Consider the following 57,671-nt stretch of genomic DNA (forward strand, 5'->3'; position numbering starts at 1 on the left):
AGAAAATCATCCACGGCATAATTACCGCACCAACATTTGCTGCAACCAGATATAAATATGAAGAGTTTTTCCAGGGAACCGTGGTCAAACCTTGTAAAAAATCACTAGGTTGAGGTTTTGCCATGAACATAGCTACCAAAAAAGCCAGTTCAGCGAGACCAATCAACACACCAATTTTTTCAATGCGGTGATAACTACCGCAAAAAGCAATCCCAATTAATAAAATAGTGGCAGTAGGAATGGTTAACCACTTTGAAACACCAAATAGTTCACCAACCCCAGCGACACCAATAAATTCTGTTAATAAAGCACCGATGGCTGATATACCTAAAGTCCCCGCAGATAACCAAGCCCATCCTTTACCAAAATGCTGTCGAATCAATTCACCATGGCCTTGTCGCGTCACAATGCCTAAGCGAACCGTCATTTCCTGCGCTGCATATAGAATTGGAATAAGCAATAATTGTGGCAAAACCATCGCATATCCCCATTGAGCACCAGACTGCGCTGCTGTAATTAAACAACCAGCATCAGTATCCGCCAACATCACAATCAAACCAGGACCATACACTTTCAAAAAACGTCCCATCTTTAACTTAGCGTTTTGCTGATGTGCTACTTTTACATCACTGATGACTCCTGTCGTATCTTCTGCCATACATCATTCTCCCCCAACTAATCTGTTAGGTTATAAGTCTAATTTCATAAAAAGAATATATCGCAACGGTATTTTTTGTTTTTTGTGAATTTTTTGAAAATAAAAAATAATCGCTTTTATACCAACGTTTACAGCGCCCTTTAATTAGAAATAAAAAATAACATAGCGTTACCTATTAACATAATGATAGTGAACAAAAAAGGCCAACAAACCATGTTTACCATAGCTTGTTGACCTTTTTTCATTTTTAAATATTCTATTTAGGCTGTTCTGCGAAATACTGCGTCATACAGAATTTGAAATTATCCAGCAAAAAGCGATTAGCGTCCTGCGCAATCTCAGCACTTCCAATCAAATTAAACGCATGATAGGCTCCTGAATATGTTTTAAAGTAAGTTGGCACGCCACTGGCTGCTAATCGGTCAATAAACGTGACCGTCTCACTATAAAATGGATCTAAATCACCAACAAAGGAAATCATTGGTGGTAACCCCGTCAAGTCTTCAGCTCGAGCAGGTGCAGCATATGCTGGTATTGCATGGGTACCATACAAATCACCCAAATATAACTGCCAAGATATCTCATTAGATTTTGTATTCCAAATCGGTGCATCATTGTTTAACGAGGTCGCTGTTGGCCGATCATCTAACATTGGGTAAAATGCAATTTGAAAAGCAATCGCAATTTCACCCTTATCACGAGCATATAAATTTAACGCTGTGGTCAAGCCACCACCAGCACTACCACCTGCTACGACTAGTTGATCACTACGAATACCATAATCATCTGTATGATTACGCAACCACTTTAACGCTGCATAGCAATCCTCTAAAGCAGCTGGATATGGGCTATCTATTGAGCGACAGTAATCTGGTGAGACGATTACCGCACCAGTTTCATTTGCTAATTGTGCAAAGGCATTCGCCTCTAGCTCTGGCAATTCTAGTGCATAACCACCACCATGAATCCACAAAATACCAGGTACATTTTCCTGCGGTACTTGGGGCGAGTAGACACAAATTCGTAATTTTGTACCATCAGGACGAGTAATATAATGTTGCTCATAATTTAAGTTAGTTCGATTAACACCACGCAAAACATCTGTTGCTTTGTTGATTAACCTAATTTTGTTCGGTGTCAAAGACGACGTAACTTTTCGAATCACTTTGCCAGCTTGGCGTAATTCTGGATCTATCATTTCATTAGTAATGTGCATCATTAACCCTCCTGATTATTTTTCATTGCCTCATCCTTTGCATCAGCGGCAATAATCTGACGTTCAAAAGCATCATTACGATTTTTCGCAACCTTCAAAGTGATAAATAATAACAAATTACCAATTAAACTTAACAACAAAACACCTTTTTTCATATTTACCCCCTAAGTATGGCGACTTTCGACAAATAAACGAATTTATTAATGACGCTTACCAATTTTAGACGTTACCCCTTCGGCTACCATTAAATCCTCAATACGATCAACCATTGCTAAGACTTCATCATCCCCTATGCGCTGACGGGCACGGCTTAGCGTTGACGAACTAAATGGTCGTTGATAAGCATACCCTGACTGGCCAACGAAATATTGCAAATAAGGGTTCTCTTTGATTTGTTCCAAAGTTTCTTCATCGGTTAATTCAAGTAATTGTTGAATCATTAGAGCACCGAACACTAATCGGAACGGCAACGGTTTGGGACCACGATTACTTGTAAAAACTAATGCATATTGTTTTTCTAAATCATGCCATGGAATTTTATCTGCGCGCACAACCCAACGATTGTCACGATCGATCGGTAAACCTGATGGCTGATTAAAATCATCAAACGACATCTGTTCATAATTCGTCACATGATACTTTCCCATACTGACATACTCCCTTACTAATAAATACTTTTATACCTATTATCGCATATTTTCTTAGTAAGCAACCACTTTCTGATTGAATGACGGTTTAATTGCTATGAAATACTATTAGCTATTCATTCTTACGTTTGTAGTAATAATAAACAGGAACACCGATACCTACAAAGAAAAATGAAATCAGTACCATTGAGAAACTAGCAATTAAGGTGTTGATCAAAACAAACAAGGCGCCACCAATGGCAATGATGGGAATAATTGGATACAAAGGTACCTGGAATAATAACTCGTTGGGCTTCACACCGGCTTTTTTATCTCGTAAACGTAAGATAAAGACACCGAAAAATGTTGCTGCATAGAACAACCAAATAACAAAGACGGCCATATCTGACAACCAATCAGCTCCTGAGATTGCAATCAAAATAGCTGCTAAGCCGGCCGTTGTCCATAATGCTGTTACTGGCGCTTGCGCACGGTTGACCTTTTTTAGATAACGTGGGAGAACCCCTTCGTCTGCCATCGCATAAACCATACGGGGAAAGGCAAGCATCTTACCATTAAGCGTTCCGGCCATAGAAACCAGAATACCAAGTGCCAGAAGTTTACCACCCAAATCACCAAACGCTTGACGGGCTACTGTATAAGGCACCTCACTACCAAGAGAAACAATTTGATTGGCTGGCACAGCTTGATAGATACCATAAGTCACCCCAACATAAACCAAAATAACAACTAACAGACCACCAATAATTGCTCGAGGCAAGTTACGACGGGGATTCTTTATTTCACCACCTAAGTTAGCTAATGTTGCCCAACCATCATAAGCAAATAATGTCGCTAAAATTGCTAGCCCAAAATTACCAGATGTTGTTGATGTCATATGATGAACGGTTTGACCTAAAGCATCGGCTTTCCCAAAGAAAATACCAAAGGTAACCAAGGCGAAAATGGGAATTAATTTAATCGTTGTCGTCGTTACTTGGAAAGCACTTGCAATACGATTATCCAATGAATTCATGGCTGTAATCAGTAATAAAGTCACAATACCAATTGTTGGTGCCCACTGTGTTGGTATGTTAAAAAAATCTGCAAATAATTCCGCAAAATAAGCAGCAACCGATGCAATAATCGCAGGTGCATAAATGGCAACTTGCGTCCAACCGGTTAGAAAGCCCACGAACTTGCCATAAAGCTTTTCCATATAAATATACATACCACCAGTTTCCGGTATTCTTGATCCAATCTCTGATAGGGTCAACCCACCAGCCAAGGTGATCAAACCACCCACGATCCAGGCTGCTAATCCTGCTGTCGTACCACCAGCCGTTTCTAATACTTGTCCTTGCTTAAAGAAAATTCCCGAACCTACAACCGTACCAATAACTACTGAAATACCTGTCATCACGCCCATCGAGCGCTTTAAGCCACTTTTTTCTAACTCCATCTCTCTGCTCCTTAAGCCAAAATAAAAAAGCCGTCCAACCCAGGTAATACACAACACAATGCATTACCTAGGTTGAACGGTTTTCGTTAGCGACAAATTATTTAATCACTTCAAAACACTCAACTGCTTGGTAATACAGTTGAGTCAGAGGACGTAGAATTATTAATTTGCATGTTTTTTAAATTAGTCATTATCGACGCCCTCCTTTGATACGATTTAATATATATTAAACTACCACAGCAATTATAGCTTTGCAACTGTTTTTTAATTATATTTTCATTATCACTAATGAAATCATCTATTAAAATGATAAATCATTTTTCATAAACCGAAGCATTAGGATGGTCATTCTGGTACCATTCTTCAGCTTTTTTAGTAGCAATTGCAATAATACGTTGTTCATTATAGTTTTCTTCTCTTTGGAGCGCATTCATGATTTCAATGGCTTTGTTGCGCACAGTTGGCTTAAGGTTCTTTAATGAGTCCGGGTAATCTTCTTTTGTCCATGGCATGTTAAACATCTCCTTTGGCATAATTACTGGATTGTAAAAAATAATCAGACTGAAATCGCCTAACTATTTATAGCTATATTCTAACGTACAACCATGTTTGGGTGAATTAATTTGGACTTTTGTCTCACTTGCTAAACTAAGTTAGACTATACTTATGATAAAAGAACAAGGGGGAAATATTATGAAAGCTATTCAATTAGATAATTATGGTCCAGTTACTGGTTTAAACGAAATTGATACTGAGACACCAGCTTTATTAAAAAAGCAGGTGTTAGTTAAAAATCATGCCGTTACTATTGATCCTTATGATGTGAAATTTATTGCCGGAAAGATGGGTACTTCAGAAGAATTACCATTAATTCCCGGTTCAAGTGTTGTGGGTGAAGTTGTTGCTATCGGTTCAGACGTCACCGACTTTAAAGTTGGTGATCGTATCGCTGCCACTCGTCACCAAAAAACCTATGCTGAATTAGTACCAGTTGGCCAATCTGCCGCAACAAAAGTGCCCGATAACATCGATGATGTTCATGCCGTGGCAGCTGTTATCGGTGCAGCAACTGGTTATCAAATGATTCATCGTGATTTAAACGTCCAACCTGGACAAAAAGTTCTTGTTCAAGGTGGTGCCGGTGCTGTTGGTTCAGTTGCTGTGCAAGCCGCATTGAATATCGGTGCGCAAGTATACACAACCGCTAAACCAGCTGACTTTGACTATCTAAAATCATTTGGAGATGTCACACCGGTCGACTATCATACCGCCTATGAAAATGAATTATCTGATTTCGATGCCGTCTTAGATACCATTGGTGGCTCAGTTTCGGTCCAATCTGCAAAAATTCTAAAAACTGGTGGTATCCTACGCGGCATTGCTGGCCTTGATGAAAAAGCTCTGTCAGCATTTGATATTGATGCTGCTAACGCATTTCAGGATGGAAAACGTCCTAATCTTGAAGCATTATTTGCCGATATGGCAGCTGGTAAAATCACGTTCCGGATTGGTCAAGTGCTCCCATTTACATTAGCTAATCTGCGTGATATTCATGAACAAGCTCGTCAGCATTCCTTACAAGGGAAAGCTGTTTTAACATTCGATACGTTTTAAAAGGACCCGCTTTCTGATACAATAATGCCATTAAACGAGGGAGCGTAATGGGAAATGTTATTTACTGAGCGTGATTATTATGAAGATGTTATTAAAATGTTGCAGGACCGTGGTGTCCAATTACCTGAAATTGCTGAATTAGTCGTCAGTGGTCAAAAAGACCGTATTCCGGATTTGTCATTGGCAACAGCCGTTGATTCTGTGCAACACGTGTTACACAAAACTGAAGTACAAGATGCCGTAATGACTGGCTTAGCCCTAGATGAAGTAGCAGAGGCTAAACAACTACCAGAACCATTACAAGAACGTATTGGTGGCGACCATGCAACTTATGGTATCGATGAACAACTAGTCATGTCTATCTTGGGCGTCTACGGCACGATCTCATGGACCAATTTCGGTTACCTAGACCGCGTCAAGCCTGGTATCGTTGGTAAATTAAACGACGAACAACATAACGGCGGTCGCGTAAATACCTTCATCGATGATATCGTCGCAGCAATCGCAGCAGCAGCCGAAGCTAGAATCGCACATGATTAAAAAGAGCTGATAAGTTGCCGCTTTGGAGTCCAAAATAAGTGATAAATTTGGCACGCTGCCGTAGCGACTGCGTAGGCGTGTGACATATTTATTGCTTATTTTTGACGGACTGGCAGCTTATCGCGTTTAAAAAGAGCGTGAATCCAAGCGCTTAGCATTCCGGTATAAGGCCTGTTTTGCGCCCCGGCGCTGCAAGCGGCTGGGTCAAAATTGGACTTATATAAGGAATGCTGCTTGGTTGAACGCGTTTATGTGAGAGCTGATTAATTTTCGTTTTGAAGGTCAATATAACGTTAACAGTAGCTGCTTCGCCGTAGCGACTGCGTAGGCGTGTGACATATTTATTACTTATTTTTGACGGACTGGCAGCTTATCGTGTTTAAAGAGAGCGTGAATCCAAGCGCCTAGCATCCCGGTATAAGGCCTATTTTGTGCCCTGGCGCTGCAAGCGGCTGGGTCAAAACTAAATAAACCAAATAAAAAAGCCACTTGCTATCGCAAAACTTTGCGTAACAAGTGGTTTTTTAGTGTTATTTATTAAAAATTATTCTTCTGAACCAAGACCGTACTTAGCAACCAATGCTGCCAAAGCACCACCAACTAAAGGTCCGATGAAGTAAGCAGCAACGTGCGTCAATGAAGTTGCTGAACCAAACATTGCAAAGAACACAGCAGGTCCAAGTGAACGTGCAGGGTTCAATGAAGCTCCGGTTACTGAAATACCAACAATAATCAATACTGCCAATGTCAAACCAATGATCATTGGTGCAGCAACTGAAGAACCTTCAGCCTTCTTTGAAGTAACCATCAAAATAACTAGTACAAAGAAGAATGTCAAAATCAACTCGATAACAGTTGCACCGAAGAATGAAACTGGTGTTGTGTAATCAGTTTGACCAAAACCAACTTGCTTAATCATTGTCGCACTGGCACCAACACCCTTCATGATTGCCCAAACAACGGCTGAACCAGCTAGTCCACCAATCAATTGTGCAATAACATAACCAATAAAGTCTTTCCATGAGATACGACCATTCATGGCTGCTCCCAATGAAACGGCTGGGTTAAAGTGACCACCTGAGATTGGGCCAAAAGCGTAAGCACCAGCAGCCAAGGCAATACCAAAGGCCAAGGCAACAGGAAGTGGGCCAGTTTGTACACCAACCAAAACAACTGCACCAGTACCAACGGCAACTAATAGCATCGTTCCAAAGAACTCTGCTAAGTATTTACGTGTATTACTTTCCATAAACAATAATTGCTCCTTAAATAAATTTGACTTGTTTTCTATAACAAAAATAAATAACTAACTCTAACTATATAACACTATTGTACTTAAATTCAGCTTTATTAATAAATTTTTAACTTTAACGACCAATAATAGCCAATGCGTCTTTGTCTAAAACAAACCATGTATTCGTTGCATTAGTTTTAAATTGCTTGATAAAATCAGGACCATCCGCTTTTGGTTTTGCTGAACCAACCAACTCATTATCAATCCCAAGGACTTGCAAGTCATGAAAGGCTTCATCCCAACGGACGGTATAATAATTACCATCCATTTTCTCATCCACAATTGATTGAAAGCCTTTTTTCAATGCTTCTTTAATAACATCTTCTTCCGATACTGTGAAACCACGTCCTGCCATCAGGTCAACACGATCACGCACATCTTGCATATCTTCCGGAATCTTTTGCGTGTTCATTTTTATCCTCCTTACTAAATTCGTCTACTTAATGTAAAAAAACATTGTACTAGAAACATTTTAACAGTCAGTTGCGATATAATAAACACTGAACGTCATAATTGATTATTAAGATAGAAAAAGATTGAAGGAGGTTGCTTTTCATGATTGAATCAGTAACTGCACAAGAAATGCAACGGTTTAGTCACTACACCACTGATGAAATTGGTGTCCATCCCCTAGTTTTAATGGAACGAGCAGCCATCTCCGTGATGGAAGTACTTGGTGCAGGTACTTTTGACTTATCCAATGTTCTCGTTATTGCTGGCTTAGGTAACAATGGTGGTGATGGTATTGCCATTACTCGCATGTTAGCACAAAAAGGTGTTAATGTTGACTTATTGCTATTAGGTGATGCCCATCGCGCCACTCCTAATACAGCAAAACAACTAGACATCGCCCGCAAGTACGGTGTTACCCCACATAATCGTGTACGCGACTTCCGCCATTACACAGTTATTGTGGATGCCCTTTTTGGCGCCGGACTATCAAAACCAGTCCCTGTTAAACTAGGTGAAATCATTAAACGCGTTAATGCTGCTAATATTCCGGTTGTGTCAGTTGACATTCCATCCGGTCTAAATGCAACAACCGGTACTATTTTAGGCTCTGCCATCCGCGCATCTGCTACGGTTACTTTTGCATATCCTAAACAGGGATTACTACAAAATGAAGGTCTAAAACGTGCTGGTAATATCTACGTTAAAGATATTGGCGTTTATTCCCCAGAAGAACTATCAAATTTTAAGAAAGAGAGCAGCAACCAATGAAGATTGTATTAGTTGGTGCCGGACCACGCAACTTAACCCTATTAGAACGTCTGATGGCTTATGCCAAGGAAACAACAAAGCCTGTCGATATTACTTTGTACGACAGTTTCCCAATCGGTGGCCGTGTTTGGAATCCGGATCAAAGTCCACTTTTCCTAATGAACACAGTTACTCGTCAATTAACCTTATTCCCCGATCCTTCCATACCGAACCATGCAGCAACTGCTACCTATGGACCTAACTTTTATGAATGGGCAATTACATATGGTAAAGAGTATGTACAACGTCGCCATTTTGTTAACGGTGAACACTTTCTTGATGAAATTGCACGGATTAACCCTAATCGCTTTACTTCTCGTGCCCTATTTGGTGTTTATAGTCAATGGTTTTACGAACGTCTAGGTACTCAAATTCCTGGTAATGTCATGCTGTCTTATGAACGTAAACAAGTCTTAGATGTTACCCCTCAAGACGATCAATATGAAATCGTCTTAGATGATGGGACCAACTTCATGGCTGATAAAGTGGTCATGTCAACGGGGATGGTCGATAACCAGTTATCAGAAGAGCAACAAGCATTTACTGATGCTGCTAATGCCCATGAAAACATGCTATATATTGGACCAACTCATCCCGCAGAAGCTAATTTAGATGATATTCCAGCCCGTCAAAAGGTTGTCCTTCGTGGTCTAGGCCTAAGTTTTTTTGATTACCTAGCCAAATTGACAATTGGCCGTGGTGGTCGTTTTGCCCGTGATAACAATGGTGTGCTTTATTATCTACCATCAGGTAAAGAACCTCATATCATTGCTGGTTCTCGTCGCGGTTTGCCCTTGCATGCGCGTGGTATTAACCAAAAGACAACAGAAAGTTACCAACCATTGTTCTTTACAAACAAGAACCTTGATAAACTAGCTACCGAAAACGATGGTCAATTATCATATGCTGACTTTTTCAAATTATTGAAAAAGGAATTAGAATACAAGCATTATCGTAATACAATCAATGACTTTGGGATTACTTGGCCATTCAATGCCGATCACTTTATGACTGCACTTGCTGAAAGTGACGATTTGAATAAGACCGCCCGTCAATATGGTGTCGCCGAAGAATATATCATGGACTGGCAACGTATCTTAAACCCTGTCGCTGATGTTCCTGAGGAAGTCGAATATAGTGACTTCATGATGAACTACTTAACTTGGGATATTAGCGATGCATACAAAGGAAATAACGATGCGCCTTATGCTGGTGCTTTTGATATGTTACGTGATATTCGCTCAGTCATTCGCCACTACTTGGATGCTGGCTATCTAAATGCTGATGAATATGAAAAGTTTTTGCGCCACTTTAACCCACTGAACACTTTGATTTCTGTTGGTCCACCTATTTTACGTATTGAGCAGATGCGTGCCCTGATTGAAACCGGCTTGTTAACAATTGCCAGCCCCGGTCTCAGCGCAACCATCCAAGATAATCACTTTGTGGCTCGCGATAACCGTAACAACGAATGGACTGTTGATAATCTGGTTGAAGCACACCTATCAGCACCTTCGTTGTCACATACCATCAATCCATTGATGAGTAATTTACGTGAAAAAGGGATTCTAAGCGAAGCAACTTACACGAAATCTGATGGCACCACTTACTCTGCTGGTGGTACACGCATGAATAAACAGACGATGACGGCAATTGACCAACAAGATCAAGAAGTCCCTGGCTTATTCATTTGGGGTGTCCCAACAGAAGGCTGGTCATGGTTTACAACGTTCTCACCACGTCCAGGAATTACTGATAAAAACCTGAGCGATGCTGAAAATATTGCCCAAACAATTTTTGAATAAAGCAAAAAAATAGGTTGAGACATATTTTATGTCTCAACCTATTTTTACTTAGAATTTATTGTACAACACCTTGATCTTGGTGCTTTAAATTATATACAAATGCCAAAATCATGCAAATAACCGCAACAATAAAAATATTACGTAATCCAGTGTGATAAATATTATGCATCACTGGCACAATTTTATTTGGTAATTCATCAACCGTATGTGGATTGATCATTTTATTAAACATCCCCACTGTTAAGTTTTTATCTGGATGTTGCGCAATACCGTTTTGCAAGGACTGATTCATAACAATTCCAAAAATTGAAATGGAAATACTTTGTGCCAAACTACGAATCAATGTATTAAACGAAGTGGCCATCCCAATGTGTTCAAGTGATACCACACTTTGTGAAATAATCGTTGAGCCAGTCACAGTGATTCCAAAACCAGTTCCCAAAAATACACCGATAAGTAAGAATATAACAAATGGTGTATTGGTTGGTAAGAACGCTAGGACCGTTCCGCTAACCACCAAAAGTCCCATACTGATCATCAAAATCTTTTGTGGTCTTAATCGTGATAACATCTTACCCGCAATAAATGAACCAACAATCCAAAAAATAGAACTAGGCGTTGTTGCGAAGCCAGCAAAAGTTGCTGGTAATCCTAAAATTCCTTGCGTCCATGATGGCACGTATACTTCATAAGCAATTAAGAAGATTGCCATCATTCCTACTGCAAAATTCTGAATAACAAACGTCTTATTTTTAAATAAATCCAACAAAATAATCGGATCTGCTGCACGTTTTTCTCGTTTAATAAACAACAACAAACCAACAACTGCAACGATTGCAACAACTACAATCATCAGCCAGTTAATGTGTGCCTTATTAAGTAATTCAACGCCATACAAGATTCCAGAAATCGTCATTGATAGCCAAACGATACCCCAAATGTCCAAATGACCTTCAGTAGCACGTTTATCTTCCTTCAAAAACATTAAAGTCAAAATCATTGATAATAAGCCAAACGGCAAATTAATAAAAAATACCCAACGCCAAGTAAAATTATCAACAATCAAGCCACCCAGTAGTGGGGCAACCACAGAAGCAATTCCCCACGCTGAATTATTGATACCCATAATCTGCGCACGTTTTTCAGGTGGATAAATATCAGCAATAATTGTATTAGAAATTGGCAAAATCGCTCCTGCACCAATTCCTTGAATGGCACGCCAAATAATTAATTGTGGCATACTAGCCGAAAATCCACTTAATACCGATCCTGTTAAAAATATAATTAACCCAGCAATAAATACTGGCTTACGACCAATATTATCAGCTAATTTCCCATAGATTGGTGTAGTCAACGTACTCGTCAATAAGAAAATTGAGAATACCCAATTCATTATTGAAATACCCTCTAGGTCACCGACAATGGTAGGCATTGCTGTTGACACAATTGTCCCTTCGACCGCACTTAAAAAAGTCGCGATGAATAAGGCCAATGTCACCATACCTTTATTCGTTTTTTCCTTTTCCAAAACTACTACTCCTATTTCCTATAAATTCCGTGAACAATCAATCATAGCACATGCTAGACAATAACTACAAGCAACATCCAATTAACTTAAAGCTTGCAGAATGTTAAAATTAGGCTTATCCTAACGTTAAGTTAAAGTTAACCAGGAGGATATCTTATGCTTGATGTTTACAAAGACGAACCCAGACGAGCTATTTTTGTGATTGATTCCAAAAGTTTCTATGCCAGTGTCGAATGCGTTGACCGCGGTAAAAATCCATTACAGACAATGCTCATCGTGATGAGTCAGCAAGAAAATACAAATGGCGGTCTGGTGCTTGCTGCCTCACCAATGGCTAAAAAAAAACTGGGTATCAGTAACGTTATGCGGCAACGAGATGTGCCCTATCATCCTGATTTATTAATTGCTGAACCCCGAATGAATTATTATATCGAAAAAAATCAACAAATTAATGATATCTATCGTGAATTTGTGGCTGATGAAGATTTGCACATTTACTCAATTGACGAATCTATTCTGGATATTACCGATAGTTATCAATATATAATTTCAAAATTTGGTGATGGTCATGATTTAACACGCCAGCAAATCGCCCGTATCATTCAAAAAGAAATCAAGAAAAGAACTGGTATTTATACCTCAGTTGGTATTGGTGATAATCCAGCAATGGCTAAAATGGCGCTTGATCTAACTGCTAAACACGCTCCTAGTCTAATTGGTGAATGGCATTATGAAACAATCCAAAAATTTCTATGGCCAATTGAAACACTATCTGATGTTTGGCACATTGGCACACGTACAGCTAAGAAACTCAATCGTTTGGGCATCTTTTCAATGAAAGACTTAGCTTTGCATAATCCATACCACTTGATTGAAAAGTTTGGGGTTATTGGTGGTGAACTTTATGCACTCGCTTGGGGGATTGATCGCAGCATCGTTAGACAAAAGTATCATGCAAAAAGTCGTGCACTAAGCAACAGCCAAGTCCTACCACGAGATTATGATAATCCCACTGAAATTGCCGTAATCATTAGGGAAATTGGCGAACAAATTGCCAGTCGACTACGGGCCAAACATTTAGTTACCAATCAAGTCTCGCTTGGCTTAGGAGTAGGCTATCATAACCCGACTGATAGCCAAGGCTTTCATGCGCAAATGACGCTTCCCTCAACAAACTCAAATGCCCAAATTACACAAGCGCTTCAACAACTATTTACTACTCATTATCACGGTGAAGTCATTCGACATATCGCCGTTAGTGCTGGTAATTTAGAGGCTGCGGGTGAAGAACAACTGGACCTTTTTATACCACCAGCTACTATGCAACAAAATCATCAGTTAGATGAAACAATCGATATGATCCGCCAAAAATTTGGTATTGATGCCATTTTTAAAAGTTCTAGTTTGGCTGGAGGTACAATGCTTGATCGCGTTGGCCTGGTCGGCGGACACAATGGCGGTAATGCTTATGGATATAAATAACGAAGAAATCGATAACATCACCCTCAAACAAGCCAGTCAATTTTTTAAGTATGACTATCATGATCGCGGGATGATTAAGTGGCAAGGTTACTATTTATCTGACCATACTGAGCACGTGAATAAAATTGCCCATGAAGTGAAACATGCCAATCAACGCGTCCGCAAACCCGAAATGGCTCCCGAATTAATTGCCAAAATTTTATTTGAAGCATATGCCCAACAAGACACGGTAACCATTCAATTAAGCACGCAGTCAGAACAAGGTATTATTCCCCCTATGATAACTGGCGTAGTCAAAGGCTATACTGATAAAGCCATCGTTATCGGTACACAATTTATTCCGCAGACTAATTTATGGTGGGTCAGTAAAACGCCACCCACCACTCCGTAATTTTTGAGCAAAAAGAGGTTGAGACAGAAACATGTCTCAACCCCTTTTTACTTAAAATTATTTAATTATGATTCAGAAAATTTAACGCCATTACTGATTCATTCTTGAGTGACGTACACCATACGTTAAGTACAAAATAAGACCAAGAACAAACCAAACACCTGCGGCAATCAATGTTTCAGCATGTAATTGTGTAATCAAGAATCCTGTCAACAGTGCTGAAATAATTGGCATCACTGGATAACCTGGCATTTTGTAACCATCATGGTTAACGTCTTGACGACGACGTAATGGCAAGATACCTAATGACACAACCACGAACGCCAACAAAGTACCGACATTAACCAAATCAACTAAGGCGTCCAATGGTACTAACCCACTAAATAGGGCAATAACAACTGTTGCAACAGTTAACGCACGATTAGGATTTCCTTGTTTATTTAACTTACCAACACCACCTGGCAACAGGCCATCTCGACCAACAGCATAAATTAACCGTGATGCCGCATACGTCATTGTATACATCATCGTTGCCATTCCAATCAACGCTCCAATTGTAATAATCAATGATGCCCAATTTTGACCAACTTGTTGCAAGGCAAAAGCGGCTGGATCCGCAACATTCAACTTAGAATAATGTACCATACCAGTTAGCACAAATCCCATTAAGCCATACAAGATAGCCGCAATAATTAGCGTACCGATAATTCCAATTGGCATATTACGCTTGGGATTTTTTACTTCGGCTGCTGATGATGACAAGGCATCGAAACCAAGAAAGGCGAAGAAGACCATTGATGTTCCAGTAATGACTCCTCGCCATCCAAATGCACCATTAACACGTTCAGGAATCAGAGGACTGTAGTTACTGCTCTTAATAAAGAAGAAGCCAATCACAATGAAAGCCAAAATAATAATTATTTTGAACAAGACCATCGCATTTTCAACACGTTTTGACTGACGTAAGCCACCGCGTAATAGCAGACCAATTAATAGAACAATGACAACGGCCACAATATCAATATACGTCCCATTTGCTGGGTTATAAGCCCCTGATAAGGCCGTTGGGATTTTGACCAAAGGAGATATCAGATTGGCAAAGTAAGCTGACCATCCCGTCGAAACGGCTGAAACACTTAACATGTATTCCAAAATTAGCGCCCAACCTAATACCCAACCGATCACTTCACCAAAAATAACATTTCCATATGAATAAGCAGATCCAGCCACCGGCATAGCAGTTGACATTTCAGAATAAGCCATCGCTACTAAACTCGATACTAAGGCCGCCAAAATAAAACTAAAAATAATCGCTGGCCCGGTTGTCGTTGCTGCCACAGTTCCAGGTAAAACGAAAATTCCTGAACCAATCACCGCACCAATTCCTAAAGCAACTAAATCTTTTGCATTTAGTGACTTTTCAAAATGGCCATCACTACTCATATAGGTGTCTAATGACTCCTTTTTAAATATTCTCTGCCACATTCCCATATATATAACTTCCTTTCACGGAACATCATGCTACAACCCATTTGTCATTTGAAAAATACCAAGACAATAAAAAACACGTATTGGATAACATCATTGTATCCAATACGTGTATGCAGATAATGCATTACAAGTTGCTCACTTGCTTTCACACATTTGGATACTTTACCGTCATCCAAATGTTCAGCGCAAACAACCTTACGCAGAATTCGGATGACTACCCGAAATACGTAAAGTAACTAAACGCTGATGTTACTGACAAATAAGTTTGCATATCTACATTTCCTTTTCTTTTAGCTTACCTGTAGATATTAAGCCCATTTACGTACAAAGTCAATTGTTTTATGAAAAAAATCTCATAAATGTATTAATCTACTAATAATTGGTAACCTAGTCGATCACCAAATTCAAATGGGACCATGCCTCTATATGTAAAATCAGTTTTCGTAATAACATTCTGCATAATGATATTTTCTGGGAATGTATCAATGCGAATATCACGATAACCACGCGCGCGGGCTAAATTAACCAAATCGCGTGTTAATGTCTTACCAACACCCTTACCACGAATGTGTGAATTAATCGTCACTCGGTGAATGGCAACGTATTCTGGCTCTTCACCAACCCATTCGCCTTGTAAAATTTCATATTCTTCTTCTGGTCCTGGCACTAATGAGCCATAACCGGCTACTTGACCATCGTAGATCAGAACGATTCCCCAGCCATTAGCAATATCCTTTTCAAATAAAGCCCTGTCTGGTGCACCTTCGCCCTGCCATTGCGATGCGCCCTGCTCACCCAAGTATGCAACGCCATCTTGAAACGCAGCCCAAATTGCTGGAAAGTCTTCTGGCTGGGCTGGTCTTGTGTACATCAACATAATCGTATCCTCCGCGTCTACATTATTAAATTGTCTAATCGTAGAACGTTTCTTATTTAATATCTACTAATTATTAAATAGCAGAACATTATATTAACAAATTAAAAACAAAAACCCAACCTTTTTTATTAAAATAATTGATTTATTTTTTGGGCTATTCAGCACTACCTTGGAACCCTCGTTGCATTCATCAAACCAACCAAGAATCTTAGATATTGGCTAAATACGTAGATAATCATCAGTGTTGCTGCAAACCATTCAACTTTTGCTACAACCATCACCCCACTAGCTAGATTTAAACGATTTGATAAGACCGTTATTGCTGTGGATGCAATGACCAACGGGAAAGTAAAGGCTGCAAAGCTTGGATAAAATCGTAACAATGAATGTTTAGCAGAAACATAAATTTTTATCATTAAAAATAACGTAGCAAAATAAAGCCCTTGCGCAAAAATAGCCATGCCAATAGCAAAGGCATGATTAAATTGGCCAAAGATATTTAAATAACCAGTTAAACACAGTGACGCCGGCGCCGCCATAATCGTCAACAACGGCAACGCTCCTTCACCCATTGCTCGTAGACGTATCAATCGGAAAATAACAATTGGAAAAACAATGACGTACAACACCATTGCTAACCAAAAAAAGAGTTGACCAATAGTTGTACTAAACATGGGTGCACTCACTGGAATAACACCAATACCAACAAACATGACAAACCAACTTGGATAAACTGCTTGTAATCGTGGCTTGGTCTGAATTAAGTTAAACCAACAAAAGGCTACCATGATACCAAGATGAACAATAATTGCAGCCAGCCACAAAAAATTGGCAAAACGCGTCATCCCCCATCGATACCAATACATGGCCATCAGCATCAACGCCATTGTAAACGTTGGTAGCGTCCCCGCAGTTACAGGGTTCAGCATTTCACTGTGGACACTACCATATGCAAACAACAATTTTGCAAATACAAACAACATTAAGATCATTCCCACTATGCCAATTATATTGCCCGTCATGAAAAAGCCATTCATAATAAATAAATTTCCTAATGATTCGATACCTAAAATCAAACCACATAACGCCATGGGAATTTTTTTCAACACTTGTGCCACGAAATACTCCTTCAACTCATTTCACTTGTCTGGTAATTTCAATGAAACTAACGCCATGCCTTTTTCATGGCTACAAAAATAGCCAGCGTCTCTTTTGCATCAGGTAATGCCCGATGCTTTTGTTTTCCCAAATCAATCCCATACATTTCTGCTAAATCCATTAATGAAATATCTTGCGGATTGCCGGCAATAGCACCATGAATTTGCTGCGTATCATATAATTTACCGCGAGTGTCCCATTTACCAAGATTATGATGTTGCAATCCTTCTTTAATTAGCTGGACATCACCATCAATAATAGCATGACCAACAATTGCGTAATCACCAACAAACTGCATAAAACGGCTCAGTGCACGCTCTTCAGAAATACCATGACTAATCATCTCCAACGTAATCCAGCCATCTTTGCCACCCATTGATTTAGTAATATATTTAAATGATTTCATAGCGCTACCAACGGGCGGATTATTAACAATAACTGAAAATTTCTCAATATTTTGGGTACCTGTTACTTTAATTGCACCAATCTCAATAATTTGATTACTACCATTCATCTCCAAATCAAATACCACATAATTATTTAAATTCGTAAATAGCATTTATTAACTCTCACCTCCCCCAAAATATGTATTCATCAAGTATTTTAATTTTAACAATAATTATAGATAAAGGCCTGAAATTTTCTCATCAACTGACAAAATTCCAGACCTTATTCTTTAGATTTCGTTTAATTAAGCACCCATCAACATATAAATCAGTGCTAGGGCAATAACTACTTGGAAAATAATCGTGACAAGTCCATATCCTAGGAACTTAGCTCCTGATGACTTGATTGTTGTCCACTTCAAATTCAATCCAATACCCGCTAAGTTAACAACACCAAAAAAACTAGTAATATTTTGTGCTGTATGAGTCACAAGATGCGGTAGTGAGATAAATGAATTGATCAACATAAGAATAATAAATGTTGTGACAAACCAAGGAATACCCATTTTTGATTTAACAGCCGTACCTGTATCGGTTGATATTTTTGCAGCATGACGTGCCATAAAAATAACAACTACTGATAGCATAATGACACGTAGCATTTTGAAAATTGGTGCATAAGTAACCACACTGCCACCAACAAGTGATGCAGTTCCAGATACTTGACCAACTGACTGCACAGTTCCACCAATCAAGGCACTAACAATCATATTATCCGGTAACACAGCTGGGCCTAAAATCGGTAAAACAAATAGTAACACCACCCCAGCCAGCGAGACTGTTGCAACGGATGTTCGTCGCTGATCATCGGTTGCGTCAACAACTGGTGCCACTGATGCAATCGCACTCGAACCACAGACAGCATTACCTGCTCCCATCATCATCGCTGATGCTGGTGAAACCTTAAAAATACGCCCACCAAGCCACATCACAAAGAAAATGGTCAATGACATTTGTATCAAAATAAACAACACACCTTGCCATCCAAGTGAAGCCATGTTTGTTAAAGTAACATTCAAACCTAGGCAGGCAATCCCAATCTCAATCGGGTATTTTTCAGCCCATTTAACACCTGCTGCCCAACGTTGGTTGATAAAAATTGTATTTCCTAAAACAATTCCCGCCAACATAGCCAATGCTTCGGCACCTAATGTTGGTAAGAAAGGTGATAGTAATTTTGCAACGAAAGCTAGCAAAAACGTTAAGATAATGCCCGCTACCATATTCTTTCTAATTACCATGTGAACTCCTAAAAATTTTATAGCAAATCGGCATTATTATACACCTTATTGTCCATCAGACTGTCAAAAACCTCATAATTTGCCCTAAACATGACTATTATTTACTTTTAAGAAGTTAATATCTTGAAAATTTTACAAAATATCGCTAATATGAATAGGGTTTTAAAAATTTTCGTATCAAAAATACATATTTCTTTGAGAAAGGAACTTTAAATGGTCCAAGTAAAATCGCCTTATTGGCAAAAAGTTGTGGACGATGCTCAAAAACATCCTGCCGTTCCAGGATTAGAAACAATCCCCTTCTTCACCATGGCTCCTATGGAAGCCGTAACAGATTCTGTTTTCCGTCGTGTCGTTGCCAAAGCTGGTGGCCCCGACGTTTACTTTACAGAATTCACAAATGCTCGTAGCATTACCCATCCAAAAGCAAAGTTTACCGTACAAGGTCGTTTGCACGTTGAAGAATCAGAACAAATGCCTGTCGCTCAATTATGGGGTGATCGTGGTATTGATTTTGAGACTGCTTGTTTTGACTTAAAAGAACGTGGCTATGAAGCCGTCGATATTAACATGGGATGCCCAGCCGCTACTGTCGTTAAAAACAATAGTGGTTCTGATTTGATTCGCCATTTTGATAAGGCTGAAGAAATTATTGCTAGCGCTAAAAAGGCCAGCTTAGCTGTTTCTGTTAAAACTCGCCTTGGTTTCAATCAAATCGACACTTTTGAAGAGTGGATTCCATTTCTTCTAAAGCAAGATATCCCACTACTTACAGTTCATATGCGTACACGTAAGGAAATGTCAAAAGTGCCCGCCCACTTTGAGTACATTGACCGTTTAGTACAATTACGTGATGAAATCGCCCCAAACACCTTGCTTCAAATCAATGGTGATATTAAGGATCGTGCTGACGGTCTCGAATTAGTTCGTCAACATCCTGGTGTTAATGGTATTATGATTGGCCGCGGGATTTTTGAAAATCCTTTTGCTTTTGAAATCACACCACGAGAGCATACTCTAGATGAGACCCTTACTCTACTGCGTATGCAATTAGACTTATACGACCAATTCACTGCTGAATTTGGTCCCATGCATTTCCAAAAGTTAAAGCGTTTCTTTAAAATCTACGTTCGCCATTTTTCATATGCATCTGACTTACGTGTTGCCTTAATGGATACAAACAACACAACACAAGTCCGCGAATTGCTTGATCAATTCGATGAACAATGGGCCGCTCAAAAAGCAGCTGATACCATTGCGATTACAACAAAATAATAATAAAAAAGGAGCATGTTCATCTGAACATGCTCCTTTATTGTAATCAGTTTAATTTACTTAGTTGGTTCAAAAATCAAATGCTCGTTAACGAATGCATTCAATCCTAATTCACTTAGCTCACGACCGTATCCCGAGTTCTTAACACCACCAAATGGTAATTCAGGTAATGATGTCCATCCTGAGTTAATGAATGACATACCTGTTTCAATTTGTTCGGCGACACGTTGTGCATGGTCAATATCACTTGAGAATACAGTGTTACCAAGACCATAACTTGAATCATTAGCCAATGCAATGGCCTCTTCTTCTGAATTAACCTTGTAAACTTCAGCAACCGGACCAAACAATTCTTGATTGTAGATTGGATTGTCCTTAGTAATATCTGTCAAAATAGTTGGTTGGAAGAAGAATCCATCCCCTTCAACCGGCTCTTGACTATAAACTAACGTCGCTCCACCAGCAACAGCACTATCAACTTGCTTCTGTAATTTCTCTTGCGCACTCTTAGATGATAATGGCGCCACATCAGTTTCAGGATCCATTGGATCTCCTACCTTAGCCTTTGAGAAACCATCTTTTAGAATATCGATAAACTCATCAAACTTATCAGCCAAAACAATGAACCGCTTTGATGACGTGCAAACTTGTCCTACATTGTACAAACGTGCACCTGGCGCAACCGCCCTAACTTCATCCCAATCCGCATCATCTAAAATAATGAATGCATCATTACCACCAAGTTCAAGAGTTGACTTCTTTAGTGCCTCACCAGCTTCTTTGGCAACGGCTGCACCACCACGTTCAGAACCCGTCAAGCAAACACCAGCGACACGTGGATCATGAATAGCCTTAGATACTAAGTCATAATCGATAAACAAATTAGTCAAAGCACCCTCTGGTGCACCTGCTTCAATGACTAAGTCAGCAAATAATTGGGCTGACTTGGCACAAATTGACGCATGCTTCAAAATCATTGGATTACCAACAATAAAGTTTGGCGCAAAGACACGCACAACTTGATATAATGGGAAATTCCATGGTTCAACTGCCACAATGACACCAGTTGATTGCTTAACATAGTGAGCATTTCCTGCTGGTGACTCTATTGGTGTGTCGGCCATGAATTCCTCACCCTTTTGGGCATAATAAGAAACAATACTTGCACACAAGTCGACTTCGCCTTCAGCTTCAGTTAATAACTTCCCCATGTCATAAGTCATTGCCTTAGCTAGTTCTTCTTTATGTGCCACGATTGCCTCAGCAATCTTTTGTAATGTTGCCGCACGATCACTAACAGATGTGCCACGCCATGTTTTATATAAAGCGTGACCAGTTGCCAGTGCTTTCTCTAAATCTGCTTCGGTTGCATTATCATATTCCTGTAAGACTTCCCCAGTATATGGATAGGTTGTTTTATATGCCATAATATCCCCCTTTGTATAAACGACAATCAGTAGCAATCTATGCTACGCCATCATTATAACGCTAATTACCCAAAAAAGCGCTTAAAAAAATTTCACAAAGAAACTGTTTTTATGTTTAAAAAATCACAACCAAGCCTTTAACGGCGCTTTTTTCGACGACGCTTGCCGCTTGTGATTTTTCGCAAATTCCCATCTGGGCGCCGCTGGGCTGCAGGACGTTTAGCAGCCGTTGGCACAGGGTCTTCTGGATTCAAACTGGTAGCAAAAAGACCTTCTAACCAGGCAATTAAAATCTGTCCAATCACCATAATTGTTCCAATTAAATTCAAATAGACAATTAGCACAAGCAATGATCCTAATGATTGATAAAAACCAACATTTTTTACAGTAAATTGCGCATACCACCCAAATGAATAGTTCAAAATGATCATCAGAACAACTTCAATACCCGATCCTATGATCAGCGGCTTCAATGCAATTCTTTTAGCTGGTAACGCAGCATTGAATACACACATCATCACCCAAAGACCCGCTAGAGTAATCAGCCAACGTTGTTTCGTTATAAATTCTAGCCATCCGATTCCTGGAATAGCGGCAATAATCGCTGGCAAGAATGCACTAACAACGATTACGACAACCGCTGACACCAAAATAACCAACAACCATAAGAAACTAAACACACGCGTCAGTAAACCATTGACCCGTTCTGGTACATCATACACAGCATTAAATGATTTACGAATAATTGCTAGTACTGAACTTGCTGCCCAAATCGTTGTTACAATTGAGAATGACAAAATTCCAACGCCACCTTTTAGGACCGATTTAATAATCGGCTCTAAAATCGACATAATATTACTTGGCAGTTGTTCCGAAAGTAGTGTTATTAAATCGTTCGCACTCAGCCCCGCTAAACTGGCAACCGCACCAACACTCATCAAAATAGGAACCATCGACAATAAGGCATAATATGTAATAGTTGGCCCCACCATTTTGAGATTTCCGCGTTTTAAAAACGTTTGGAATTGTTCAATCTGAAATTTCTTTGTTAGGCGGTGAACATCAACAAGAATTTGTCGCATGCTTACTCCCTCCTTCGCTAAATATACACCCAGTATCTCAATGTTTGATGTAGATAGCAAATACTAAGTTATGATATTTACATACCATTTCTAATAAAATAAAAACTGACGACAAATCTATATAACGATTTATCATCAGTTTAAAATTTAAATTAATTATCCATTAATGGAATTGCATACCACCATCAACTTCAATAGTTTGTCCAGTAATGTAGTTTGAGTCTGGTCCAGCCAAGAAGGCTACTGCAGCAGCAACATCTTCTGGTTCTGATAAGCGCTTTAGAGCAATGTCCTTCGCGAAGGTTTGCATACCCCATTCGTCATCCTTACCTGCATTCTTACCAACTTCGTGAGCAATATCAAACATCATTGGTGTCTTAACAATACCAGGTGCATAAGCATTAACTGTAATGTTCTCCTCAGCCAAATCACGTGCGGCAACTTGCGTTAGACCACGTACCGCAAACTTAGTACTACTATACAAAGCAAGGTTTGGATTACCAACAACACCAGCTTGTGAAGTTGCGTTGATGATTTTTCCACCGTTACCCTGCTTCTTAAATTGTTCAACTGCTGCTTGGATACCCCAAATATCTCCAGCAACATTAATATGATAAACCTTATCAAACAATTCAGGAGTAATTGTATCAATTGGTGTCGTAGGACCAAGGCCAGCATTATTAACTAGCACATCAAAGCTACCTAATTTGTCTGCAACTTCTTGAACCGCTGCAAAGAAACCATCACGGTCAGAAACATCTACCTTGACTGCCATTGCAGATCCACCGTTCTTTTCGATATCATCTGCAACTTCTTTACTCTTTACCTCGTTCAAATCAGCAACTGCGACTGCAAATCCATCTGCGCTAAGGCGACGAACAATTGCTTCACCAATACCTTGTGCACCACCAGTAACCATTGCGACTTTCTTTGCCATTACGAATTCCTCCAGTAGTATTATTTGAAACAACTATAGTTTAGCATAAATCCTTTAGTTTGTTAATAGTTTCACAAATAATATCATTGGCAACAAAGAACCGTTTAATTAGTGGTAGTCAAAACTAATTAAACGGTTCTTTTTTAGATGCTAATGGGATATTCAACTTGGTTCACGCATATTATAATTCAATATGCACAATTCATTAATTAGCTTTAAACATCTAAACTTCTGTTAACTGCCGGTTATAAAAAATTTAATGCTAACACTTATTAAAAAATCAGTGCATATCATATATTACAAATGTTAATTAACACCATTTTTTATTTGATAATATGTTTGAATTTCTAAATAAATAACAATCCCAAATGCCAAATACTTCTGAAATGTTTCACCTAAATTAAATTGATTACTCGTTACTAGCTCAACAACTTCATTCCCTGTAATCAATAATAATAGATGTACAGGAGTTAATCGCCGGTATTTCTTCGAAGACCACATCAAAAACTTAATATATCAACATATCATCAATATATTAATACTCACCTCCTTCCTAAACCAGCATATCTATTTTTTGATAATCCGTAGTAATAAAGATTTATCGTTGGTTTTTTACTATTAACCGTTAATTTAATCCATGGATTCGTTGCCAGGCTTTCTTAAAATTTTGCTTTTTTCGAACAGATAATGGACACCATATTTGATTATCAACATCAAAATAAACACGATTAAGCCTAATATCAAAATAACTAACAGACATCAAATTAATAACGAATCCTTTATGAGAACGAAATAAATTTTGGTGTCGTTTCTCGATACTCGAAAGTGAATCATTAATTTCAATAATTTTATTTTTAGCATAAAGCACGACACGATTAACATGATTGGGCTTAGAAGCAACGTAAAGGACTTCTGACATTGGAATATCATAATAGCGTGTATGTAATTTATAAACGAATTTATCTGGATTGTTTTTCATATGACTAACCACTAAACCCAAGGCAATATTAATATCTTCACGAATCGATTCTTCTATATCATCAACATTTTTATTTTTAGAAATGCAATCCAAGGGCGTTAACCGGTGTTCTAATATCAGCGTTGATAATTTTTCATGTCCATTAATAAAAACAAGACTAGCCAGTGGTAACCAATGCCTAATATACTTGCCTAATTCAATAATATTAAGATCACTAGCTAGCGATTCTGCATTTAAAAAGAACAAAATGTTTTGATGATTACTCATTTTCACAAATTTTTGAATACTTCGAACATCACTTGTTACAAGCTTAATACTAGTATCTAATTCTTCAAATTCTGTATACCGCTTAATAAAATTAGCTATCCAAGTTAGGTGATGTCGACTATCTTCTAATATTATTATTTCTAGCACTATTCATCCTCCACCACTAATTTTTAACCCTTTTATTTCTAATTAGTATCAAGACTATTTCCATTTATAAAAGACACAAATTAGGCAAAATTGTCCATTATTTTAATTTTTGATTTCTTAACCCTTATCTAATCAATATTATCTGTGCTATAAAGGTTAACCCCGTTTCAAATTAAACAACCTCCTTCCCACATATATACATCCTAAAGCCCTTTTATTACCCCTATTAAAAATAATTTTAACCGTCTAATTTTTATTATTTAACGTTAAAAAAGCAGATGACTCTTTCAAAGAATCATCTGCTTTACTATAAAATGTTCCATGTGAAACATTATTTATTTTCTTCAGGTTTGTTATCTTTAACATAGTTCCAAAAACTACCAACTGCCGATATTAGATCAAATCCCGGTAAGATAATAATATAGACCCATACCGAAAATGAATCCGTAGGTTTAAAAATTAAATACCACAATATATCAATCATTAGCTGTACAAACAGTTGCCGTGGTGTTGCTCGAAAAAATGTTTTTCCAAAAGCACCTATCATTATATAACCTCAATTTACAGCCATTTCTTTAAAAAATTAGCCTTTATTTCTGTGTTTTCGGGTGTCATATAAGCATCCGGTCCGTGACCTGTACCATCCACAATATGGATTTCTGCTCGGTCATCACTGACCACTTCACGGGCAGCTGCTATCATATTCACCGTCTGTTGGTATGGTACAACAAAGTCAGCGGTTCCTGCAAATGCCAATATTGGCGGCATTACAGTGCTGAAATACGTTGCTGGATTGAATTCCTTCACTTTATCTGGCACATCTTTGGGGGCTTGTTGTTTAAACATCTGTCCTTCAAAGGATTCTGAAGTTCCCGTCTCAGGATACTTGGGTGTAACACCACTTTCCTCAAATTGCTCTGAAAACTTATCAAATTCGTATGGACCATACAAAGAGATAATTGCATTTACCTTTTCAGACTCACTAGTAGCTTCCCCAAAATCATGATTGAACATGGCATTGGCTGATGCTGTAACACCTGTCAATAATGCTAAATGAGCCCCTGAAGACTCTCCCATTAAGGCAACATGATCCATATCTAGTTGATACTCGTCAGCGTGAGCACGCAAAAAACGAATAGCAGCTTTGATTTCATAAATCTGCGTTGGAAAATCTGCATCTTGAATCAAAGTATATGACACACTAGCAACGGCGTATCCTCTGTCCAAAAGCCTTAGTGCTGGTTCAAGCTTGTGTGAACTCTTATCACCAAAAACTAGTCCACCACCAAAGACATCCACAATTACCGGAAAAGGTCCTTGACCTTCATTTGGTAAGTAAATATCTAAATCATGACGGGCACCCGGCATGTAAGGTACATCTTGCCATTGTTTTTCAATATAATCTGTTTTTGCGACCGTCCGTTGATAATCACGATCAATAAATCTCTCTGCCATATTAACCCCCTAAAATCTCTCTTAAATAAAAAAGGATAATTGCCTACACAACTATCCTTTCATCATACACTATTTTTTACTCTTTATTCTCAAACTTATAATAATCATTATCACGAACCAGACAATTGCCAAGACGGTTGTTGGCATGGTATCCGGTGTAAACAACAAAATCAAGAAAATACCAATCAAAAATGCGATAGTTAGATAATTCGTAACTGGTGCACCAGGCATTTTAAACAGTTGTTTGCCATTTTTGAAGTCCGTTGATTTACGATACTTCACATGAGCATATACTAAGACAGCATACATAACAACAAAGGCTGCAGATGCAACTGACGTTACTAAATCAAAGGCATTAGCTGGGAAGAAGAAATTCAACACAACTGCTAATGCAATAAGCGCTGTCGAAATATTAATTGCATTAAATGGAATATAACGCCTGTTTAACTGACCTGCGTATCCCTTACCTTCTGATAACGAAAACAACATACGACCAGTTGTAAAGATAGCACTGTTTAATGACGATGCTGCTGCAGTCAAAACAACAAAATTAATAATTCCTGCTGCTCCTGTCACACCAATACCTGCAAACACTTGCACGAATGGTGACTCACCAGCACTATAATTAGTCCATGGTTGAATACACATAATCGCTATCAATGCACCGACATAGAAAATTAAAATTCGCATAATAATCGAATTAATAGCCTTCGGAATATTCTTATAAGGGTCTTGTGCTTCTGCGGCAGTCATACCAACAAATTCAATTCCTAAGAAAGCAAAAAATACCATTTGAAATGCCGATAGCAAGTTGCGGCCACCGTGGGCAACAAAACCATGTTGCCATAAATTACTAATAGACGTGACACCTGACGAAGTCTTTGTATGTAAGACCATCATAATCGCACCGGTAGCAATCATCGCCAATATGGCAATAATCTTGATCATCGAGAACCAAAACTCTGTTTCACCAAAAGCAGCAACAGCAATGATATTAATACCATATAAGATGGCTAGGAATCCTAATTCCCATATCCAAATTGGTACATTAGGAAACCAGAAGTTCATATAATTTCCGACAGCCGTTAATTCCGCCATGGCAATGGTAATCCAGCCAATCCAGTAAGTCCAGCCAATAACGAACCCTGCTTTGGGCCCAACATATTTTTCAATAAATCCGACAAAGGTTGCTCGGTTAGGGTCAGTTAGTAATAACTCCCCCAACGCGCGCATCATCCAAAACATAAAAAGCCCAACAATAATGTAGACCAGTAAGATGGCAGGTCCTGCCGCACTGATGGATCGACCTGCTCCCAGGAACAGTCCAGTACCAATCGTTCCTCCCAAGGCAATCATCTCAACATGACGGCCAGTCAACCCTCTTTCCAGTTTCTGAGGGGAACCTTTTTGTTGTGACATCTTCACACTTCCTTTTTTATTAAATACTTCATACTACTTTGCTGAATCTCTCACAGACATATTAACTAGTATATAAGAATTTTCAAATTTTTCAAAACTAGAATTAAATTTATCTTTCATTTTTTCTAAAAAAATAAGCCATTTTAGACACTTTAAGCGCCTAAATCAACCAAAAATAATGGAAAATTTAGGCGCCTAAACGTCTTTAATAATTGGGACCTGGAAAGTCTTCTGGTATTTGCATTTGTAATCTATTTAACAAACGACGTAAAATACCTTTCTCTAGCATCGCTGCCCACATACCTTCTAAGCGAACTTCGCCATGAATGACCACTGATGCCACCGCACGCAATTCACGGAAATCTTGACTAGTTCGTGCAATCATCTCAACATTTTCTTCTAATAACTGATCATGTTCTTTTTGGTGTAATGTCCGATCAAAATTTTGATCATAAAAATCAGACCATTCAAAATCCTGAGCTAAAGCTATCATCCTACTATCGTAACTTGGATGAGTTGTCATATGGTCACCTGCTACCCAAGTCACGGGTACTCCCTCAGCTTCAGCTAAATATTTATCCCATTTTTCAAAATCAAACGGATGTTGTCTTCTCACAATCAAAATCCTCCGAGTCGTTTAATCACTAACTGTCATTGTATCACTTATTTTATGTTAGTAAACATTCAACTCCGGAAACAGCTGGCTAATATTGGTTGGCTCTGTCACCACTTCTAAATGATCACCAAACTTTAGCGACACCCGCTGTGAATCAAAATCTAGCACACGTACGCCGGCGACAATGGCATCATGAACAACCTGCGCCAGATCGCCCTCACCGAAGTAGGCTCTAAATAACTCTTTTTTATGTGTCTTAAAATAATCAGTTCGTTCATTACCAAGTGTTGTTGCCCATGCTTGCATGTCAGTTTCACTAGGTGCTGCTGCAATCATTTTGGCAGCCGGTGTTTTTGTTGGTGTTAACACGCGATCAGTAATTAATGACAAACCATCATTAAACCTCATACCAAAATGATCAGCTAATTGCGAAATATCCTGCATAATCGCTAACGCATCTTTTTTATTAGCCAATGTTTCTGTCGGTTGCTGTAATGAAACATTATTTGCCAAATTCTCATTACTTTGTAGACTATCTTCAGTTAATTCGTCATCACTAATCAAGAAATAAATCAATAATAAATGGATTAAGTTTAAATCATTTTCAGAAATACCAGCGATATCAAATGGATTCGTATCCAAAATGCGAATTTCTAAGTAATCAATTTCGTCATCATCATCTGTTTTACGCTTAAATCGGACAGGCCCATATATTTCATGTTCCGAGAATAATTTACCTTGTGATATTAGCTGTTCGATTCGTCGCTGATGATCAACATAATTGCTATCATAAGCTACCTTTTCACCTTGATCATTAACAAAACCATACTCACTGGTTCGCAACGAACGGACTGGTTTGGTAAATTGTGGCGTTCTCGAATCAGAATCATTTAAATTAAATGGCGCTGCACCAAATAAATAATTAAAGAACCAACTATGGGCAACAATTTGACGAGCAATGTGAAAATAAACGTCGTTTTTAAATTCTTTAAAATCAGTTCGGTCACTGGCTTCAAATAAGTGCTGCAATAAGGTATCTGACAATGAATAATTAAGGTGTATACCTGTCATAATTTCATGAGTAGAACCATATTTATGCAATAACCAATCACGATAATCCTGAACCCAAGTTCTCTCAAAGGTTTCATCCAACCATTGAAGATCATCTTTCTTTAATTGAGGTGGCATACTCAATGGCCAGACTGACTCATCATCTGCCATATAACTACGTAAAATCCACTGTAATTGTAGTAAACGATCACGTGCTTCTTCAAACGACCCCACAGCCTCCGTCACAAGCTCAGCCTGTGTCTCACTATAATCTGTTTGTAGGTAAGGATGAATCTGTCTTGAGCCTAATTTTGCTGAATGATTGATACGACTTAGCCGACCTTTTCGGGTTACCCGATGAGTCTCAAGTTCAATGCCGAATTTACCGCCAATAAGCTCTGCATATAAATTATGCTTATCGATCAGTTCTCCTAAATTTAAATTAGCTACCATAAGTAACGCCTCTCAATTATCTGTCCTCAAATAAGAAAAAGCCCTGTTCATGGTAACCTACCATACACCAGGGCCACACCTTATTGTTTTCTATAGAATACTATGAATTAAATTGTCTCTTCATCTATTATAGCTTTTTCAGTATCTACTTCAGGCATCTGCTGTATCTGCCAAAGCTGCCAAGCATAAACAATCACCGTCCGAATAACTGCATAAAATGGTACTGCCAAAATCATACCTGCAATGCCGGCTATATTACCAGCAGCTAATAGCAAAACAATAATAGTCAATGGATGAACATGCAAAGATGCCCCCATGACACGTGGGTAAATTAAATTACTATCAACCTGTTGTACAATCAACACAACAATACTGACCCAAATTGCCTGCCAAAATGAATCTGTTAAAGCAACAAATAATGCCGGAACCAAACCAATATAGGGACCAACATATGGAATCATATTGGTTATACCCGCAAATACACCTAACAGCAAAGCGTACTTTTGACCAATCATAAAGTAACCAACAGCTGTAAACACACCAACGAAAATCATTTCTAACACTTGACCACTGATATATTGCGCAAGTGTTTGATTTAGTCTTCCTAAGATGTCAGAAATCCTTGCTTGTTGTTTACTTGGAAAAACTTTTTGAATAAAAGGTGCCAGTTTATTACCATCATATAGCATGTAAATCGTCATTACTGGTACGGTAATTGCTGTCACTGTGAAACTAGTTAACTTGGCAATCACCGCGCTTAAACTAGTTGCCATACCTGATACGACAGTTTTCCCAATATTCTGCACTTCTTGTTGCAGCTTATCGAGATTAAAATCAATACCATACTCTTTAGAGAAATTAATTTGACTAAGTTGATTAGCCCAATGCTGAATTGTATCTACTAATACTGGAATATTCTTTACTAAACTAGCAATTTGATCGACTAAGGCTGGTAATAATGTTAGTAACAAGGCTCCCAAAATACTTAATAATAGCAACATAACAATGGTAATAGCCCAACCACGACTAACATGCCTGACTTTACCTAATGGCACCTTTTGCAATGCCCCAACCACCGGATTTAAAATATAATACAAAAATCCTGAAATAATTAATGGTACAAAAACAGCACCAATAAATTGACCAATTGGTTCTAGAATAAAGCGTAATTGTGCAACGATCAAAACTAATAGCGCAATGGCTAAAAGTTCAATTGTCCAAAATAATGTTTTCGATCGTTTGACGTGTTCTAACACTTCAGACCCTCACTTTCATTTTTTTCTAATTATAACAGATATTAGTCAATCATAAATTTTACACCATTATTTAAATGGACACACTTCCTTTTGTGAATTTTGTAACTATATTATTTAGTTTAACTTAATAAAGGCTAAAAGTTTTACACACTTTATCCACAGGCACATTACTGCTCGCCAGGCGTAGTTTCCCTTGCACAATAAAAAATGCATTCTGACGAATTACTTTATCGTCAAAATGCATTACTAATTATTACTACTAATTAAAAATTAAAGCCAGAATCAAACCAATGGCTAATGTTACTGAAATGACTATAGCATTTTTAATAGCATATGGAAAATTAGGTTTGATTGGATTTGCTTGAAATGCTTTAACATTTTTCATCACAATTGGGAATGAAACTAAGGCAACCAATGATAGCCAAGGTAAAATCCCAGCAACCACTGCAATAATCAACATCACGTAGCCGGCAATGTAAACCCAGCCAAACGCTTTAACTGCACGATCCTTACCTAAGTACCAAGCTAATGTGTGCCGTCCTTCTGCAACATCTTCATCGTAATCACCAATATTGTTGGCAAACATAATATCACCAATTGCAAACCAGGCAATCGCTGAAGCAATAATCGCCTTAAAGACAAGTTCACCATTGAAAGTTGGCGCAATATTTACATAAGTTGCACTCAAAAAGATGAGATATCCCATCGTTAGCCCTGACGCTAATTCACCGAATGGCGTGCGTGACAAAGGCAACGGGGTACCAGCATACCAATAAACGACCCAAAATCCAATTAACCCCATGATTAACAAGGGCCAACCTGTTTGTGTCGCTAACCATAATCCACCAACAGCAGCAATCAATGCCAATACCAATAAGGTTATCCAACCTTGACGTTGTGAAATGCCACCCTTACCAATGATGTTATTGACACCGTTCTTCCACTCCTCACTGGTTGCTGATTTAAAATCTTGTATATTGTTCCAAACATTAGCAACCATTTGCAAAGATAGGACAACAACCGCGAAAACTATTGCATATCCCGTATGAAATTCTTGATATGTGATTGCAGCATATAAATTACCCAAAACCAATGGTAATACACTAGCAACCAATGATTGAATTTCCACGAATTTCAACCATGTTTTAATACTCATCTACCATAACCTCCTAAAACTCTCGACATCTCAGCTTACACGAAAAAAATCAGTCGCGCAATGCAACAACGTCGACTGATTTTCTACTTATGCAATTATAATGCTCTGAAACGATGCAAATGCTCATTTATCGGGATATCTTTACTATCGACTGAATCTATTCGGGCATATGGCGACGGCGACATACTAATCTTTGAAATAAAATCCGACATCGCATCGCTTTCCGCTTGGGCCTCAATATGCACGGAACCATCCGTTTCATTCCAAACATTACCTTGAATGCCTAATTTATCAGCAATATTTTTTGTGGAGTATCGAAAACCAACCCCTTGCACTCGGCCACGTACAATAATTTTCTTTGCAATCAACATTTATATTCCTCCAATATCAGAAAAATCAGAGTTTGAAAAAGACTGGAACATTGCTCATGTCCCAGTCTCATTATAGCGTGAATTTATGGCTTCTTTGTTAAATCTGAATCAAAGTATTTCTCTGAAAGGTCAGATAAAGTACCATCTTTGGCCAATTGTTTTTGTGCCTTAGTAATTTTCTTTGCTAAAGCCTTGTCTTTCTTGTTTAACATTGGTGAAGATGACGTGTTATCCAAGACCTTCGTTGTTTTTGCCTTTAACTTCGTCTCAGGATGAGCCTTTTTATAAACACCCCATGAATCTTGTGAGTTCAACGTCACATCGGCCTTACCAGAATTAACTAAATCAATCGCCTCTGCAAATCCTGGTACTGAAACAACATTGGTACCAGCCTTTTTAGCGGCCTGACCAAAGTTAGACGATGCCGATTGGGCTGACTTTTTGCCCTTCAAATCAGCTGCTGTCTTGATGTCTGATCCGGCTTTAGTAATCATCACTGTCTTGGTATAGATATATGGCTTGGCAAAGGTATACTTTTTAGTACGTTCCTTTGTTTTTCCCATATTGTTATACACAACATCGTACTTTCTTGAATCTAATCCGGCAACTAATGAATCAAATTTTGTTTGTGTAAATTTGACTTTCAAGCCTAATTTCTTAGCAACAGCTTTTGATAAATCAACCTCAAAACCAGTTAATTTACCAGATTTATCACGATACGAATATGGTGAGTAGGTTCCTTCTAGACCAACTGTCAACGTCCCTTTTTTATGAAGATTTTTTTGATAAGCGGGTACTGATTTAGCAGATGCACTTGGCACAACTGCATAAGCACTACTACTTGCGGCAATTAACGTAACAGCTGCGATGGCTGCAATTTTTGTATATTTATTCATTTTATATTTCCTTAACTGATGTGTTTGATTAATATTATTCATTGCCCGTAATATTTGTCGCTAAAGACATCTGTTAATTTAACATCGCATCCCCAAACTCATTATCGTCACCCCTTTTAGTTTCTGACGCAAATCATACCCCGCTCATTATCCGTTTGTCAACTGCACGGTTATTTTAAACTTGTACTTGCATTTAATTAGTAACACCCCTAGAATAAAAGCAGTTAGTAATTCGAAATTTTCAATTTTAGGGAGTATAACTATGATTCACATCACATTAAATAACTATGTTGCTTGTGAAAGCCTAACGCGTTTTTTGCGGTAGGTTATCTTGGTGTACACCAATTTAATAATCGTCAAAAACGTGTTAGGCATCTTACGACTGAGATTGTTTAACACTTTTTTTGTGCTCTTTTTTGAAAGGAAGGATCATGTTTGAATTCATTGCAACTTATGCACCACAATTAATTGTTGCTGGAATTAAGTACACAATTCCACTAGCATTAGTTTCTTTTGTGGTTGCAGTTGTTATTGCAGCTACCGTAGCTGTCTTACGCTCATACGTGCCACACGCCACTGGTCTCGGTAAACTCGGCTGGCAAATCTTAAAACTTATCTTATGGTTTTACGTCTGGATTTTTCGGTCAACACCAATGCTTGTGCAATTATTCGTGGTCTTTTATGGTTTACCAAAATTAGGCATTAGTTGGTTGTCGCCATCTGGTTGGATTGCGGCTGTTTGGGTGCTATCACTCAACACTGGTGCATATGCTTCAGAAGCAATTCGTGCGTCAATTTCTTCCATTCCAGATACACAGCGTGAAGCGGCTGCTGCTCTTGGGATGACTGACCGGCAGATTTTTATGCGCATTATCTTACCGCAAGCGACACGTATTTCTATTCCAACGCTAGCAAATTCGTTCATTTCATTAGTTAAGGATACGTCATTGGCTTCAGTTGTAACGATCGTTGAAATGTTCTATCTATCTCAGCAACTCGCTGCCGTTAACTTCGAACCATTAAAGATGTACTTGCTAGTAGCTGTTATTTACGCTTTATTCGTCACTATTTTGTCAATTCCCCAACGTTATATTCAACGCTGGGCTGACCGCTTCGTAAAAGATCAGAGGTAAATCATGCTGAAATTAGAACATATTGATAAAAATTATGCTGAGCATCACGCATTAAAAGACATTAACGTGACTTTTAATCCACAAGAAACAACAGTAATTGTTGGACCGTCTGGATCAGGAAAATCAACATTGTTACGTTCACTGAATTTACTGGAGCATCCTGATAGCGGCAAGTATACTATTGATGATCGTACAATTGATCTCAGTGAACCCGTAACGACTGATACCTTACTTTGGGTACGTCGTAAAACAGGGATGGTTTTCCAACAACCCCGCATGTTTGATCATCTAACGATTATGGGTAATATGATTGAAGCGCCTGTCCATGTCCTAAAACAATCAAAAACAGATGCAACAAAACATGCTCATGAACTACTGTCAGCAGTCGGCCTAGATGACATGGCTAATCGCTATCCTTATCAATTATCAGGTGGTCAAACGCAGCGTGTTGCGATTGCTCGTGCAATGGCGATGGCTCCTGATTACTTACTACTAGATGAACCAACTTCAGCTCTAGATCCTGAACTTGAAGCACAGGTACTACGTGTCTTAAATAATTTAGCTCAAGAAAATCAATCAATGATTATTGTGACCCACAATATGGATTTCGCCCGTCACGCAGCCGATCGGATGTTGTTCTTAGAAGATGGTGAAATTGATTTCGATGGTACCCCAGATGAATTCTTTAACAAACCAACAGCACGTATTCATCGCTTCTTGAATGCCTTTAAATTTGATCAAGACGAGCATTAAAAGCATTTAATAAGAACGTTTTAAATAAATTTTAAATACAAAAAGGATTGGGAAAACTTTCCCAATCCTTTTTAATTATTATTAATTTTTTATTTATTAGTCAATCCCTGTTGCACAACTGGTAATAGTTCTTGCCAAGTTGTTTCGAAAATCGTCCGAAATAAATTATCATCCCAGCGTCCAGCAAAAAATGGGTGGTAAAAATACGTAAACGTCTGCATAACAGTTTGTCCACGTTGTTGACGGAATGTATCCCAAGCCATAATTTTTTCTACAGCTATCGCAAATTCCTTTAAACGTGGTTCAATCAAGTTTTCACGCCGTCCCAATTCAAATTGATAAAACGCTAGCATTTCTGGTGCAGCTGCAAAGCTTTCTTGACGACGCGTTGAGAGTAACCATAGCCAATCATGTAGCGCTTGTACACGGTTATCCGCAGGTACACGCTCACTAGCTTCTATAATAGGTGCATCCACCTCTTCTAGCCAATCTTTATCCATTTCTGTAAATAAAGCATCGCGGTTGGCAAAATGTTTATATAACGCTGCCGGCGTAATTGCTAATTTACGTGCAACATCAGCAAGGCGTGCCTTTTCATAACCTTTTTCTTTCAAGACTGCTTGCGTTGCTTCAAAAATTGCTGTTTTTGTAACTTTTGACATCTTGCATCCTCTCTCAATCTATTATCCCTACCATTATACCCATCTCGTCAATGAATACAAACTATCTAATTTAGTTTATTAATATCTTTTGTTATACTGAACGGGTAGATTAGTCAACAAAAATGACTGAATTTTATTGAATACGGGGTATAATTATATGACTATTTCATCATTAACAGATACATTTACCTTGGCAAATGGTATCAAAATCCCAGTAATTGGGTTTGGAACTTGGCAAACACCTGATGGGGACGTTGCTTACCAAAGCGTTTTAGATGCCTTAAAAGCTGGTTATCGTCATATAGATACAGCTGCCGCTTATGGTAACGAAGCTTCAGTAGGCCGTGCCATTAAAGACTCTGGTATCCCGCGTGAAGAACTGTTTGTGACGTCAAAACTCTGGAACGACAGTCATAGTTATGAAGCTGCTAAAATAGCATTAGATAAATCATTAGACTTACTTGGTTTAGATTATTTGGACTTATATTTGATTCACTGGCCAAATCCACTAATCAATCGACGTGATTGGGATAAAGCCAATGCAGAAGCTTGGCGTTATATGGAAGATGCCTATACTGAAGGAAAGATTCGAGCGATCGGTGTTTCTAATTTCCAAATTGAGCACCTTGAAGCCTTGCTTAAAACAGCAACTATTCGACCAATGGTCAACCAATTATTTATCAACCCATCTGACTTAGAACAAGATGTCGTTGATTATAACAAGGCTCACGATATTCTCACCGAGGCTTACTCACCTCTTGGCACTGGTTCATTACTTGCAGTACCTCAAATCAATGACATTGCTGCAAAATATGATAAATCAGCTGCACAAGTACTTGTTCGTTGGTCATTACAACACGGTTTCTTGCCTTTGCCTAAGTCAACACATGCTGAACGCATTAACCAAAATGCAGCTGTTTTCGACTTTGAATTAACAGATGCAGAAATTGCAACATTAGATCAATTAGAAGGCGTTGCCGGTACACACCAAGATGCTTCACAAGTTGATTTTTAAAAATTAACAACCTACCAAAAAGCTGGAACGAAAGAAATTGTTCCAGCTTTTTTTGCGTTAAATTCGTGCTAAAAATGGATTAATTATCAGCCTGTAAATTTTATAGCATAAACGCGTTCCAAAAGTCTGAAGTCTCAATGTAATGCAATTGACGCCATTCCTGTCCTTCGCTTTGCTACGGCCAAAAATGGCGTCAATCACTTTACACACCGACTTCAAAACAACTTTTGTCTCGCTCTCTTTTTGTGCTAAAAATGAATAAATATTAAAAATGTTTGTTTTATAAGTATAAAAAGCGTTACAATGAATTTGTGAAAGCGCTTCCGTTGAACGTTACTGTTTGGTTTATTTATACTGGGGAGGTATGATTATGTCTAAGAAAGTTGCTGTTGTTACCGGATCAGCTGGGGGATTAGGTAAGGGTATCGCTGAGCGTTTACTTAAAGATGGTTTTAATGTCATGATTCATGACATTAATCAGGATGCCTTGACTAAGACAGCGGAAGAATTAAAATCATTAGGTGATGTAGCCACTTTCGTTGGGGATGTTTCTAAGAAAGAAGATCAAGAAGCATTAGTAGCCGCAGCGGTTGAAAAATTCGGTCAGTTAAACGTCTTTGTTAACAATGCCGGTGTTGAAGCTGTAACGCCATTCTTAGAAATTGACGCGTCTGAACTAGAGCGTACCTTTAAAATCAATGTCTTCGGAACAGTTTATGGCACACAAGCTGCTGCTGAACAATTTATCAAGCAAGGTACGCCTGGTAAGATTATTAACGCCTGCTCAATTGCTGGTCATGAAGCATACGAGGTCTTGGGTACATACTCAGCTTCAAAGCATGCTGTCAAAGCCTTTACACATGTTGCCGCTAAAGAACTTGCGTCAAAGCACATCACCGTCAATGCTTACTGCCCTGGTGTTGCGAAGACTAAGATGTGGGATCGTATTGATGCCGAAATGGTTAAGGCCGACCCTTCACTGAAGCCAGGTGAGCCATTTGCTAAGTTCTCTGGTGAAATTGCTTTGGGACGTTACGAAACACCTACTGATGTTGCCAACTTAGTTCACTTCTTAGCTTCTGAAGATTCAGACTATATCACAGGTCAAGCAATCTTAGTTGATGGTGGTTTGGTTTATAACTAAGCCATAGTTAATTAAATATTTTAATCAAAAATAGAGCAAGTCAGAAAGAACTTTAGATTCCTTTGACTTGCTCTTTATTTTTTATACAGTTAGAGATTAATTCCCTAGTGCATCATATTATAGCTCTTTAGCTGCATAATTAATTTCATACAACATTGAACCATCAATGACCTCTGTCTTACCATCACGAGTTATCTTTAGCTCTGTTGATGCTAGATAACGCGTATAAGTTGGCTGCAATCCCATGGCATCAAACTGCTTCTTTTGTTCATCTGAAGCCATACCGTAAACGTTGATCAGGTTAATTTCCTTAGGATCAAAAATCTTATACTCAACTGCCATATCATCCTGTGTAAAGGTATAATGGATTGTTTTTGGTGTCACCTTGCCAGTCTCTTCTTGGACATACGTATCTAAAATATCTACTTTAGCATTATCGACACTAGTGTTTTCAAAGACACGATTACCTTTACTGTCGTCAATCGTAAATAGTGGAATTTCTGGTTGACCAAAGCGATCACCACCAACCATATCATAAATTAAGACATTGTAATCACCAACATTTTGACGACCCCAAACCCAGTGATGGAAGGCAACTGATGGATGGATATTGAACCATTGGTGATTGTAATAAGCAGTTCCATTAACATGTTTCTGCTCACCATTAATAGTGACTTCACCACTAACTGTTAAACTTGTAACACAAATGAAGTTATAATAATACTCTTCGTTCTCGCCAAAAGCAATATATCCTGATCCTGGACGGAATGGCTCTACCTGAGCTTCAAAGTGTAAATCAACCGCTGTTTTGTGCTCAACTGATTTCTTACCTTCCATTACCAATTCTTGATCAGCTTCTGGCTCAATATGGATATCATAATTGTGCCAGTTATCACCAACTAATGTACTAGGACCCCACTTCAAATCTAATTCATCTTTACTTGAATAGGTATCTTTAACATCATAAAGGCGGTAATCATAAAATGGCTGGCCATCTGCTGACGTATAATTGATAGCAACATTAGGATTATCACCTTTGTTTACCACCTGGTCAGTTGATTTTGGACGGAATCCTAAAATCAATGTTGAGCCATCATCAAGACTACAATCTAGATACTAAATTTCAGCATGTCCTGCTTCATCATTATCGCGACGTCCATCTTCCCAATTTTCAACTTTATCAGGATTAATACCTAATTTTTGATAATCTGCTGGACGATTCATAATTCTTCCTTGTGCCATAAAAAAGCCCCCTTATGTTATCGACAGTACTAACAATTTTTATTCTAGTTAATCATTTTCGTGTAATTCGACATGTAATTCTGGTATTTCTTGCCAAACAACGTGCTTTAAGCCCACTTCTTCACCTGAAAAAGGTTTATCTGGTATAACCATATCAATAAACTGTTGTCGAAAATCTCCAGCTGTCAAATCACTTTCGGCTGTCTTCATTGTTTCTGCATATTTCTCATGATTGCTTGATTCATCCATAAACATCCAAATTTCTTGCTCTGAATTATCTGGTGCTGGACGGAACCAAGTTCGCGACAAAGAATAGTTAATCAAACTAGGATTGGCCTTTTGATAATCTAAGGCTTTTACTAAAGCTTGAATCATCTTGTCATGATTTTTCTTTAAAACACGATAATGCATTGTTTCAACTTCTGACATACTTATACACCCCTTTTTTGTAAATATTAAAGTGAATAACTGATTAACTACTTGTAGTATAATTGCCATATATCAAGGCGCCAACCAACAAAAACAACATAAAAGTTTATTATTGGTAGCGGGGGGAGAATATGACAATTAAAACAGATTTACGCATTAAAAAAAGTAAATATGCCATTGAACATGCTTTTTGGAAATTATTACTAGCTGAAGGTTTTACGAAAATCACGATTCAACAAATCATCGATGAAGCTCATGTTAACCGTGCGACTTTGTATAAATACTACGCTAATAAATATGAACTATTAGATACGGTCGAGAATTCGCTAATTAGCGAATTTAAAAATGTCACTGAAAAAGCGCCAAATATCGCTGACAGAATCGACGTTAGCCAAAATCATCTACATAACTACTATCGAGAAATGGTCCGCTATATTTACAATAATCGTGATAAATTTTCAGCATTATTGGCGCCAAGCGGAGATCCTTCCTTCATAAATAAGCTGATTACTGCTGATAGGGAAATTTGGCAAAAAAATGATATTACCCAATACCTCCCGATTTCCGAGCACTATGCATCTGCTGCGATAACGGGGATGGTCATTAGTTTAATTGTTGAATGGATCAAATCAGACTTTAAAGAATCCGCAGATGAATTTATGGATGTCTTACAAAATACGGTGACACCATTATTTTCACAAGAAACTTTTTTTAAGGCGAAATAACTCTGCTCACTAAAAAATAGGCGATAAATTGTCCCCAAATGACAATTTATCGCCTATTTTTTATTTTGAATTAACTGTTATCTTCTCTTTTTAATTTGTTATTAATTGCCGTAATGTTACGTTTAGCTTGTACCATGTCATGTACAAAGAACAATGCATAGATAACGATAAAAGAAATTATTTGATCCATGAATTCGCCAACACTTAATGAATACCACCCTAGTGCATAAGCAATTACCATGAAAACGGAAACAGTTACAAAAAAATGAACAATAACTTTTTTTACGAAACTCCAGTATTCAATAGTAAATATTAAAGCTGCTACAAAAAATAAAGATCCTAACAAAGCCCATAAAATAACAGTAACCGTTAAATTATCAAGCGAATTGTTCGCATAATTACCGAAACGATTAACTATCATTTGGTAAAATGTCTGATTAGTCATATAAGCAAACACTATCGTTACAATTAAGCCCAGCGTAATACCAAATGGTATTCCTAGAAAAAACCGGTTAGTTATTCGTTTTATCATATCCCCAACCTCCTTTTTATCTTAGAAACATAACGTCTAGAAACATAGGTCTCATCCCCGTTATTTAAAATTAAAACGATATTCCCCTTCCCGCTTAACTTCAAATGGTCAATAAAATTAAAATTTACAATTTCGCCACTTGAAATTTGAATAAAATTATCTGGTAAAAGTTCTACAAGTTGATAAATGCGGTGCTTTACTTTATAAACGCCACCCATGTCTTGTGCATAGACTTCAGCAGATTCCGTTCTAATTCTGATTATCTCGTCCAATTTGAGAGGCGTAACTATTTTTTCTTGATATCCCCAAAGCACGACGTCTTGTTTCTGCAATTCATCTACCACTAACTGCATTGCAGGGGTTAACTTTTTTACATGAAAATCAATATACTCCGATTGATTTTCATCGATAAAAAAATTCACTTTCATACGGTCATTCCCCTTTCAATAGATTATCTGTAATTATACATATTTAATTTCGTTCATTCTTCAACAATGAATACATGGTTGATTATTCAAAATAAATGGAGCTTTTTTCAAAATAAAATGCACAAAAAGGATTTCATCAACGTCCTTATTATTAACAAAAATATCCTCCCAAGTTATCTAACCTTAACTCGGGAGGACTTAAATACCTATACTATCTATTATTTATCCAACTCAGCAATCACTTCTTCATAACGCTCACGAATAAATCCTGCTGAAGCATCTAATTTTGCTTGCTCATCAGATGGTAAGTCTAATGAAACATGATCAACAACACCCTCGCGACCAACAATAACTGGATACGAAACATAAACACCATACTCAGGTCGATAATTTGATACTGGTAACTCTTCGTGACTATCAGTCAAAATTGCCTTAGTTAAGCGACTAGCTGCACTCGCAACGCCATAACTAGTAAACTTTTTACCATGGTAAACGGTGTAACCACCAGCTTTGACCTCATCATTTAATTCTGATAATTGTAAATCATACGATGTGATTGGCTTATCTTTTACGGTAACTGTTGACCAAGCTGTAAACTGTGAATCCCCATGTTCACCAACATTGTAACCACGAACTGATTTAGGATGCACACCCAATGCCTTTCCCACGGCGCGATGCATACGTGCTGTATCCAAAAGTGTTCCTGTTCCAATCACTCGTTCCTTTGGGAAACCAGTGTAATGTTGATACATGGTCGTAATCACATCAACTGGGTTTGTGATTACAGCTAAAATACCATGGAATCCAGATGCGACTAACTTCTTAGAAATATCTGCAATTTGTAGTTTGTTATATTGTAATTCAACAAAACGATCATCGGTGGTAATGGTCTCTTGCAATGAAATCTTACCAACTGATGAAACGACCACATCGGCATCTGCTAATGCTGACCAGTCATTAACCACATAGTTTGCATTATATTCCAAGTTTGCCATAGCATCTTCAAAATCTAATGCTTCTGCGTTCGCCTTATCTTCGTTGATATCGATGAATACAAATTCATCAACTGCACCTTGTGCTGTCAAACTGTGGGCAACTGCTGCCCCAACGTGTCCCAAACCAATAATTCCAACTTTACGTGTCATTGCGTTCCCCCATTATTTTTCACTTGCTTAATAATTTTCAAAAAATTCACTGATTCGCTTCACTGCTTCGTGAAGGCTATCCAATGATGCTGCATAACTAATACGAATGTAGCCTTCACCACCAACATTGAACACAGATCCTGGAATAACGGCCACTTTACCGCGTTTTGCCAAATCAACACTAAAAGCATAATCATCCTGATCATATGCTGCTGGTATTTTAGCAAAAACGTAGAATGCACCATTTGGTTGTGGCATTTCAAATCCCAATTTGCGCAAAGCTGGTACCAAGTAGTCCCGACGCTCACGATAAGCTTCACGCATTGACTTAGAATCTAACTTTCCTTGGGCTGATCCTAACGCTTCTGCTGCTCCGGCCATCGCCGGATTTGATGCAGCGGTAACTGTAAATTGATGTAATACTGCAGCTGGCTGCACTAACTGCTTAGGACCAACAATAAATCCGATACGATAGCCAGTCATTGCGTGTGACTTTGATACCCCATTCAAAATAACCGTTTGTTCTGGCAAGAATTTGGCAATTGATGTATGTGGTGCATTGTACGTTAATTCAGAATAAATCTCATCAGCAATCACAGTGATATTTGTTCCTCGTAATACATCAGCTAAGGCAGCTAATTCTTCCGCAGTATAAGTGACCCCGGTTGGATTTGCTGGATAATTCAATAGAACTGTTGTTAATTTGTCGCCATACTCATCAATTGCTGATTGCAGTTGTTCAGGGGTTAGTAAAAATCCCGTGTCGGATGTATCGACATAGACAACTTCGCCACCAGCCAATTCAATCGTTGGATCATACATCGAGAAATTAGGTGCTGGAAGTAACACCTTATCACCTTCATTAACAAAGGCCGTAAAGGTATCATAAATACCTTCAGTTGCTCCTAAGGTCACAACGATTTCAGAATCGATATCATATGATAATCCGTAACGATCTGCCATAAAATGCTGAATGGCTTTTCGTAACGCAACTGAACCTGCAGCAGGTGCGTAATGTGAGTCGTCTGCCTCAATACTAGCAATCGCTGCTTTTTTAACATGTTCTGGTACTGTAAAATCAGGTTCCCCTAACGTTAATTTCAGAATACCTTCAACACCACTAGTCTCATCATCAAATGCACGAATAGCATTTGGCTTCACTGCTGCAACGCGTTTGTTTACTCCCATATTCGTTCTCCTAATTTTTCTATATTTTACGACCTGGATTTAAAATTCCTACTGGATCGAATGCTTTTTTCACCTGCTTTTGCAAGGCTCTAACATTTTCATCCAATTGTTTTGGTACCCAAGCATTTTTCAAGCTACCAATTCCATGTTCGGCACTAACGGTTCCATTGACCTGAATAACAAAGTCCAATAACTCATCAATAAACTTTTGTGTGCCTTCAGGTAAATCACCATCTCTATCTTCTAAGATGATATCGGGATGTAAGTTACCATCCCCTGCATGTCCTAATAACAATAATCGTTGTTGATATTTATCAGCTAATTCTTCAGCCTTATCTGCCACTTTCGCTAATTGTCCTAAAGGCACCGCAATGTCTTCAACGATTAGGCGACCATACTGTGCACCTGCCGCAAATATATCTTGGCGAATCTTAATGATTTCTGCTGTTCTACCAGCATCTTCAGTGACATCAATCTTGGTTGCCCCATATTCTTGCAATAATTTATCAAGTTTTTCTAGTACACCTGATACCGCAACATCAATTTGGAAAATCAATAACGCCTGCTCACCATGGCTACCTAAATGACTATGCTCATAATCATCTAGTGCTTCAATGGAAACACGGTTCAAAATCTCTAACATTGATGGATTAACACCACTCGCCTGCACAGCCTGCACTGCACGCATCAACTCATGAATCGTTGGAAAAGTTGCTAATCCAGTAATTGAATTCCCTGATGGTATCGGAATGATATGGACAATTGCCTCGACAATAATCCCAAGTGTTCCTTCTGAGCCGACTAGCAAATCGGTTAGGTCGTAGGAAGCATTATTCTTAAAAGTCTTCCCACCAAACGTTACAAGTTCGCCATTAGCTAAAACAACCTTTAGACCCAACACAGATTGCTTGGTTGTTCCATACTTGACGGATGACATTCCTCCAGCATTAGTGGCAATATTGCCACCAACTGAACTGATACGCTTTGACCCTGGGTCTGGTGAAAAGAAATAGCCAACCTTACGCGTCTCCGCATCCAAGTCACCATTTAAGACACCAGGTTCAACAACAGCGACTTGATTTTCTGGTTCAATTGACAAAATGTGATTCATGCGTGATAAATTCAAAATCAAGCTACCTGACAAACCAGCAGCACTATTCACAATCGATGTTTTCGCGCCTTGAGGTACGACCGCAATGTGATTAGCTGCCGCAAATCGAATCGTCGCTTGGACATCTGCAATCGTTTCCGCAAACACGACAGCATCGGGTAGTACTTCAGTTGTAATTTCTTGTGTAAAATTATTTGCACCATATTTTTTTAATGTCTGCTCATCTAACGCAATTTCACCATCTGGTAATTGCAAAGACGAAAAATTTGTCGTTGTCATATTGCTCCTTTGATATAAAAAAGTCCCGTCGTCCCTCTATGGAACGACGGGACGATAAAAATCGTGTTACCACCCGTATTTCAGACTGTATCACTACAACCTGCTTACCAAGTATGACAAACATACTTGTATGAGATATCGGTCATCACCGTAAATTACTTATAGTTACTACTACTCATAATTTCATCCACTCCTAGGCCAAATTCACCTGCTGAACCGGTTGCCTTCCACCATCTACAACTCGCTTTGCGTATCCATCACAGGCTACTCACCTAATCATCATGTTCACTCATACAATGGTAATTCTGAGATAATGAAAAGTCAATAATAAAATTAAAAAAATCTCATTTTACTCACATTTATAACACAAAGGCTGGAACAAAAAATGTTCCAGCCTTCGTTTGCTAAAAATAAATTAATTATAAGCTTATAAATCTTATAGCTTACTTCTTCGTAAATTTCACGATACCTTCCCAACGTGCCGTTTGTGGGAACATATCAATAGACTGAATATAATCAACCCGATAAATCTTTGCTAAATCAACTAAATCACGCGCAAGGGTCGAAGCATTACATGAAACATAGACAAATTTTTCTGGTTTTGTCTCTAAGATAGTTTGACGCAATGCACTGTCTAAACCAGTACGTGGCGGATCAACCACCATCGCATCGGCCACCCAGCCTTCGCGGGCCCATTGCGGAATCAACTCTTCAGCTGCCCCAACATAATAGGTTGCATTTGTTACTTGATTGTCTACAACATTCTCATTAGCATCGTCGATTGATTCTTCAATGGTATCCATACCACGGACCTCACCAGCGTGATCAGCTAATGAAATACCAATTGTACCAATACCCGAATAAGCATCAATTAGTTTATCAGCTTGCGTTAAGTCCAATGCTTTAATTGTTTCTTGATACAAACGCCGTGTCTGACGTGGGTTCAATTGCAAAAATGCGCGTGGTGATAATTTAAATGTTTTACCATTAATATCTTCAGTAATATAATCATCTCCCCAAATTTGACGAGTATCATCTCCCCAAATTAATGAAGACTGACCACGATTGATATTTTGATGAATCGATACGACCTCAGGCAACGCTTCATGAATCCGACGAATCAATTCCTCAGCGTCAGGCAATGATCGCCCATTTGTGACAATTGTCAGCTGAACATCTCCTGTCGATTCAGAAACACGCGCAATCAATGTTTTGATAACACCTTTGTGTTTGCGCTCATTATAAATTGGTAACTGCATATCAGCCAAAATATCACGCACACCACGGACAACCTTTAATGTTGCTGGATGTTGTGTTGTAACGACTGGTAAATCAACTAATTTATGTGAATGACGCTTGTACATCCCAACAGCCAATTTACCATCCACCTCACGCACTGGGAATTGGGCTTTATTACGATAGCCTTGTGGATCATCCATCCCAATCGTTGGCAATAACTTATAGTGTGCATAACCAGCTGGTTTATACTTTTCTAACGCTTGTCGAATAACATCTTGTTTAAAGGCAAGTTGACCCGGATATGACAAATGCTCTAACTCAAAGCCACCGACATCTTGATTATCAACTGGTGTCACACGCTGCTTTGACTTTTGCTTAAACTTATGAATAGTTGCTTCAATAAATTTTTCCGTTACATTCGTTACTTCAACTTCAACCACTTCACCTGGTAAAGCACCGGGAATAAAAGTAATCTTTCGCTTATAATAGCCAATTCCCTCACCGTTAATGCCTAAACGCTTGATAGTAATTAGCAATTGGTCACCAATTGAAACTTGTACTGGTGCATTATTGCGCTTTTTTGTTCCACGTGAAACATTGGCCCCTTTATGAGACTTTTGGTGATTGTTATATTTTTTCGTTTGTTTATTTTCCATAATTCGTTCTACAATAGCTCTTTTCTTTATAGTTGATGATGTATTTCTTGAAAGTTTTGTTCAATATCAAATAACGCATTGGCGTTATCTACTAAATTAGCTGCAAATTCCTCCGCACGATTAACATCTGTCTTATAACGTAATTCATGTTCGAGACTTGCCCACATATCCATACCAATCGTTCGAATTTGAATTTCAACGGGACCCTTTTCCACATCATTTGCTTTGAATACCGGCACTTTGACAACCAAATGTAAGCTTCGATAACCACTTTCTTTTGGGTTTTTAATATAATCCTTACGCCTAATTACTTCGATATCATCTTGTTGTGAAAGTAATTTTTCAACCGTGTAGATATCATCTATATAATTTGTAATGACCCGCAGTCCAGCAATATCAAAGATATTATTTTTAATCGAGTCTACCGACCGATCAAGACCCTTTTTTTGAATTTTGCCAATCAAACTTTGTGGGTCTTTCATCCGACCATCAATATGATGAATCGGATTATGATTATAATTAACTTCGAATTCTGCATCTAAATTTTCTAATTTCGTTGAAATTTCATGTTGCGCAGATTCATAAATTTGATACATTTGTGCTACCGCTGTTAATTGATCAGCCACCCAATCAAGACCAGCTTCCCCACCAATCATTTGGCGTATTTTTTTAACACTCAATGTATTTCTTTTTGTATTCATAGTAATGTGTTCCTTATCTAGACTATCATAATTTTTTCCGATATAACCACCGTAATTCATTATACTTAAACTTGTCCTATTTTTCGCAACACTTGCTCAGAAAATATAGCATCTACGTTGAAAATATTGCCGCTCATAATTAACGATTTTTAAACAAAACAGGCTGAGACATTTTGTCCTAGCCTGTTTTACCATCAATACTTTATTTTATTATTTCGTTGGCGTCGCTGATACTTTAATATCACCATTAATGATTTTATCTTTGGCCGCATCGACTGATTGTTTCTCATCATCATTTAAATTCTTTGTGACGACACCAACGCCACCTTCTTTCAGACCATAGTACACAGTCTTACCGCCTGGGAATTTATCATGTTGCGCATCTTTAGCAATCAATTGCACGCCACGTCCAATTCCAGTCAATGAAGATGTCAGTGTTAGATTATCCTTTTTACCATCTTTAGTCTTATAGTCACCCATATTAGTTTGATCAAGATCGACACCAATAACCCAGACTTTTTCCTTTGAACCGGAAACTAATGTGGCACTCTGATCTTTAGCTGCTTGGAAAACACCATTACCAACACCACCAGCTGCCTGGAATATCACGTGTTCACCTTGCGCAATTTTCGCCTTAGCTATTGTTTGTCCTTTTGCCGGATCAGAAAATGTTCCCGCATAGGTCGCATCCACCTTAATACTTGAATCAACAGATTTCACACCAGCCTGATAACCTGCTAAGAATGATTCAATCACTGAATTACGCATCCCACCAATAAAGCCGACTGTTTTATCGCCAACTGCTTGTGCCTTCTTAGCAGCTGCTACACCAACCAAATAAGATGACTGTTCAGAATGAAATTTAACCGAAGCAACATTCTTATACTTTTTATCAGCTTGCTCATCAACCAACACAAACTTTGTTTTTGGTTGTTTATCAGCAACTGTTTCAATCGAGTCTTTAAATGTGTTTCCGATTGCCGCCACCAAATCATATTTAGCTGTTGCCGCTTGCGTTAATTGCGTATCATAGTCAGCAACTGACTTGGGTTGAAAATAATTATAGCCATCTTTACCCTTGGTCAAATTATTTTGCTTACCCCATTTTTGCAAACCTTCCCAAGCACTTTGGTTGAATCCTTTATCGTTGACGCCATTTGTATCAGAAACCATCGCTGCAGTGAACTGATTTTTACCTTGTGCTTGACCACCATTCATCGATGCTAAACCAATACCAGCGATGGCAACTACCACTACACCACCAGCAATCATCAATCGACGTGAAACCATTTTAAAATACCTCCAAGTATTAAGCCCTCAACCCAACCACTCATTTAAGAGTCCTTTAAGAATATATAATTTTAACTACTATAGCGGTCTAAAAGATGGATTGCAAGCTAATTTTTACATAAATATAAAATACAAATAAACGTTTTACTAAATGAAAAACAGATTAAAAAATATTCATTTTATTTAACGCATTATTAGAAAATTTACATGAAAGCTTTTTGTTCAATAACGAACATTAGCATAAACTATCATTGAAATTTGTCACAAATTACGTATAATAGAATTATCAATTTAAATGGGGGATATCATGGCCAACACAGATACACACGATAGTATTCTTGTTTTGGACTTTGGTTCTCAATATAACCAACTGATTTCACGACGCATTCGTGAATTGGGGGTATATTCTGAATTAAAGCCACACTCTATTACCGCAGCTGAAATTAAAGAACTAAAACCCAAAGGCCTAATTTTCTCGGGTGGTCCTAATTCCGTTTATGCTGACGGTGCATTTTCTATCGATCCAGAAATTTTCAATCTTAACATCCCTATTTTAGGTGTTTGCTATGGTATGCAACTAATGGCACACATGTTGCCTGGTGGTAAAGTGCAACCTGCAAGTGGCACATCCGAATATGGTGAAACCGTTTTGAAGGTTACTGATGAGCACTCAAAACTATTTGCTGAAACACCAGCAGAACAAACAGTTTTGATGTCACACGGTGATTCTGTTAGCGCAGTACCAGATGGTTTCACTGCCGTCGCCACTTCTGATAGTACACCAATTGCTGCGATGGAAAACCCTGAACGCCAACTATACGGTGTTCAATTCCACGCGGAAGTTCGCCACACCGTTTATGGTATGAAGATTCTGGAAAACTTTATCGATCATGCTGTTCACGCAAATCGTGACTGGTCAATGGATGACTTCATTGACGAGCAAATTGCTAAAATTCGCGAAACAGTCGGTGACAGACGCGTCCTACTAGGCCTTTCAGGTGGTGTTGACTCATCTGTCGTCGGTGTTTTGCTACACAAAGCCATCGGCAATCAATTAACATCGATTTTCGTCGATCATGGTTTACTACGTAAGAATGAAGCCGATGAAGTGATGGACGCCCTTGGTGGTAAGTTTGGTCTAAACATCATCAAAGTTGATGCGCAAGAACGTTTCTTGAATAAGCTAGCTGGTGTTACTGACCCTGAACAAAAGCGTAAAATCATTGGTAACGAATTTATTCGTGTCTTTGACGAAGAAGCTGTTAAGTTAGATGGTATCGACTTCTTGGCACAAGGTACGTTATATACTGACGTTATTGAGTCTGGTACTGATACAGCACAAACAATCAAGTCTCATCACAATGTTGGTGGACTACCAGAAGACATTCAATTCCAATTGATTGAACCTTTGAACAAACTGTTTAAAGATGAAGTTCGTCTACTTGGTGAAAAGCTTGGTATGCCACACGACCTTGTTTGGCGTCAACCATTCCCTGGACCAGGCCTTGGAATCCGTGTACTTGGTGAAGTCACAGAGGATAAGCTAGAAATCGTCCGTGAATCTGATGCCATCTTACGTGATGAAATCGCTAAGCAAGGTTTGGATAACGAAGTTTGGCAATACTTCACCGTTTTGCCAGGTGTTCGTTCAGTTGGTGTCATGGGTGATGGTCGTACTTATGACCACACGATTGCTATTCGTGCCATCACGTCGGTTGATGGTATGACAGCTGACTTTGCCAAGTTGCCATGGGACGTATTAGAAGAGATTTCTCGTCGCATTGTCAACGAAACAGATCACGTTAACCGCGTAGTCTATGATATTACAGCCAAGCCACCTGCAACTGTTGAGTGGGAATAAATCCTACTCGCTAATAAATTAAAATAAAAAACGACAGGATACTGAAATTATCAGTGTCCTGTCGTTTTTTATTATCTAATTTGTCCTTGTCCTAAAATAACATACTTCGTTGTCGTCAACTCTTTCAAGCCCATTGGTCCACGTGCATGTAGCTTTTGTGTTGAAATACCAATTTCGGCACCAAAGCCAAATTCAAAACCGTCCGTGAAACGGGTTGACGCATTCACATAAACACACGCTGCATCAACTTGTTGCGTAAATTGTTGACTATGTTCATAGTCAGTCGTGATAATCGCTTCCGAGTGCTTGGTGTTATGCTGATTAATATGACTGACAGCCTCATCTAATCCATCAACTATCTTAATTGCAATAATATAATCATTATATTCAATGTCCCAATCTTCTGGCTGAGCTGGTCGTACCTGATCACCCAGAATTTGACAAGTTTGTTCATCACCACGAATTTCTACATGACTGCTAGCCAACGCCTGCGCAATTTGTGGTAAGAAATCAGGCGCAATTGCCGCATTAACAAGTAGCTTTTCAGTTGCATTGCAAACCGATGGTCGTTGTGTTTTAGCATTAATGACAATATCTATCGCCATCTGTAAATCAGCCGTTTCATCCACATAAATATGGCAATTACCAGCGCCTGTTTCAATAACCGGTACCGTTGCATGTGCCACAACTGTCTGAATTAAACGAGCTGATCCACGTGGAATCAACACATCAATATACTCATTCAGGCGCATAAATTGTTGCGCTAGTTCATGTGATGTCTCAGCCACGACTTGAACGATATCCTTTGGTAAATTAAATGCGCCCAAAACCTCACGCAGAATCACAGCTATTTTAATATTAGTTTGCAATGCTTCCTTGCCACCACGTAAGATAACCGCATTACCTGATTTAAAGCAAAGCACCGCCGAATCAACAGTCACGTTTGGGCGTGCTTCATAAATAATGCCAACCACACCAAGCGGCACGCGTTTTTGGCTGATTTCTAAGCCCGAATCAGTTGTCCATCCCCGCTCAATGTTTCCTAATGGATCAGATAAATTGGCTACTTTCCGCACACCATCCGCAATACCTGCCAAACGATCTGCAGTCAATGTTAAGCGGTCAATGAATTTATCTTCTAAGCCGGTCGTATCTGCTAAATCCGCTTGGTTAGCTTCTAAAATTTCCGGTGTTCTTTCCTCCAAAGCATCTGCCATTGCGCACAGCACTTGGTTTTTAGTAGACGTGGGCACTTGCGCCAGCGTTTGGGCGGCTATTTGGGCTTGTTTCCCAATTTTATTCAACAGTTCTGTCATCGTCCATTCCCTCACTCATATCTTTTGGCATAAAAAGTGTGCCAATTTCCTCGCCATTCATAATATTAAAAATAATCGACGGATTAGCACCATTTGCCAAAATCATCATCTGATGATGCGCTAAAATTTCAGCTGCTGCTTTTAACTTTGTCATCATACCACCCGTACCAAATTCCGTGCCTGCGCCACCAGCTCTTTTCAATGAATCATCAGTTACCTCATGCAATTCCCTAATCAATTTTGCTTCGGTATCTTGATGCGGATTACCAGTATAAAAACCATCAATATCTGACAACATAATCAGCAGATTCGCATGCGAACGTACCGCAACAATTGCGGATAATTGATCATTATCACCAAAAGTCGTACGATGATCCAATTCATCAACCGCCACCGTATCATTTTCATTAACTATCGGAATAATCCCCCAGTCTAATAGTTGCTCCATTGTATTATGAACATATGCTCTACTCTGTGGATAGTCTAAGACGTCGTGTGTTAATAACACTTGGCTAATTTGTTGACCATAAGCTGCAAATCGTTGTTGGTACACCGTCATCAACTCACTTTGCCCAATTGAAGCCAAAGCTTGTTGCTTTTGAATCTGTTCCGGCCGTTTAGTCAATCCTACGCGACCCATCCCGGCACCGATTGCACCTGAACTGACAAGAATAACCTGTTTACCTTCATTAACTAGTCCCGTTAAGGTATAACTTAACTGATCAATCGCCCGCAAATTCAATTTACCATTCGCATGCATTAAAGAGCTCGTGCCTATTTTCACAACCACTCGTGAAACATTATCCATATGGCGGTTTGACTTCATGTAAATCACCTTCGTTTTCATCAGATTATCATAATTCTACAATAATAAATGAGAATAACATAGCAATTTTTTAATAATTGAAATTACGGCAAGCCAAGCGTCACCGAATGATTAAACCCAAAACGAATATAGACAAATAAATAACGCGTCACATTAGCTAACATAATTGGTCTAGTTACTATTCCTTTACGTTATAATAATTTTAAATTTGAAGACGAAAGGATGACTGGTACATGAACTTAGAAACGCTGATAACAGACTATCCACAAATTCAAGATTTGATCACCGCAAAGCCGACTTTTTGGCGTAATCCCGACTATAATCAGACAGCTGAGTTGCCGTTTTCAAAAGCCGACATTCTTGATGCTGCCGTCCGTTTAGAACGTTTTTCCCCCCTACTTAGCCAAGGTTTTCCCGGAAACAGCTGCTACAAACGGTATTATCGAATCCCCCTTAATGCCATTAAAGAATATGCATGAATCCTGGGAACATCAAACACAACAAAAGCTGACTGGTCGTTTGTTTTTAAAAGCTGATAATCAATTACCCATTTCAGGTTCAATTAAATCCCGTGGCGGCATTTATGAAGTCCTGAAATTTGCTGAAGAAATCGCGATTTCTAATGGCAGGTTAACTAACATGGATAATTACGCTATGTTAGCTTCTACCGAATTTCGTCAATTATTTTCTAAATACGGTGTCATTGTTGCTTCAACTGGCAATTTGGCATTAAGTGTCGGTATCATGGCAGCCACATTTGGTTTTAAAACCACCGTTTATATGTCGCATGATGCTCGTCAGTGGAAAAAAGATAAACTACGTGAGAACGGCGTAACGGTTAAGGAATTCAATACGAACTTTTCGGCAATCATCCCAAAGGCTCGTGCTGATGCTGCCTTAGACCCTAATATTCACTTTGTTGATGATGAAGGATCTAACGATTTATTTTTAGGTTATGCCGTTGCAGCTGTACGTTTACAGAAGCAACTAAAGGAGCACCAGATAAAAGTTGACCAAGAACATCCGGTTATCGTATATTTACCCGCCGGCGTTGGTGGCAGTCCTAGCGGTGTGACTTTCGGTCTAAAGACCATCCTAGGACCACATGTTCACGCAATTTTCTGCGAACCGACCCACGTACCTTCTGTGACACTTGGGATGATGACAAAACTCAATAATCACATCTCGGTTTATGATATTGGTCTGGACGGTCTAACTGCGGCTGACGGTCTAGCAGTTGGTCGTCCGTCACGATTGGCTGGCAAGGTGATGCGCACACTACTATTTGGTAGCGTCACTTTCCCTGACGAAGACATTTACCGATATGTCACCCAACTACAGGATACGCAACATATTACAGTTGAACCTTCTGCTGCAGCTGTCTTTACTGGTATCGCACCGACAATCAACAATATGCCGACCTTTAATTCTCCGAACGCAACTCATATCGTTTGGGCAACTGGTGGCAGTATGATGCCCCAAAGCGAACGTGAAGCTAATTATGCTAAAGGTAAACAATTGATCGACTCTGTTTTCGCTCATGCTTAAACATAAAGATCCCAGATAATTACTGGCTCACAGGCTATAATTATCTGGGATCTTTGATTATAAAATCTCTATATTCTTCTTTTTAAGTTTTAAAAGGATCCAGGCGAAATATACTTGCAGGTTATGCCTCAGCCTTAATACGAATCATATTCCAAGAAAGTGGTTCTAGTTGTGCGTTAACTTGATTGCCAACAACATTCACATCTTTCAAATCTTGTAGATTCATAGATTGATCTTCATTCGTTTGATGAATATCATACCCAGTAAATTGTGTTGCTGCAACAACTTCACCCAGCTTTGCACTATCTATATCCAAAGTGAATGCCGTTTGTTCATTGGCCTTATTAACAATGAAAACAACCACTTCTGCTGTCTCTGGATTATAAACAGCAATCGAATCCACGTAAGGCACCTCATATTCCTTTGCTTGATATGTTGGTACCGTTTGTTTTGGCGTCAAGGCAATTCCTTGACCATAATTTGAGACTTGCATAAATGGGTAGAAAATTGTTTGGTACCAAACTGATGGTGATCCATCAGTATTCGTCATAATTGGCGCAATCACATTCACCAACTGTGCCAAACAACCAATCTTAACCCGGTCAGCATGTTTCAATAGCGTAATCGCTAAGCTTCCCACCAATAGCGCATCTTCAAAATCATAATGGTCTTCCAACAAATGCGGTGCTTGTGTCCATGGTTCTTGCTCATCATCTGCTCCTACTGAGTGATACCATACATTCCACTCATCAAAAGCTAAGTTAATTTGCTTATGACTATGTTTCCGCGCTTTCACAGCATCACTAATTGCAGTAACCTCTGAAATAAAATTATCAAAATCAACGGATTTACCTAAGAACTCTGACAAGTTATCTTCATAATTATCATAATATTGATGCAAAGATAAATAATCGACATCATCATACGCATTATCTAAAACTGTTTCTTCCCAACTACCATAGGTATCATTTTGATGATTTGAGCTACAACAAGCAACTAACTCAACACTCGGATCAACCAAACGCATGGCTTTGGCAGTTTCATGCACCAAACGACAATATTCATGTGCCGTTTGATGTCCGATTTGCCAGTCACCATCCATCTCGTTTCCAACTGACCAAACTTTAATATTTAACGGCTCTTCAGCACCATTTTTACGCCGTAAATCACTCCAATATGTCCCTTTTGGAAAGTTACAGTACTCAACTAAATTTCGTGCTTCATCAATTCCTCGTGTACCAAGATTTACCGCCATATCAGGAGCAGCATTAACTTTTTTACACCATTTAATAAATTCATGCAAACCAAATTGATTAGTTTCCAAACTACGCCAGGCTAAATCAAGACGCACTGGTCGTTCATCTTTAGGGCCAATACCATCTTGCCAATTATAACCAGACACAAAATTTCCACCTGGATAACGAATAAGCGGCACTTTCAGCTTCTTTACTGCTTCAATAACGTCTTTTCGAAAGCCATCTTCATCAGCCGTTTCATGCTCAGGTTGATAAATACCTTCATAAACACTGCGCCCAAGGTGTTCCGTAAAAGAACCCCACAATCTAGGATCAATTTCTGAAATTTGATTCGTTAGATCAACTGATAACGTTTAACTGATAACGTTTGTTCATGTGTGGTGTCATTCTTCGACAACATCTGTTTCAACATCATCAGAATGCTTAACCGTGCTCAATTTCTGGCCTTTTTCAAGGAATGTGGCAGCAATCAATGTAATCACAAACACGATACCGCCTAAGATAAGGTACGTATGTTGATACCCAATTGAGTCATACATTGATCCAGCAGCAGAAGAGAAAATGAACACAGAGATTTGCTTAGCAAAATTTGATGCCAAAGCATAAATAGTTGCATACAAACGAATATCAAATGCCTCTGCAATGTACTTCATAATTGACACAAGCAATAATGGCATTTCAAGTCCAGCCAACAAGCGGAAGAATATAATCCAAATCCATGAAGGTGATAATGCTGACCCAACGATTCGTAGACAAGTTAAGAATCCATAAATAATCAATCCATTACGGGCACCAATTTTGTTAATAATATAAGGCATTGGAATCATCAGAACCAATTCTAATGCGGTTTGCGCAGAAGTCATGTATGAGTAAACCATTGTACCTTGTGCATCTGTTTCAAAAAAAGTTTTAAAGAAAACAATAAATTGTTGGTCAAAAACATCAAATAAGGCCGAAGCACCCATATAGAACAAAGCTAAAATCCAGAAGTTACGTAATTTAAAGATTGAGAAGATATCTTTTTTGGTCATCTTTTCATCTTTATTGTCACCCATAACTGCTGCAGCATTTTCAAAATTTATCTTAGTTGAAAATACCAATAGTAATGTCAAAAATACGGCGGCTGCTGATGTTGCCCACCAAATTGAATTTGGTTCCCACAGAATTAAACGACCGGCCACAATCGCAGCAACGACACCTGCAACTGAGCCACCCATGCGGGCATGACCATATTCAAATTTATTTGCTATTGAAGCACGTTCAACATATTGTTCAATAACTGAAACACCACCATTTAAAACAAAGGCCAAGAAAACA

Annotated in this window: 56 protein-coding genes, 2 pseudogenes and 1 other annotated feature (2 of these 59 cut by a window edge); of the genes and pseudogenes, 14 read left to right on the top strand and 44 right to left on the bottom strand. The window is 38.6% G+C overall.

The genetic code is table 11. From position 1 onward, the window contains the following. The 6 genes and pseudogenes from FOL01_RS09765 to FOL01_RS09785 form a co-directional block, all read right to left on the bottom strand. Window positions 1-658 (bottom strand): annotated as a pseudogene (locus tag FOL01_RS09765) (NRAMP family divalent metal transporter); it reaches 625 nt to the left of the window's first position. Between the two features lie 256 nt (window positions 659-914). Continuing rightward, window positions 915-1,877, bottom strand: coding sequence for an alpha/beta hydrolase (locus FOL01_RS09770; protein ID WP_237342632.1), 963 nt, complete (start codon window positions 1,875-1,877; stop codon window positions 915-917). Continuing rightward, complete coding sequence (locus tag FOL01_RS11130) at window positions 1,877-2,029, bottom strand: hypothetical protein (protein ID WP_156835018.1); 153 nt, start codon at window positions 2,027-2,029, stop codon at window positions 1,877-1,879. Before FOL01_RS11130 ends, FOL01_RS09770 begins: the two co-directional genes overlap by 1 nt. Before the next feature lie 45 nt (window positions 2,030-2,074). Beyond that, window positions 2,075-2,521 (bottom strand): transposase, encoded by a 447-nt coding sequence (locus FOL01_RS09775; RefSeq protein ID WP_075270446.1) that lies wholly within the window; start codon window positions 2,519-2,521, stop codon window positions 2,075-2,077. Window positions 2,522-2,633: 112 nt separating this feature from the next. Continuing rightward, window positions 2,634-3,962: an APC family permease gene (locus tag FOL01_RS09780; RefSeq protein WP_075270447.1), complete on the bottom strand. Its 1,329-nt coding sequence runs from the start codon at window positions 3,960-3,962 to the stop codon at window positions 2,634-2,636. 314 nt (window positions 3,963-4,276) lie between these two features. Further along, on the bottom strand, window positions 4,277-4,474 hold the full coding sequence (locus FOL01_RS09785) for a DUF2188 domain-containing protein (protein ID WP_075270448.1): 198 nt from the start codon (window positions 4,472-4,474) through the stop codon (window positions 4,277-4,279). Window positions 4,475-4,655: 181 nt separating this feature from the next. Between FOL01_RS09785 and FOL01_RS09790 the strand changes: the two genes are divergently transcribed. Continuing rightward, window positions 4,656-5,576 carry an NADP-dependent oxidoreductase gene (locus tag FOL01_RS09790; RefSeq protein ID WP_075270449.1) on the top strand — a complete coding sequence of 307 codons (921 nt, stop codon included), beginning with the start codon at window positions 4,656-4,658 and terminating at the stop codon, window positions 5,574-5,576. A 54-nt stretch (window positions 5,577-5,630) separates the two neighbouring features. Continuing rightward, complete coding sequence (locus FOL01_RS09795) at window positions 5,631-6,116, top strand: phosphatidylglycerophosphatase A (protein WP_075270450.1); 486 nt, start codon at window positions 5,631-5,633, stop codon at window positions 6,114-6,116. A 544-nt stretch (window positions 6,117-6,660) separates the two neighbouring features. On the opposite strand, the gene FOL01_RS09800 is transcribed toward FOL01_RS09795, so the two are convergent. Together FOL01_RS09800 and FOL01_RS09805 are read right to left on the bottom strand one after the other, a co-directional pair. Next, window positions 6,661-7,365 carry an MIP/aquaporin family protein gene (locus FOL01_RS09800; protein WP_075270451.1) on the bottom strand — a complete coding sequence of 235 codons (705 nt, stop codon included), beginning with the start codon at window positions 7,363-7,365 and terminating at the stop codon, window positions 6,661-6,663. A 118-nt stretch (window positions 7,366-7,483) separates the two neighbouring features. Further along, complete coding sequence (locus FOL01_RS09805) at window positions 7,484-7,822, bottom strand: hypothetical protein (protein WP_075270452.1); 339 nt, start codon at window positions 7,820-7,822, stop codon at window positions 7,484-7,486. A 143-nt stretch (window positions 7,823-7,965) separates the two neighbouring features. Between FOL01_RS09805 and FOL01_RS09810 the strand changes: the two genes are divergently transcribed. Together FOL01_RS09810 and FOL01_RS09815 are read left to right on the top strand one after the other, a co-directional pair. After that, window positions 7,966-8,631, top strand: a complete 666-nt coding sequence (locus FOL01_RS09810) for an NAD(P)H-hydrate epimerase (RefSeq protein ID WP_075270453.1) — start codon at window positions 7,966-7,968, stop codon at window positions 8,629-8,631. Then, window positions 8,628-10,475 carry an FAD/NAD(P)-binding protein gene (locus FOL01_RS09815; RefSeq protein ID WP_075270454.1) on the top strand — a complete coding sequence of 616 codons (1,848 nt, stop codon included), beginning with the start codon at window positions 8,628-8,630 and terminating at the stop codon, window positions 10,473-10,475. The genes FOL01_RS09810 and FOL01_RS09815 overlap by 4 nt, the downstream gene beginning before the upstream one ends. Before the next feature lie 55 nt (window positions 10,476-10,530). Here FOL01_RS09815 and FOL01_RS09820 read toward each other — a convergent pair whose 3' ends face one another. Next, a complete protein-coding gene (locus tag FOL01_RS09820; protein WP_075270455.1) occupies window positions 10,531-12,003 on the bottom strand; it encodes an MDR family MFS transporter in 1,473 nt (490 codons plus the stop codon). A gap of 156 nt (window positions 12,004-12,159) precedes the next feature. Here FOL01_RS09820 and FOL01_RS09825 point away from each other — a divergent pair, with 156 nt between their 5' ends. Both FOL01_RS09825 and FOL01_RS09830 read left to right on the top strand, forming a co-directional pair. Beyond that, the gene (locus FOL01_RS09825; RefSeq protein ID WP_075270456.1) at window positions 12,160-13,485 is read left to right on the top strand and encodes a Y-family DNA polymerase; all 1,326 of its coding nucleotides are present in this window, start codon (window positions 12,160-12,162) and stop codon (window positions 13,483-13,485) included. Next, on the top strand, window positions 13,472-13,876 hold the full coding sequence (locus tag FOL01_RS09830) for a hypothetical protein (RefSeq protein WP_083603487.1): 405 nt from the start codon (window positions 13,472-13,474) through the stop codon (window positions 13,874-13,876). The genes FOL01_RS09825 and FOL01_RS09830 overlap by 14 nt, the downstream gene beginning before the upstream one ends. A gap of 90 nt (window positions 13,877-13,966) precedes the next feature. Here FOL01_RS09830 and FOL01_RS09835 read toward each other — a convergent pair whose 3' ends face one another. The 5 genes from FOL01_RS09835 to FOL01_RS09855 form a co-directional block, all read right to left on the bottom strand. Then, a complete protein-coding gene (locus FOL01_RS09835) occupies window positions 13,967-15,367 on the bottom strand; it encodes an APC family permease (protein WP_075270457.1) in 1,401 nt (466 codons plus the stop codon). A 364-nt stretch (window positions 15,368-15,731) separates the two neighbouring features. After that, complete coding sequence (locus FOL01_RS09840; RefSeq protein WP_075270458.1) at window positions 15,732-16,244, bottom strand: GNAT family N-acetyltransferase; 513 nt, start codon at window positions 16,242-16,244, stop codon at window positions 15,732-15,734. A gap of 164 nt (window positions 16,245-16,408) precedes the next feature. Continuing rightward, entirely contained in the window at window positions 16,409-17,362 is a 954-nt protein-coding gene (locus tag FOL01_RS09845; RefSeq protein WP_083603488.1) for a TDT family transporter, read from the bottom strand. A gap of 47 nt (window positions 17,363-17,409) precedes the next feature. Beyond that, on the bottom strand, window positions 17,410-17,961 hold the full coding sequence (locus FOL01_RS09850) for a 3'-5' exonuclease (protein ID WP_075270459.1): 552 nt from the start codon (window positions 17,959-17,961) through the stop codon (window positions 17,410-17,412). A gap of 132 nt (window positions 17,962-18,093) precedes the next feature. Next, window positions 18,094-19,089, bottom strand: coding sequence for a YeiH family protein (locus FOL01_RS09855; protein WP_075270460.1), 996 nt, complete (start codon window positions 19,087-19,089; stop codon window positions 18,094-18,096). 213 nt (window positions 19,090-19,302) lie between these two features. Here FOL01_RS09855 and FOL01_RS09860 point away from each other — a divergent pair, with 213 nt between their 5' ends. Further along, window positions 19,303-20,364 (top strand): tRNA dihydrouridine synthase, encoded by a 1,062-nt coding sequence (locus FOL01_RS09860; protein ID WP_075270461.1) that lies wholly within the window; start codon window positions 19,303-19,305, stop codon window positions 20,362-20,364. Between the two features lie 56 nt (window positions 20,365-20,420). Here FOL01_RS09860 and FOL01_RS09865 read toward each other — a convergent pair whose 3' ends face one another. The 14 genes from FOL01_RS09865 to FOL01_RS09930 all read right to left on the bottom strand — a co-directional run bounded on the left by FOL01_RS09865 (window position 20,421) and on the right by FOL01_RS09930 (window position 33,875). After that, window positions 20,421-21,791 carry an NAD-dependent succinate-semialdehyde dehydrogenase gene (locus FOL01_RS09865; protein WP_075270462.1) on the bottom strand — a complete coding sequence of 457 codons (1,371 nt, stop codon included), beginning with the start codon at window positions 21,789-21,791 and terminating at the stop codon, window positions 20,421-20,423. Window positions 21,792-21,928: 137 nt separating this feature from the next. Next, window positions 21,929-22,873 carry a YihY/virulence factor BrkB family protein gene (locus tag FOL01_RS09870; RefSeq protein WP_075270463.1) on the bottom strand — a complete coding sequence of 315 codons (945 nt, stop codon included), beginning with the start codon at window positions 22,871-22,873 and terminating at the stop codon, window positions 21,929-21,931. Between the two features lie 163 nt (window positions 22,874-23,036). Continuing rightward, the gene (locus FOL01_RS09875) at window positions 23,037-23,810 is read right to left on the bottom strand and encodes a (S)-acetoin forming diacetyl reductase (RefSeq protein ID WP_075270464.1); all 774 of its coding nucleotides are present in this window, start codon (window positions 23,808-23,810) and stop codon (window positions 23,037-23,039) included. Between the two features lie 306 nt (window positions 23,811-24,116). Next, entirely contained in the window at window positions 24,117-24,311 is a 195-nt protein-coding gene (locus FOL01_RS09880) for a hypothetical protein (protein WP_075270465.1), read from the bottom strand. Window positions 24,312-24,435: 124 nt separating this feature from the next. Next, a complete protein-coding gene (locus FOL01_RS09885; RefSeq protein WP_075270466.1) occupies window positions 24,436-25,203 on the bottom strand; it encodes a LytR/AlgR family response regulator transcription factor in 768 nt (255 codons plus the stop codon). A 331-nt stretch (window positions 25,204-25,534) separates the two neighbouring features. After that, window positions 25,535-25,750: a hypothetical protein gene (locus FOL01_RS09890; protein WP_075270467.1), complete on the bottom strand. Its 216-nt coding sequence runs from the start codon at window positions 25,748-25,750 to the stop codon at window positions 25,535-25,537. A 14-nt stretch (window positions 25,751-25,764) separates the two neighbouring features. After that, entirely contained in the window at window positions 25,765-26,658 is an 894-nt protein-coding gene (locus tag FOL01_RS09895; RefSeq protein ID WP_075270468.1) for an alpha/beta hydrolase, read from the bottom strand. A gap of 69 nt (window positions 26,659-26,727) precedes the next feature. After that, entirely contained in the window at window positions 26,728-28,077 is a 1,350-nt protein-coding gene (locus FOL01_RS09900) for an amino acid permease (RefSeq protein WP_075270469.1), read from the bottom strand. Window positions 28,078-28,282: 205 nt separating this feature from the next. Then, a complete protein-coding gene (locus FOL01_RS09905) occupies window positions 28,283-28,693 on the bottom strand; it encodes a DUF6508 domain-containing protein (protein ID WP_075270470.1) in 411 nt (136 codons plus the stop codon). Window positions 28,694-28,750: 57 nt separating this feature from the next. Next, on the bottom strand, window positions 28,751-30,196 hold the full coding sequence (locus tag FOL01_RS09910) for a glutamate--cysteine ligase (protein WP_075270471.1): 1,446 nt from the start codon (window positions 30,194-30,196) through the stop codon (window positions 28,751-28,753). A gap of 107 nt (window positions 30,197-30,303) precedes the next feature. Then, window positions 30,304-31,452 (bottom strand): AI-2E family transporter, encoded by a 1,149-nt coding sequence (locus FOL01_RS09915; RefSeq protein ID WP_075270472.1) that lies wholly within the window; start codon window positions 31,450-31,452, stop codon window positions 30,304-30,306. Between the two features lie 259 nt (window positions 31,453-31,711). Then, complete coding sequence (locus FOL01_RS09920) at window positions 31,712-32,608, bottom strand: prenyltransferase (protein ID WP_075270473.1); 897 nt, start codon at window positions 32,606-32,608, stop codon at window positions 31,712-31,714. Between the two features lie 95 nt (window positions 32,609-32,703). Next, entirely contained in the window at window positions 32,704-32,979 is a 276-nt protein-coding gene (locus FOL01_RS09925; RefSeq protein WP_075270474.1) for an acylphosphatase, read from the bottom strand. An 83-nt stretch (window positions 32,980-33,062) separates the two neighbouring features. Then, on the bottom strand, window positions 33,063-33,875 hold the full coding sequence (locus FOL01_RS09930; RefSeq protein WP_075270475.1) for a transporter substrate-binding domain-containing protein: 813 nt from the start codon (window positions 33,873-33,875) through the stop codon (window positions 33,063-33,065). A gap of 431 nt (window positions 33,876-34,306) precedes the next feature. On the opposite strand from FOL01_RS09930, the gene FOL01_RS09935 reads away from it, so the two are divergent. Further along, entirely contained in the window at window positions 34,307-35,008 is a 702-nt protein-coding gene (locus FOL01_RS09935) for an amino acid ABC transporter permease (RefSeq protein ID WP_075270476.1), read from the top strand. A gap of 3 nt (window positions 35,009-35,011) precedes the next feature. Beyond that, window positions 35,012-35,761, top strand: a complete 750-nt coding sequence (locus tag FOL01_RS09940; protein WP_075270477.1) for an amino acid ABC transporter ATP-binding protein — start codon at window positions 35,012-35,014, stop codon at window positions 35,759-35,761. Between the two features lie 89 nt (window positions 35,762-35,850). Here FOL01_RS09940 and FOL01_RS09945 read toward each other — a convergent pair whose 3' ends face one another. Continuing rightward, window positions 35,851-36,423, bottom strand: a complete 573-nt coding sequence (locus tag FOL01_RS09945; RefSeq protein ID WP_075270478.1) for a TetR/AcrR family transcriptional regulator — start codon at window positions 36,421-36,423, stop codon at window positions 35,851-35,853. Between the two features lie 157 nt (window positions 36,424-36,580). On the opposite strand from FOL01_RS09945, the gene FOL01_RS09950 reads away from it, so the two are divergent. Both FOL01_RS09950 and FOL01_RS09955 read left to right on the top strand, forming a co-directional pair. Continuing rightward, the gene (locus FOL01_RS09950; protein WP_075270479.1) at window positions 36,581-37,438 is read left to right on the top strand and encodes an aldo/keto reductase; all 858 of its coding nucleotides are present in this window, start codon (window positions 36,581-36,583) and stop codon (window positions 37,436-37,438) included. Window positions 37,439-37,808: 370 nt separating this feature from the next. Then, on the top strand, window positions 37,809-38,582 hold the full coding sequence (locus tag FOL01_RS09955; RefSeq protein WP_075270480.1) for an acetoin reductase: 774 nt from the start codon (window positions 37,809-37,811) through the stop codon (window positions 38,580-38,582). A gap of 117 nt (window positions 38,583-38,699) precedes the next feature. Here the strand turns inward: FOL01_RS09955 and FOL01_RS09960 are convergent, their stop codons facing one another. From FOL01_RS09960 to FOL01_RS09965, 3 genes are read right to left on the bottom strand one after another with little or no spacing between them, the layout of a single operon-like run. After that, window positions 38,700-39,665, bottom strand: coding sequence for a lipocalin-like domain-containing protein (locus tag FOL01_RS09960; RefSeq protein ID WP_075270481.1), 966 nt, complete (start codon window positions 39,663-39,665; stop codon window positions 38,700-38,702). Between the two features lie 33 nt (window positions 39,666-39,698). Continuing rightward, a complete protein-coding gene (locus FOL01_RS11480; RefSeq protein WP_257787092.1) occupies window positions 39,699-39,824 on the bottom strand; it encodes a hypothetical protein in 126 nt (41 codons plus the stop codon). Window positions 39,825-39,872: 48 nt separating this feature from the next. Beyond that, window positions 39,873-40,253 (bottom strand): hypothetical protein, encoded by a 381-nt coding sequence (locus FOL01_RS09965; protein WP_075270482.1) that lies wholly within the window; start codon window positions 40,251-40,253, stop codon window positions 39,873-39,875. 131 nt (window positions 40,254-40,384) lie between these two features. On the opposite strand from FOL01_RS09965, the gene FOL01_RS09970 reads away from it, so the two are divergent. Next, a complete protein-coding gene (locus FOL01_RS09970) occupies window positions 40,385-40,978 on the top strand; it encodes a TetR/AcrR family transcriptional regulator (RefSeq protein WP_075270483.1) in 594 nt (197 codons plus the stop codon). A 70-nt stretch (window positions 40,979-41,048) separates the two neighbouring features. Here the strand turns inward: FOL01_RS09970 and FOL01_RS09975 are convergent, their stop codons facing one another. From FOL01_RS09975 to FOL01_RS10010, 8 genes are all read right to left on the bottom strand, one after another. Further along, entirely contained in the window at window positions 41,049-41,510 is a 462-nt protein-coding gene (locus tag FOL01_RS09975; protein ID WP_075270484.1) for a DUF3021 domain-containing protein, read from the bottom strand. Then, the gene (locus FOL01_RS09980; RefSeq protein WP_075270485.1) at window positions 41,507-41,938 is read right to left on the bottom strand and encodes a LytTR family DNA-binding domain-containing protein; all 432 of its coding nucleotides are present in this window, start codon (window positions 41,936-41,938) and stop codon (window positions 41,507-41,509) included. Before FOL01_RS09980 ends, FOL01_RS09975 begins: the two co-directional genes overlap by 4 nt. 218 nt (window positions 41,939-42,156) lie before the next feature. Further along, a complete protein-coding gene (locus FOL01_RS09985; protein ID WP_075270486.1) occupies window positions 42,157-43,083 on the bottom strand; it encodes an L-lactate dehydrogenase in 927 nt (308 codons plus the stop codon). A 27-nt stretch (window positions 43,084-43,110) separates the two neighbouring features. Beyond that, window positions 43,111-44,271 carry an aminotransferase class I/II-fold pyridoxal phosphate-dependent enzyme gene (locus FOL01_RS09990; protein WP_075270487.1) on the bottom strand — a complete coding sequence of 387 codons (1,161 nt, stop codon included), beginning with the start codon at window positions 44,269-44,271 and terminating at the stop codon, window positions 43,111-43,113. A gap of 19 nt (window positions 44,272-44,290) precedes the next feature. Further along, window positions 44,291-45,661, bottom strand: coding sequence for an FAD-binding oxidoreductase (locus FOL01_RS09995; RefSeq protein WP_075270488.1), 1,371 nt, complete (start codon window positions 45,659-45,661; stop codon window positions 44,291-44,293). 44 nt (window positions 45,662-45,705) lie between these two features. After that, window positions 45,706-45,950, bottom strand: a binding site (T-box leader). A 154-nt stretch (window positions 45,951-46,104) separates the two neighbouring features. Beyond that, window positions 46,105-47,556 carry a 23S rRNA (uracil(1939)-C(5))-methyltransferase RlmD gene (gene rlmD, locus FOL01_RS10000; RefSeq protein WP_075270489.1) on the bottom strand — a complete coding sequence of 484 codons (1,452 nt, stop codon included), beginning with the start codon at window positions 47,554-47,556 and terminating at the stop codon, window positions 46,105-46,107. A 26-nt stretch (window positions 47,557-47,582) separates the two neighbouring features. Then, complete coding sequence (locus FOL01_RS10005; protein WP_075270648.1) at window positions 47,583-48,257, bottom strand: GTP pyrophosphokinase; 675 nt, start codon at window positions 48,255-48,257, stop codon at window positions 47,583-47,585. Between the two features lie 210 nt (window positions 48,258-48,467). Then, window positions 48,468-49,547 (bottom strand): BMP family lipoprotein, encoded by a 1,080-nt coding sequence (locus FOL01_RS10010; RefSeq protein ID WP_075270490.1) that lies wholly within the window; start codon window positions 49,545-49,547, stop codon window positions 48,468-48,470. A 307-nt stretch (window positions 49,548-49,854) separates the two neighbouring features. On the opposite strand from FOL01_RS10010, the gene guaA reads away from it, so the two are divergent. After that, window positions 49,855-51,408 carry a glutamine-hydrolyzing GMP synthase gene (gene guaA, locus FOL01_RS10015; RefSeq protein ID WP_075270491.1) on the top strand — a complete coding sequence of 518 codons (1,554 nt, stop codon included), beginning with the start codon at window positions 49,855-49,857 and terminating at the stop codon, window positions 51,406-51,408. A 71-nt stretch (window positions 51,409-51,479) separates the two neighbouring features. On the opposite strand, the gene FOL01_RS10020 is transcribed toward guaA, so the two are convergent. Next, complete coding sequence (locus FOL01_RS10020) at window positions 51,480-52,724, bottom strand: glutamate-5-semialdehyde dehydrogenase (protein WP_075270492.1); 1,245 nt, start codon at window positions 52,722-52,724, stop codon at window positions 51,480-51,482. Then, on the bottom strand, window positions 52,705-53,550 hold the full coding sequence (gene proB / locus FOL01_RS10025) for a glutamate 5-kinase (protein ID WP_075270493.1): 846 nt from the start codon (window positions 53,548-53,550) through the stop codon (window positions 52,705-52,707). Before proB ends, FOL01_RS10020 begins: the two co-directional genes overlap by 20 nt. Before the next feature lie 233 nt (window positions 53,551-53,783). On the opposite strand from proB, the pseudogene FOL01_RS10030 reads away from it, so the two are divergent. Then, window positions 53,784-55,098 (top strand): annotated as a pseudogene (locus tag FOL01_RS10030) (D-serine ammonia-lyase). A 121-nt stretch (window positions 55,099-55,219) separates the two neighbouring features. Here the strand turns inward: FOL01_RS10030 and arfA are convergent. Next, a complete protein-coding gene (gene arfA, locus FOL01_RS10035; RefSeq protein ID WP_083603489.1) occupies window positions 55,220-56,659 on the bottom strand; it encodes an arabinosylfuranosidase ArfA in 1,440 nt (479 codons plus the stop codon). 78 nt (window positions 56,660-56,737) lie between these two features. After that, window positions 56,738-57,671: the 3' portion of an oligosaccharide MFS transporter gene (locus tag FOL01_RS10040; RefSeq protein WP_075270495.1), read on the bottom strand. Its footprint extends 338 nt past the window's final position; only the last 934 of its 1,272 coding nucleotides appear in the window; its start codon lies beyond the right edge, outside the window — the gene reads right to left on this strand; it ends in the stop codon at window positions 56,738-56,740.

It is taken from the genome of Weissella thailandensis, from assembly GCF_001932615.1.
Lineage (GTDB): Bacteria > Bacillota > Bacilli > Lactobacillales > Lactobacillaceae > Weissella > Weissella thailandensis.

Excerpts from the sequence above, each read along its gene's own strand:
- FOL01_RS11130 (WP_156835018.1), bottom strand. The coding sequence starts at position 2,029 with ATGAAAAAAGGTGTTTTGTTGTTAAGTTTAATTGGTAATTTGTTATTA.
- FOL01_RS09975 (WP_075270484.1), bottom strand. The coding sequence starts at position 41,510 with ATGATAAAACGAATAACTAACCGGTTTTTTCTAGGAATACCATTTGGT.
- FOL01_RS09985 (WP_075270486.1), bottom strand. The coding sequence starts at position 43,083 with ATGACACGTAAAGTTGGAATTATTGGTTTGGGACACGTTGGGGCAGCA.
- FOL01_RS09935 (WP_075270476.1), top strand. The coding sequence starts at position 34,307 with ATGTTTGAATTCATTGCAACTTATGCACCACAATTAATTGTTGCTGGA.
- FOL01_RS09965 (WP_075270482.1), bottom strand. The coding sequence starts at position 40,253 with ATGTCAGAAGTTGAAACAATGCATTATCGTGTTTTAAAGAAAAATCAT.
- guaA (WP_075270491.1), top strand. The coding sequence starts at position 49,855 with ATGGCCAACACAGATACACACGATAGTATTCTTGTTTTGGACTTTGGT.
- FOL01_RS09780 (WP_075270447.1), bottom strand. The coding sequence starts at position 3,962 with ATGGAGTTAGAAAAAAGTGGCTTAAAGCGCTCGATGGGCGTGATGACA.
- FOL01_RS09835 (WP_075270457.1), bottom strand. The coding sequence starts at position 15,367 with ATGGGAATGTGGCAGAGAATATTTAAAAAGGAGTCATTAGACACCTAT.
- FOL01_RS09875 (WP_075270464.1), bottom strand. The coding sequence starts at position 23,810 with ATGGCAAAGAAAGTCGCAATGGTTACTGGTGGTGCACAAGGTATTGGT.
- FOL01_RS09995 (WP_075270488.1), bottom strand. The coding sequence starts at position 45,661 with ATGACAACGACAAATTTTTCGTCTTTGCAATTACCAGATGGTGAAATT.
- FOL01_RS09895 (WP_075270468.1), bottom strand. The coding sequence starts at position 26,658 with ATGGCAGAGAGATTTATTGATCGTGATTATCAACGGACGGTCGCAAAA.
- FOL01_RS11480 (WP_257787092.1), bottom strand. The coding sequence starts at position 39,824 with ATGGCACAAGGAAGAATTATGAATCGTCCAGCAGATTATCAAAAATTA.
- FOL01_RS09770 (WP_237342632.1), bottom strand. The coding sequence starts at position 1,877 with ATGATGCACATTACTAATGAAATGATAGATCCAGAATTACGCCAAGCT.
- FOL01_RS09830 (WP_083603487.1), top strand. The coding sequence starts at position 13,472 with ATGGATATAAATAACGAAGAAATCGATAACATCACCCTCAAACAAGCC.
- FOL01_RS09840 (WP_075270458.1), bottom strand. The coding sequence starts at position 16,244 with ATGTTGATGTACACAAGACCAGCCCAGCCAGAAGACTTTCCAGCAATT.
- FOL01_RS09940 (WP_075270477.1), top strand. The coding sequence starts at position 35,012 with ATGCTGAAATTAGAACATATTGATAAAAATTATGCTGAGCATCACGCA.
- FOL01_RS09800 (WP_075270451.1), bottom strand. The coding sequence starts at position 7,365 with ATGGAAAGTAATACACGTAAATACTTAGCAGAGTTCTTTGGAACGATG.
- FOL01_RS09870 (WP_075270463.1), bottom strand. The coding sequence starts at position 22,873 with ATGCGACAAATTCTTGTTGATGTTCACCGCCTAACAAAGAAATTTCAG.
- FOL01_RS09945 (WP_075270478.1), bottom strand. The coding sequence starts at position 36,423 with ATGTCAAAAGTTACAAAAACAGCAATTTTTGAAGCAACGCAAGCAGTC.
- proB (WP_075270493.1), bottom strand. The coding sequence starts at position 53,550 with ATGAAGTCAAACCGCCATATGGATAATGTTTCACGAGTGGTTGTGAAA.
- FOL01_RS09855 (WP_075270460.1), bottom strand. The coding sequence starts at position 19,089 with ATGGTAATTAGAAAGAATATGGTAGCGGGCATTATCTTAACGTTTTTG.
- FOL01_RS09860 (WP_075270461.1), top strand. The coding sequence starts at position 19,303 with ATGGTCCAAGTAAAATCGCCTTATTGGCAAAAAGTTGTGGACGATGCT.
- FOL01_RS09850 (WP_075270459.1), bottom strand. The coding sequence starts at position 17,961 with ATGCTATTTACGAATTTAAATAATTATGTGGTATTTGATTTGGAGATG.
- rlmD (WP_075270489.1), bottom strand. The coding sequence starts at position 47,556 with ATGGAAAATAAACAAACGAAAAAATATAACAATCACCAAAAGTCTCAT.
- FOL01_RS09865 (WP_075270462.1), bottom strand. The coding sequence starts at position 21,791 with ATGGCATATAAAACAACCTATCCATATACTGGGGAAGTCTTACAGGAA.
- FOL01_RS09785 (WP_075270448.1), bottom strand. The coding sequence starts at position 4,474 with ATGCCATGGACAAAAGAAGATTACCCGGACTCATTAAAGAACCTTAAG.
- FOL01_RS09930 (WP_075270475.1), bottom strand. The coding sequence starts at position 33,875 with ATGAATAAATATACAAAAATTGCAGCCATCGCAGCTGTTACGTTAATT.
- FOL01_RS09950 (WP_075270479.1), top strand. The coding sequence starts at position 36,581 with ATGACTATTTCATCATTAACAGATACATTTACCTTGGCAAATGGTATC.
- FOL01_RS09900 (WP_075270469.1), bottom strand. The coding sequence starts at position 28,077 with ATGTCACAACAAAAAGGTTCCCCTCAGAAACTGGAAAGAGGGTTGACT.
- FOL01_RS09880 (WP_075270465.1), bottom strand. The coding sequence starts at position 24,311 with ATGTGGTCTTCGAAGAAATACCGGCGATTAACTCCTGTACATCTATTA.
- FOL01_RS09920 (WP_075270473.1), bottom strand. The coding sequence starts at position 32,608 with ATGAGTATTAAAACATGGTTGAAATTCGTGGAAATTCAATCATTGGTT.
- FOL01_RS09790 (WP_075270449.1), top strand. The coding sequence starts at position 4,656 with ATGAAAGCTATTCAATTAGATAATTATGGTCCAGTTACTGGTTTAAAC.
- FOL01_RS09815 (WP_075270454.1), top strand. The coding sequence starts at position 8,628 with ATGAAGATTGTATTAGTTGGTGCCGGACCACGCAACTTAACCCTATTA.
- FOL01_RS09810 (WP_075270453.1), top strand. The coding sequence starts at position 7,966 with ATGATTGAATCAGTAACTGCACAAGAAATGCAACGGTTTAGTCACTAC.
- FOL01_RS09825 (WP_075270456.1), top strand. The coding sequence starts at position 12,160 with ATGCTTGATGTTTACAAAGACGAACCCAGACGAGCTATTTTTGTGATT.
- FOL01_RS09955 (WP_075270480.1), top strand. The coding sequence starts at position 37,809 with ATGTCTAAGAAAGTTGCTGTTGTTACCGGATCAGCTGGGGGATTAGGT.
- FOL01_RS09805 (WP_075270452.1), bottom strand. The coding sequence starts at position 7,822 with ATGAACACGCAAAAGATTCCGGAAGATATGCAAGATGTGCGTGATCGT.
- FOL01_RS09925 (WP_075270474.1), bottom strand. The coding sequence starts at position 32,979 with ATGTTGATTGCAAAGAAAATTATTGTACGTGGCCGAGTGCAAGGGGTT.
- FOL01_RS09795 (WP_075270450.1), top strand. The coding sequence starts at position 5,631 with ATGTTATTTACTGAGCGTGATTATTATGAAGATGTTATTAAAATGTTG.
- FOL01_RS09910 (WP_075270471.1), bottom strand. The coding sequence starts at position 30,196 with ATGGTAGCTAATTTAAATTTAGGAGAACTGATCGATAAGCATAATTTA.
- FOL01_RS09970 (WP_075270483.1), top strand. The coding sequence starts at position 40,385 with ATGACAATTAAAACAGATTTACGCATTAAAAAAAGTAAATATGCCATT.
- FOL01_RS09990 (WP_075270487.1), bottom strand. The coding sequence starts at position 44,271 with ATGGGAGTAAACAAACGCGTTGCAGCAGTGAAGCCAAATGCTATTCGT.
- FOL01_RS09980 (WP_075270485.1), bottom strand. The coding sequence starts at position 41,938 with ATGAAAGTGAATTTTTTTATCGATGAAAATCAATCGGAGTATATTGAT.
- FOL01_RS09890 (WP_075270467.1), bottom strand. The coding sequence starts at position 25,750 with ATGATAGGTGCTTTTGGAAAAACATTTTTTCGAGCAACACCACGGCAA.
- FOL01_RS10005 (WP_075270648.1), bottom strand. The coding sequence starts at position 48,257 with ATGAATACAAAAAGAAATACATTGAGTGTTAAAAAAATACGCCAAATG.
- FOL01_RS10020 (WP_075270492.1), bottom strand. The coding sequence starts at position 52,724 with ATGACAGAACTGTTGAATAAAATTGGGAAACAAGCCCAAATAGCCGCC.
- FOL01_RS10010 (WP_075270490.1), bottom strand. The coding sequence starts at position 49,547 with ATGGTTTCACGTCGATTGATGATTGCTGGTGGTGTAGTGGTAGTTGCC.
- FOL01_RS09775 (WP_075270446.1), bottom strand. The coding sequence starts at position 2,521 with ATGGGAAAGTATCATGTGACGAATTATGAACAGATGTCGTTTGATGAT.